The sequence below is a fragment of the Polaromonas sp. SP1 genome (assembly GCF_003711205.1).
In the GTDB taxonomy this organism is placed as follows: domain Bacteria; phylum Pseudomonadota; class Gammaproteobacteria; order Burkholderiales; family Burkholderiaceae_C; genus Polaromonas.
In genome coordinates, this window is record NZ_CP031013.1 from 3,536,607 (window position 1) to 3,594,277 (window position 57,671).

Below are 57,671 nucleotides of genomic sequence, written 5' to 3' on the forward strand. Positions count from 1 at the left end.
TGGCAAAAGCATGCATCCGAGTTTCCCGAACTAGCTAATGCCAAGCAGTACGCGGAGACAGCAAAATCTTTGGTTTCTAACCCACCAGCTAGCGCATTTACTAAGGCGCGGGGTGCTGAAACCTTGGTCTACGATCCACTTACCAATACTTTTGCTGTACAAGGTGTGAGCGGTGCTCCAAAGACCATGTTCCGCCCCATGGATGGAATCAACTACTGGAACAAACAATGAACATGCCATTAGCAGAACAACGCAACCCGTGCCCGTGCTGTGGGCAACACACATTAGATGACGTCGGCGCATTTGAGATTTGTGAAGTGTGTGGCTGGGAGGATGATCCGGTTCAATCCGCCGACCCTAACTATGCTGGCGGTGCCAACAAAGAGAGCTTGAACGAAGCAAGGAGAAAATGGCAAGCGAAGCAGTGATTCCTTGCGGTTAAATTTCTCTGAGGGTTGCCTGGTCAGGTGTTTGATGCTGAGAGTGGACTGGTTTAGAACTGGAACCGGGAGTACAACCCACGTATCGGGCGGTACATGCAGTCGGATCCAAGTGGGCTTCAGGGGGGCATCAATACTGTTGAATTTCGCTGAAGCTTGACCCCCCAACGGCCCTAACTGGGTCAGATTTCGATGAAATTCAACAGAGCGTGAGCCGAATCCAGCAAGCACTGGAGCGGGCAACTGAAGAATGTCATGAAAGCATCTTGCTCCAGACATGAGTCGGGGCCGCCGTACAACCAGGCAAAGCTTCCAGGACCGCCCTGACGGAAGGGCGTTTCCTGAATATATAAAACAAGGGGAGAGTCAGTGGCCTATTTTCGTGCAGTAGCGTTCCTGGGGCTGCTTGGCGCATCTTCATGCGCCATAGCAATAACGTGCAGTGAGCTGGAAACATCGCTAAGAAGCATTGCCAAGGCGAAGTCCGATGCGGAGCACATTAATGTTGTTAATTGCTTGTCCGCTGACCCCAGTGGTTACTACTGCGGGTCAGAGATTGCACATGCTCTCGAGAGCCGGGAATTGAATGGAACACTGGAGCGGCGTATCAGATACAACTACTCCGGGCCGCCATCGACAGGTGCAGTTGCTTTCGTGTCATACACGCAATGGCAGAGTTGTGTATTTACTCAGCCGCCCCTGATGTGCCCTAGAGGTGACTTTGAGTCATCCCCTCCGTCTCCTGACGGAACCGAAGTGGGCCACCCCATCATCCCTGCTACTGGCGAGAAAGTGCTGGATCACGCTGACCACCTTGGCTCTGGCGCCGATGCTTTAAGCCTGATCAGAAATTACAGAAGCAGCCGGGTTGTAGGCATGGTGACGGGGCCGGGTGCAGCGGGTCTGGGGCACCCATGGTCGCATAACCATGCCATCTTTCTCGATCAAATTGGCGAAGCCAACACCGCAGGGAGCACCGCCACCATCAAAATGGGAGACGGCAGTGTCCGTGCATTCGGTTGGGACGTGGCCGGCAACAGCTGGAGCCCAGCCAACAGCGCCGACACCCTGACAGCCAACGCAACCGGGCTGCTCTACAAACACCTGGACGATGACTCGCTGTGGCAGTTTGACCCAGCAGGCAAGCTACTGACAGTCACCCAAAGAAACGGCTGGATCACCACTTACACCTACAGCACCGTCAGCACGCCGCCGGCCACAGCTCCCACGGCAGGCTTGCTCCTGACGGTCAGCAACCATTTCGGCCGCACCCTAGGTTTCAGATACAACGCATCCGGTCAGCTGATCAGCACCACCTCACCTGACGCACGGGTTACCAGTTACGGGTACGACAGTACGAGCGCCACCGGTCGGCTGGTCACAGTGAGCTATCCCGGCATCACGGGTGGGGTGGCCAGCAAGACCTACCTCTACGAGAACGCCACGTTCCCCCAACTGCTGACCGGTGTCATTGATGAAAAGGGAGTTCGGCTGGCCACCTATGCTTACGACGGTCAGGGCCGCGGCATCAGCACCCAGCACGCAGGGGGGGGCCGATCTGCACACCATCAGCTACGGCACAGGCGCGGCTACCGTGACCGACCCCCTGGGCACGCAGCGCACCTACACCTACGGCACCGCCAAGGGCCAACTTGCCGTCACCGGTGCCGACAAGCCTGGCGGCACCGGAAACGTCTCGGCAGCCAGCCGGGTGCAAGACACCCATGGCTTTGTGACGCAGGAGACCGACTTTCTGGGCATCAACACCATGTACACCTGGGACATCAACCGGCGGCTGCCCTTGACAGTTACCAGAGCCGCCGCCTTGCCCGAAGTGCAAACGACCACAACCCAGTGGCATGCCACCTACAGGCTGCCTGTGCTGGTCACTGAGGCCGGGAAAACCACCGCCTACACCTATGACAACGCAGGCAGGATGTTGACCCGGAGCCTGACCGACACCGCCACCAATGTGACCCGTACCGACACCTGGACCTACAACGCTCAAGGACAGATCGCGACTGTCACACCACCCAGTGGTGCCGTGGCAAGTACCTATGGTTATTACAACGACACCAGCTTCCCGGGTACTCCGGCGCCTGGATCGTTTGATCCGAACATGGCATCGGTCAGCTTGCTTTTGCACGCAGATGGCGCCAATGGAGGCATATCGTTCACCGATAGCAGCCTGGTTCCCAAAACCATCACAAGGGGTGGCAACGCCGTCACAAGCACGGCGCAGAGCAGGTTTGGCGGCTCGGCGATTGCTTTGAATGGCGCGGCGGGGTACTTGTCAACATCCTCCGGTACGAGCTTCGATGTTGGACTCGGGGACTTCACCGTCGAGACCTGGTACTACGCCAACGCCGCGACGACGAACCACCAGGCCCTCTTCACCATTGGCAATCCCGCCAACTACACTGCTGCCGGGCTGAGCCTGGGCATCCATCACCTGGGAACCTCAGGCAAGTTGACTGCCTTCATCTATGGCGCCACCCAGTACACCAGCGTTGAATCTGCGGGCGCTCTGGCGGTCAATAGCTGGCACCATATCGCCTTCGTGCGAAAGAACGGCGTTCTTTCCCTGTACCTCAATGGGGTATCGCAAGGCTCAGTCAACGCAAACTTTGCCGCCAACGCGTCAAGCACGGGCTGGATGCTGTCTGTGGGACGTTATTCCAATGAATCTCCTCGGTACGTCAACGGATTTCTTGACGACTTCCGTTTCACCAAGGGTGTTGCAAGGTATAGCGCCAATTTCACTCCGCCAGCTGAAGCGTTTCCTGACACAGCGGTGCCGCCAATAGACCCCAACGCCCTTGGTCATACAGCAGGCGATCTGCAAAGCCTGACGAATGCGGCGGGCCACGTCACCCACTTCACGCTGTACGACAGGGCAGGGCGCGTGCGTCAGATAGTTGACCCCAAAGGCGTAGTCACGGACACCGTGTACACGCCAAGAGGCTGGATCAGCAGTGTGACGGTGACGCCGCCAGGCGGAGTTGCCCGGACCACGAGCTACACCTACGACAACGCCGGTCAATTGGCGGGAGTTGTTTTACCCGATACCACAACCATGAGCTACAGCTACGACGCTGCACACCGGCTGACGGGTGTGACTGACGCCAAAGGCAACTCAGTCACTTACACGCTTGATGCGATGGGCAACCGGACGGGCGAGCAAGTCAAAGACCCCTCGAGCAAGCTGCAAAGAAACATCACCCGCGTTTATGACGCCCTGAACCGGGTTCAGCAAATTATTGGAGCGATTAATTGAATACGGCTTTCATCTATCGTCTCACGTTAAGCACGATACACGCTATCTTGTTCTGTTTATTGCCTCTAACTTTTGCAATCTGGCTTTGCATGGCATCGACACCTGCACACGCCGCATTCCCTGCGGCGCAGACGAGCCCTGGCTGTACAGTGGTGGCGCCCTGTTATGTACGCGAGTACTCGACGAGTTTTTTGGGGGTGTGGTTTCGTAATCAGTTAGAAGCCTGCCAAACATTTGTCGGGGTTTATGGCAGGACTGGACCGGGAGAGACAATACTTGCCGTTACTAGGGTTTTAGATACCTATGGGCATTGCGAAGTCTTGGTTCAGTACTCAGGAGGGCAGGCACTTACTGGTCTAGGTGTCGCTGTTCGAACTGTTGATATCGGAATTGTGCCGCCTTCGTATAGCTGCCCCGACAACAAAAGCAAGCTTTCTGGAACGAACTGCACTTGCAAGCTAGAGGAAGGTTATGTCCAGCCAGAGGGGCAGAACTTCTGCGCGAAACTCAAAGAGATCGACGCGACTAAGCCGCCTCTGGATTGCAAATTTCCAAAGGTTGGCAACCCGATCTATCCACTAACAGGCAGCAAGGTCGAGCAAGTGGCGACAGGGATTGAGATAGGCAACCTGGCTCTGAGCCTCACGTACGACACCGCATCCAAAACCCCTGGCTCCATCTCTTCCGCATACAACCATCTGCCTGCCTTTGGCGAATTGTGGTTCACCAACCTGCACCGCAAGCTCAATATCTCGCCCACTCTCCAGACTGCCGTTCTGTCGCGCGGCGACGGCCGCCTGCTGAGCTTCACCGGGAATGGCGCAGGCGTCTTTAGCGCCGCCGCCAACCGCAACGAAACCCTGGTGGCTGTGACTGGGGGCTACCGCTTTACCGACATCGTGGGAGGGATCCAGGAGCTGTACAACAGCACCGGCCAGCTCACCAGCCTGGCCACCTCTCACGGGCAAACTCTGAGCTTCACCTACGTAGCCGATGACCTCACAGCCATCCAGAGCGGCGATGGCAAGGTCCTCCGGTTCAGCTATGCCAACGCCGCCAACGGCGACCGACGCATCACCCAGATTACCGACCCCACCGGAAGCACCGTAAGCGCGGCCTATGACAGTGCCGGTAACTTGGCCACCTTGACTTGGCAAGACAGCAAGGTGCGTCAGTTTCTGTACGAGAACACCAGCTTCCCCTGGGCCTTGACCGGCGTCAAAGACGAGAACAACAGCCGCTACTCCACCTTCGGCTACGACGGCGCAGGGCGAGCCATCTCCACCGAATACACCGGCGGCGTCAATCGCTACAGCGTGAGCTACGGCCAAGCCCCTTCAGTCTCGGTCGTGGACAGTTACGACGCCGCCACCAACGTTCTAAGCCGAGCCCGTAGCTGGCAAATGCCCGCCAGCCCTGTGCTTACTACCCCCACCGGCAGCACAGCCGACATGGGCGTGCAAGACCAGTTTGGCATGCCCGCCCTGACCACCATGAGCCAGCCTGCTGGCTCGGGCTGCGCGGCGGCAACCAGCAGCATGGCCTACGACGCGAACGGCAACATTGCCAGCAAAGACGATTTCACCCAAAAACGGAGCTGCTACGCCTACAACAGCAAGAACCAGCCCATCACTACCGTGGACGGCCTGGCCAATACCGTGGACTGCGCCAGCGTGCTAGCTACCAACGCCAGCTTGCCGGCAGGCAGCCGCAAGGTGAACACGCAGTACCACCCCGACTGGAGCTTGGCTACTAAAGCCGCGCAGCCCTTGAGTCTTACTACCAGTATCTACAACGGCCAGCCTGATCCGTTCAACAGCAACGCTTTGGCCAGCTGCGCGCCAGTCGCTGCAACAATGCCAGACGGTAAACCTATTGCGGTGTTGTGCAAGCAAGTCGAGCAAGTCACTACAGATGCCGACGGCCATATTGGGCTGGCCGCCACGCTGGATGCCGGTGTCACGCAGCGCGTTTCAAGCTTTACCTATGACGCCATGGGGCGAGTACTCACCAGCACCGATCCGCTGAACCGTGTCGCAAGCTATGCCTACTACAGCAATTCAACGGACTTCTCCGATCCTTTGGGCATTTCCGATGCGACTTTTGATTCGGTGAGCCTTCTGCTGCATGGAGATGGGATCAATAACTCTACCGTCATCACAGACAGCAGCCCGGTGGTCAAGCCCGTGACAGTTGGAGGCAATGCCAAGGTCAGCACGGTGCAAGGGAAATTCGGTGGGACATCAATGGCTTTTGATGGTGCAGGCGACTACCTGAGTAGCGCGAACCACGATAACTTCAACCTTACTTCGGCGGATTTCACAATTGAGGCATGGGTGTACGTGACCGCTCTAACAGCTGGAACTCAAGCGGTAGTAGACAAAGACGGGGTTTCCGGAACAAGTTATTCGCAGTACCAAGTGGGAATTTCACCTGCAGGAAAAATGACTGCATTCCTTGGGAATGGAAATGGAGTCTCTCCGACCGGCACCGTCTACACGGGGACAACCACCATTACGCTTAACGCATGGCACCATCTCGCCGTTGTCAAGAGTGGATCAATCTTCAAAGGTTTTTTGGATGGTGCGCAAGAATGGTCCGCGGCGGCGGCACCCATGTATAGCGGCGGAAAGGCTTTGCTCGTTGGATACCTTGCATCAGGGGCGGCCGCACAGACGTTCAACGGGTACATCGATGACGTGCGCATTACCAAAGGCGTGGCCCGGTACTCGGCCAACTTCACCCCTCCAACGACGGCGTTTCCGAATGCTGGGCCGGTTGTTGACCCAAATGCCGTCGGCCACACGGTTGGCGATCTGCAGTCGATCACAAACGCAGGCGGTCACGTCACGCAGTTCACGCAGTACGACAGAGCGGGGCGAGTGCGCCAGATGGTCGACCCCAAAGGAGTTGTGACCGATACCAGCTACACCCCTCGAGGCTGGATCAGCAGCGTGACGGTGACGCCGCCGGGCGGAGTCGCCCGAACCGCGACCTACACCTACGACCACGCAGGCCAGCTGACAGGCGTCACGCTGCCGGACACAACAACCATGAGCTACAGCTATGACGCAGCACACCGCTTGACGGGTGTGGCTGACGCTAAAGGGAACTCCGTTCTCTACACGCTAGACAACATGGGCAACAAGACAGGCGAGCAGGTCAAAGACCCGTCGGGCAACCTGCAAATAAACATCACCCGCGTCTATGACGCACTGAACCGGGTCCAACAAGTTACGGGAGCGAGCAATTGAATACCACAACGAATATCACTCAAGGAGGAGCCAGGATGAGCAGTCCCAGCCCCATCAGAGCCTTCACCGCGTGGCTAAGCCGCCTGGCGCTGCTCATCATCATGGCCCCGGCCATGGCAATTGCCGCTACCCCGACGACCACAGCGCTTTCCAGCAGCGCCGGCACCGCCCCGGTGGGTCAAAGCATCACGCTGACGGCGACCGTCACAGGGGCCAGCCCCACCGGCACTGTCACTTTCAAGGATGGCGCAACGACAGTGGGCAGCGGTGCTGTCACGGCCGGCGTTGCCACTTTGAACAGCAGCGCTTTAGCTCTGGGCAGCCACACGCTGACCGCTGAGTACGCAGGCGACGCCAATAACGATCCGTCAACATCAGCCGGTGTCACTGTGGTCATCAACACAGGCACATTGACTTGGCAATTCGGCTACGACGCCATGGGCAGGCCCACCACCGTACTGGACCCCAATGGCCTGGCCAGCTACACCTACTACGACCGCCTTGGTCGTCCCATCCAGACCCAGCAGCCGGCCAACACCGGCAGCGCCACCCCGACCACCACCAGCTTTGCCTACAACGCCAACGACAGCCTGACCCAGGTCACCGACCCGCGCAGCCTGAACACCAGCTACACCCCCAACGGCCTGGGTGACGTCACCGCACAAACCAGTCCTGATACGGGAGCGAGCCAGTACACCTACGACGCCAACGGCAACGTACTGACCAAGACCGACGCCAGAGGCAAACTCACCCAGTACGCCTACGACAACCTGGACCGCCTGAAGCGTGTCCAGTACCCCACAGGCACAGATACCCTGATTGAATACGATGGCGGTAGCACCCCTACGCCTGCTGCAGTGGGTGAGCTCACCAAGATCACAGATGCCAGTGGCCAGGCCGTCTACACCTATGACAGCATGGGTCGCAAAACGGGCAAGACCCAGACCACAGGAGCCAAGACCTTCACGGTCGGCTACACCTGGGGCGACACGGGTACAGCGCTGGACAAGCTGACCGCGATCACCTACCCGAGCGGAACAAAGATCAACTACAGCTACAACGCCTATGGCGATGTATCCGGAATCACGGTCAACCCACCCAATGCGAATGGCGTGGGCACCAATACCGGAACCAGCCTGCCGATGATCAGCGCCATCACCCAGAACGCTGAAAGCAAGCTTACCGGCTGGACCTGGGCCAGCGCCAAGACGCAGGCCATTGCGTATGACGGCAATGGCGAAATAGCGGCGTACAACCTGGGCGATTCAACGGGTACTGGATCAGCAGCAGGCATCCGCCGCACCGTCACCCGTGACAGTGCAGGGCGCATCACTGGCTATACGCATATCAGCAATGGCACAGCCGTACCCGCGCTGGACCAAAGCTTTGGCTATGACAACCTGAACCGCCTCATCAGCGCCACCCAAAACGGCACGGCCATTCAATACAGCTACGACGCCACTGGCAACCGCACGGCCAAGGCAGTGAGCGGAACCAGCTATCCAAACACCATCTCGGCAACCAGCAACAAGCTGACCCAGACGCAGGATGCGGGTGGTACGGCGACCATCCAACACGATGCGGCGGGCAACATCACGAGTGATGGCACCAACACTTATACCTACACTGACCGTGGCAGGCTGGCCACGATGATCAATGCGGGCGGCACGGTTAGCTACAGTTACAACGCCTTGGAGTTGCGGGTTGCCAAGACCGGCCCCACGGCGCTGGTGCCAACGGGCGCTACGTACTACGTTTATGACGAGTCAGGCAAGCTGCTCGGTGAATACGACGTCAATGGAACGCCGCTGTATGAAACCATCTACCTGGGTTTACCGGTTGGGGTGATCAAGCAGACGGGTACAGCAGCGGGTGGCAACATTGCCATTGGCCTATACAACGTCTCGACGGATCAGATCGGTGCGCCCCGAATCATCACGCGGCAATTGGATGAAGCGGTGGTGTGGAGGTGGGATACGGCTGAGGTCTTTGGTGCGACGGCGCCGGACCAGAACCCGAGTGGCTCGGGAACGTTCAACTTTAACCAGCGCCTGCCTGGCCAGGTGTTTGATGCTGAGAGTGGGCTCTTCCAGAACTGGAACCGGGAGTACAACCCGCGCATAGGGCGATATATGCAGTCTGATCCTATTGGCCTGCGCGGGGGCATCAACACGTATGCTTATGTTGATGGGAATCCTGTCGTCATGGTTGACCCATCAGGATTGGCTGGCAGCTTCGTGGGGCAACTTGGTGGGTCCTATGTACCCGGTATCGGCGGTGAAGGAAATGTCGGTGTGTTCGTGGGAACGTACAACGGCCGATTGGATTTTGGGTTCTACACGCAAGGCGGCATATCAGTAGGTGTGCAATCGCCGGGTGTGTCTGGGCAGGTTGGAGCCATTAACGGGGACGTAAACACAATACGAGGGATTACCAAGAACATCAATGTTTCTGCGCCATTGGCCTGCGGGACGGCGATGACGACGATAGATGTCCAGGGTAAGACTAAACTGGTTGGGGTGACGGTAGGGTTGGGTTCCAAGCTCGGGGGATCGATGACTTATTCCGACACTGCCGCCTGGAGCATGCAGGAGGCCATTGACAGAATGATTGACCGCCTCGTAAGCCACAGAAAGTGAAGAAACCATGTCCTCTTTCCTCAAATACCGATTGAGCCTGGGTGGCTTCCTGCTCTCCAGCTTCCTGCTGATTTATCTGTCCTTATGGATCAACGCCGCCTTTGTTATCGCCTTCTTCGTCAATGTTCTGTTTTGGAGTTGGCGCCTCAAGACCGTTAGGTGTGCTCAATGCGGGAGTCCATTGGCGCCTCCCATAGGGAGTTCTGTGGTCGATATTTTCAGAAGCTTTTGTGCCACCGAATGCGGGAATTGCAATTCGAAGCTTGACTGAGTACGCGTGCGAGCTGAATAGCTCTGGGGTGACTACAGGTGTTTGACGCGGAGAGTGGGCTGTTCCAGAACTGGCATCGCGAGTACTGCCCACGTTGCGGAAGGTATATGCAGTTCGATCCTACTGGACTGGCTGACGGCCCTAATGGATTCATTTATGCGAAGGGGAATCCTCTGTGTTGTGTTGCGCTAAAGCTTGACCCACTGGGTCAGTTTCCTCTGAAATTCAACAGCGTAGCTACTTATGAAACCAACGGTAGAGACGGCGTGGGTTAGGCCTAGATCAAAACTACGGCTCTGACTGGGTCGGATTTCGACGAAATTTAACAATCAGAGAGGGATCCATGAGCTTGTTTCAATGGCTTGCATCGAGTGCGGTGCGGGCAACTCGACTGTGGCCGTTCAAGCATGTGAACGCGCCTGTAAGAGCCTTCATCAAGGCAGGCCTGCATCGGCAGGGCAATCACATGCTGAGCCGGAACAAATCACTTCGCTGCGTGAGTGTTGTTCTGTGCATGTTCTGGGCCGGTATGCCGGCATCTTCCAGTGCCACGGTTCCCTCCTCGTTGACGCCATCCATAGGTTCTTGCACGGGCGTTCCGGTTTGTTATGGGTACCGCATGCACTACTACGTTGTGGGGGTGTTGTTTCCTTCAATCAATGCAGCTTGTGCTGCGCTTCTGGCGAACAGAATTCCTGCATACCCGCAATATCACTCGCTAGGCATTGAAGTGGTAAACGCGACGGCCTACAACCCGATATGCAATCTGTATGGATACACCAACGATACGAATCAATTTAGCCCCAACATCGGCGCAGCCTCCTTGACGCCGGAGGGGGCACCTGGCTACATATGTCCCGACGGCGCAGACCCTAACAGCAACCCCGCCACATGCACCTGCAGGGCCGGCTTCATAGAGGACGTCTCTCATAAGATCTGCACCCCGGGAGGCGTGGGCGGCACGGTGGTCGACATCTTTCGGTCTACCAAGGCTTCCAGCTGCCCGTGGTGTGAGGGCAACCCCATCTATCCCCTGGTTGGCGGCAAGGTGGAGCCCGTCGTTACCGGCATGAGCGTGGGCGGACAACCACTGGTCTTCACCTACAGTAGCGCGAAACAGGCAGCTGCAATTGCGGCAGGAAAGACGGCCAAGACCTTTGGCACCATGCCTGCGCTCGGAGGCTTGTGGGAGAGCAGCTTGCACCGCAATCTGATCATGGGCACTGGCGGTTTTGGGGCGACTTTGTACCGCGGCAACGGCCAAACGGTCAGCTTCCGTTATTCAGGGACGGCTTACATCGCCGATGCCGATGTGAACGGCACCTTCACGGCTATTACCGGTGGCTATCGTTATATGGATGCCAAGTCGCGCACCATCGAGACCTACAACATGGCAGGCCAGCTCACCAGCTGGGCCGACGCGGCTGGCAACACGCTCACCTTCAGCTACAGCGCTATGGCAGGCGCTGCAGCGCCTGCGGCCGGTTACCTGCAGACAGTCACCGACAACAACGGCCGCAGCCTGAGCTTTGCCTATACCCTGCCGGCCGGTGGGGTGGCCGCCACGGACGGGATGATCTCCAGCGCGACGGACTTTGCAGGACGCACGATCAGCACAGGCTTTGATGCCAACGGCAGCCTGACGCAGTTGACTTGGCCCGACACCAAAGTCCGTCAGTTTGTGTATGAGAACAGCTCCTTGCCCTGGGCTCTGACAGGCGTGGTCGACGAGCGGGGCATCCGTTATTCGACCTTTACCTACGACTCGGCCGGGCGTGCGCTTTCGACCGAACACGCCGGCGGTGCCAACAAATATTCGGTGAGCTACACCACACCACCGCAAGTCACCTTGACGCAGGCTTACGACTCCGGCACGCAGCTCACCACCCGAACCCATGAGTGGCAGGCCCCGGCCGGCGTACAGCTCACCCGGCCCAACGGGGAAATTACCAACGCCAGCAGCAGCAACGTGCTGGGCTACCCGATGCCGACGGGCTTCTCGCAGCCCGCGGGCTCCGGCTACGGAGCGGCCAACAATGCCGCCATCTTCGACACCAGCGGCAACCTGACTTCCACCGACGACTTCAACGGCCAGCGCAGCTGCTACGCCTACGACAGCAGCAACCGCGAGACCGCGCGGGTCGAGGGCTTGGCCAACACGGTGGTCTGCCCGGGTGTCCTTCCCGGTAGTTCAACCCTGCCGGCCGGAAGCCGCAAGACGGAAACCGGCTGGCATGCGGATTGGCGCCTGCCCGTCAAAATGAACCAGCCTTTGCAAATCACGACCACGGTCTACCACGGCCAGCCGGATCCTTTCAACAGCAACATCTTGGCCAACTGCACTAGCGCGCCAGCTTTGCCCAACGGTAAAGCCTTGCCTGTGGTGTGTAAGCAGGTCGTGCAGGCCACCACAGATGCCGACGGCCACCTGGGCCTGGCAGCCGTGATTGACACCGGCGTGGCGCAGCGCGTCTCGCGCTTCACATATGACGCGCAAGGACGAACCCTGACCAGCACGGATCCGCTCAATCGCTCGACAACCTATACCTATTATGGTGATACAAGCTTCCCAAGCACTCAGCCGTTTGACCCGAACTTGGCGTCGGTCAGTCTGCTCCTGCATGCAGACGGCGCCAACGGGAGTACCACCTTCACCGACAGCAGTCCGAGCCCCAAAACCCTCTCTGCCATTGGTACAGCCACCATCAGCACGGCGCAGAGCAAGTTCGGCGGTTCCGCCATTTACTTCAATGGCGCGGCAGGCCATCTGTCAACGCCCGCCAATGCGAGCTTTGATATTGGGCTTGGCGACTTCACCGTCGAGACCTGGTACTACCCCGGCGCGGCGACAGGCAGTAGCCAGGCTCTCTTCACTGTCGGTAACCCGACCAACTACAGCGCTTCCGGCCTGAGCCTGGGTATCCAGCACGTAGGCTCAACAGGCAAGCTGGTTGCCTTTGTCTACAACGCCAGCCAGTACACCAATGTTCTATCCACCGGCGCTCTTGCGGTGAATAGCTGGTACCACGTCGCCTTGGTGAGAAAGAGCGGGGTTCTTTCGCTGTACCTCAATGGTGTATTGCAAGGCTCAGGCAACGCAAACTTTGCGGCCAATGTGCCGGCCAGCGGGTGGATGGTCTCTGTGGGACGCTACAACAACGAAACTCCGGCGTATGTGAACGGCTATCTTGATGACTTTCGTTTCACCAAGGGCATCGCAAGGTATAGCGCGAATTTCACGCCGCCGAGCGAAGCTTTTCCCAATACAGCGACGCCACCGGTAGACCCCAGCGCCGTGGGGCACACCACGGGCGACCTGCAGACCGTCACCAACGCGGCCAGCCATGTCACCCAGTTCACCTTGTACGACAGAGCAGGGCGCGTGAAGCAGATGGTTGACCCGAAAGGCGTAGTCACAGACACGACGTACACGCCAAGAGGCTGGGTCAGCAGCACGACGGTCACACCTCCAGGAGGTACCGCCAGAACGACCACATACACCTACGACAACGCAGGTCAATTGACGGGAGTGCTTCTTCCGGACAGCACCGCCCTGAGTTATAGCTACGACGCGGCGCATCGCCTGACCGGCGTGACGGATGCCAAAGGCAATGCCGTGACCTACGTACTGGACGCCATGGCCAACAAGACCGGAGAGCAAGTCAGGGATCCTTCGGGCACCCTGCAAAGAAACATCACCCGCGTCTATGACGCACTGAACCGGATCCAACAAGTTACGGGAGCGAGCAATTGATTACCACAACCACCATCCAGGCGGGAGGAGGCCGCGAGAGGTTCACTCCATATGTGGGAATTCGGCCGCATTGGTGCCGTTTCGCAAAGGTGCACACACCATGGGAATCTTCGCCGTCATTCCAATACTGGGGCGGCATGGTTTACCTTCTTCGCATGGTCACTGGCCTGCTCCTGGCCTTCGCCCTCGGTGTGCTGTCCGGCCCGGCATACGCGATATTTCCACAGCAATCAGGCTTTCGTGTGGTGGTCACTGGCTGGCCCCCTGGCCCCATTGCGGCGACGCGAAGCGATGCCTGTCAAGCCATGGCGAGTGGGCATATTCTCTCCAATCTTGGCACTTACAACACGTGGGAGCCGTGGTCGTTGAGCAGTAGCGGCCTGAGTTGCAGCCTCTACGTCCGACAGATTTCCAACGGCGTGATGAGTCAGAATTCGGGCGGTGTGCAGGTCACGAGCTACTGTCCGGAAAACTCGGAGTTGAGTGGGTCAGAATGCATCTGCAAAGAAAGCGAAGGCTATATCCAGGTCGGTGCTCAGAATTTTTGCTCCAAACGAAACGAGGTTGACGCCACACAGGTGCCGCCAACATCTCCGCTCGCCAAAGCCTGTCCAGCTCCAAAGAGTTCCAACCCAGAATATGGCAACCCCATCTACCCGCTAACAGGCAGCAAGGTAGAACCAGTGCCAACAGGCATTGAAATAGGCGGTATCGCCCTGAGCCTGGCGTACGACAGCGTCTCCAAAACGCCGGGTTCCGTCTCTTCAGCCTACAGCCACCTGCCATCTTTCGGCGAACTGTGGTTTACCAGCCTGCACCGCAAACTCAACCTGTCGCCTACCTTGCAAAGCGCGATTGTGTCGCGAGGCAACGGCCGCCTTCTCAGCTTTACGGCAACAGGCGGTGTGTTTACCTCAGGCGCCAGCCGAAACGAAACCCTGGTCGCCATCACCGGTGGCTACCGCTTCTCAGACGTTAACGGCGGCATACAAGAGATCTACAACAGCGCCGGGCAACTGACCAGCCTGGCCACCGCACAAGGCAAGGTGCTGACCTTCACCTACCTTGCAGGCGACCTTGCGTCGGTGCAAGACAACGACGGCAGGGTTGTCCGGTTTGACTATGGCAATGCCGTGGGCGGCAGCCCGGGCAGGCGCGTCACCAAAATCACCGACACCGTTGGCCGCGCCATCAGTGCCACCTACGACGCGGCAGGCAACCTGGCTTCGCTCACCTGGCAGGACGGAAAAGTGCGCCAGTTTCTTTATGAGAACACCAGCTTTGCCTGGGCGCTCACCGGCGTGACAGATGAAAACACCACCCGCTACGCCACCTTTGGCTACGACAGTGCGGGGCGCGCCATCTCTACCGAATACGCCGGGGGCGTCAACCGCTACAGCGTGAGTTATGGCCAGGCGCCTGCCGTCTCGGTGGTAGACAGCTATGACGCCGGCACCAACGTACTGACCCGTAACCGGACCTGGCAAATCCCTACCGCCCCAGTGCTGACCACCCCCAACGGCTCGACCGCCGACATGGGCGTTCAAAGCCAGTTTGGCATGCCGGCCATCACCACCATGAGCCAGCCTGCCGGCTCAGGCTGTGCTGCAGCCACCAGCACACAGAGCTACGACGCCAACGGCAATGTCGCCAGCAGCGACGACTTCAGCGGTCAGCGCAGCTGCTTTGCCAACGACTTGAGCCGAAACCTGCCCACGGTGGCAGTTGAAGGCTTGGCCAACACAGCCAGCTGCGCCACGGTGCTGGCCCCCAACGCCAGCCTGCCCGCCGGTAGCCGCAAGCTGAGCACACAGTGGCACCCGGACTGGAGCCTGGCAACCAAAGCCGCGCAGCCTTTGAGTCTTACGACCAGCATCTACAACGGCCAGCCCGACCCCTTCAACGGCAATGTGCCGGCCAGCTGCGCGCCCGCCACTGCAAAAACACCTGACGGCAAACCGATCGCTGTGCTGTGCAAGCAGGTCGTGCAGGCAACGACCGATGCCGACGGCCATCTTGGACTGGCCGCCACGCTGGACGCCGCTGTCGCGCAGCGCGTTTCAAGCTTTACATATGACGCCTTTGGGCGGGTGCTCACCAGCACCGATCCGCTGAGCCGCGTCACCACGTATTCCTACTACAGCGATTCAAGCGGTTTCCCTGACCTTGGGGCTGGTGTAGATCCTTCCTTCGGCTCGGTGAGCGTGCTGCTGCATGGGGATGGAAGCAACAATTCGACTGTCATGGTGGACAGCGCTTCTTTAGCCAAGACGGTTGCCGTGGTTGGCGGCGCCAAGATCAGCACCGCGCAAAGCAAGTTTGGCGGATCGTCAATCGCCTTTGACGGCAACGACGACTATCTCGCCATTCCCTCTAGCCCCGGCACCGACTTCAGCTTTGGAACCGGTGATTTCACGGTCGAGGCGTGGTTCTATCTTTCGTCAGCCGGTTCGGACTACCGGTATATTTTTGTCATGCCGTGGGGATCGACAGATATGTCCATTCGCTTCGGAAACAGTGGATTTGGCACAAGGCTTCAGTTTGCATCTCAATCGGGTGCATTGGCCACCGTATACAGCTCAGAGCACACGCAAGCCAGTCTTGCCGGCGCTTGGCACCATGTGGCGATGACACGCAGCGGGGGGGTGATCCGCGCCTTCCTGGATGGAAATTTGCTGACGCTGCGCAACAACATCTTTTCAGGAAGCCCTGTGAGCTCCTGGACAGACGCCAGCAATATTGCATCGATTACGCAAGCCTACATTTCGGCCTCGGGCGCTGCGACGTGGCTAGGCTATATGGAGGATATTCGCATCACCAAAGGCGTGGCTCGTTACACGGCCAACTTCACTCCGCCCACGCAGGCCTTCCCGAATACAGGGGCACCGCCCGATCCCAACGCCGTTGGCCACACGGTCGGCGACCTTCAGTCAATCACCAACGCGGCGGGCCACGTCACCCAGTTCCCGCTGTACGACAGGGCAGGGCGGGTGCGTCGGATGATTGATCCGAAGGGTGTAGTGACGGATACCAGCTACACCCCCAGAGGCTGGATCAGTAGCGTCACGGTGACGCCGCCGGGCGGAGTCGCCCGAACCACCAACTACACCTACGACAACGCGGGTCAATTGATAGGCGTCACTCTGCCTGACACCACAACGATGAGCTACAGCTACGACGCGGCTCACCGGCTGACCGGTGTGACCGATACAAAAGGCAACTCCGTGACCTACAGCCTAGACAACATGGGCAACAAGGTCGGCGAACAGGTCAAGGACCCCTCAGGCAACCTGCAACGAAACATCACTCGCGTCTACGACGCGCTGAATCGAATCCAACAAATCACGGGAGCGAGCAATTGAAAACCACAAATGATTCCACGGTGCGCGGCAGAAACGGCCTGTTCAACACCCCCTTCGTTGCCGGATTGTGCAGCCTGGCCATACTGTCCTTTGCAGCCCCGGTGTTTGCCCAGTCCATGACCTGGCAGTACGGCTATGACGCCATGGGCAGGCCCACCACCGTGCTGGATCCTAACGGCCTGGCCACCTACATCTACTACGACAGCCTGGGCCGCCCCATCCAGACCCAGCAGCCGGCCAACACCGGCACTAGCAACCCGACTGTGACCGGCTTTAGCTACAACGCCAACGACAGCCTGACCCAGGTCACCGACCCGCGCAACCTGAACACCAACTACACGCCCAACGGCCTGGGCGACGTTACTACGCAGACCAGCCCCGACACGGGGGCCAGCCAGTACACCTACGACGCCAACGGCAACGTGCAGACCAAGACCGACGCCAGAGGCAAGCTGACTCAGTACACCTACGACAACCTGGATCGCCTCAAGCGTGTCCAGTACCCGACAGGCACAGACACCCTCATTGAATACGATGGTGGTAGCACGCCCACGCCTGCCGCGACTGGCGAGCTCACCAAGATCACCGACGCCAGTGGCCAAGCTGTTTACACCTACGACAGCATTGGCCGCAAAACAGCCAAGGTTCAGACCACAGGTGCCAAGACTTTCACGGTCGGCTACACCTGGGGCGATAGCGGCACTGCGCTGGACAAACTGACCGCCATCACCTACCCCAGCGGTACCCGGGTCAACTACAGCTACAACGCCTACGGCGACGTATCTGGAATCACGGTTAACCCGCCCAATGCGAACGGCGTGGGCACCAATACCGGCACCAGCCTGCCGATGATCAGTGCCATCACCGCCAATGCTGAAAGCAAGCTCACCGGCTGGACCTGGGCCAGCACCAAGACTCAGGCCATTGCGTATGACGGCAATGGCCAGATCGCTGCGTACAACCTGGGTGACCCAGCAGGGGTGGGGGCCGCAACCGGTATCCGTCGCACAGTGGCGCGAGACAGCGCAGGCCGCATCACCGGCTACACCCACACCAGCAATGGAACGGCTGTCCCCGCGCTGGATCAGAGCTTTGGCTATGACAACCTGAATCGCCTCATCAGCGCCACCCAGAACGGCACGGCCATTCAATACAGCTACGACGCCACCGGAAACCGAACGGCCAAAGCAGTGAGTGGCACCAGCTACCCCAACACCATCTCCGCGACCAGCAACAAGCTGACCCAGACGCAGGATGTGGGAGGTACGGCAACCATCCAACACGACGCGGCCGGCAACATCACGAGTGATGGCACCAATACCTATACCTACAGCGACCGGGGAAGGCTGGCCGCGATGATCAATGCGGGTGGCACGGTCAGTTACAGCTACAACGCGCTGGAACTGCGGGTTGGCAAGACGGGGCCGACGGCGCTGGTGCCGACCGGCGCGATTTATTACGTTTATGACGAGTCAGGAAAACTACTGGGTGAGTACGATGCCAACGGAACACCGCTTTACGAAACCATCTATCTGGGCTTGCCGGTTGGCGTGATCAAGCAGTCGGGTACGGTAGCAGGAAACGATATTGCGATCAGCCTATACAACGTCTCGACGGACCAAGTCGGTGCACCGCGCATCATCACGCGGCAGAGCGACGAAGCGGTAGTGTGGAGATGGGATACCGCTGAAGCATTTGGTGCGACAGCGCCGGATCAGAACCCGGGCAGCCTTGGCACCTTCAGCTTCAACCAACGTTTGCCTGGTCAGGTGTTTGACGCTGAGAGTGGTATGTTCCAAAATTGGCATCGCGAGTACAACCCGCGCATCGGGCGGTATATGCAGTCTGATCCGATTGGCTTGGCAGGGGGAATCAATACCTTTGGGTATGTGGGAGGGGACCCGCTCAATCGAATAGATCCCCAAGGGCTGAATTGGGTCATGGCAGCCAACAGAGTGGCGGCGGGGGTCCAAAGTGCCTACTACCGTTTCAGTCCGGCCATCACAGAATTCGTGGCGGGTGCTTCAGGCGTGAACGGGGCAGTTGCAGCCCCTATGAGTCCGTTGGTTGCGCAGATTCCCGCTACGGTGTCGCGCATGACGCCGGTAGCCAGAGCGATTTCTGAAGGCGTTGAATCTGGGGCATTCTGTGCCGCAAGCGAATTTGCAAAAGAGACTGCGAGGGTTGGACAACTGATCCCAACACACGGTCAGACGATGAGTAACAGGGGACTTGACAAGCTCATCAAAAATCTACGAATCGAAGGAGTCAAGAATCCACTGACAGTAACCGAGCATCAAGGCCGTTTATACATCGTGGATGGTCATCACCGTGCCCTCGCGGCGCCTCGCGCAGGTATCGCGGAAGTCCCTATAAATAGAGTGGAGTTGCCGTACGGCGCTTATAAGACTTCAGCCGATTTAACATACACACCCGGAGGTTATTGATGACTCAGCAACAGCAGATTTCGGAAGCTTTGATTTCTAGCAGAAATATTTTGCTTGGCGGAAGTTCAAATGAACACATTCTTTCCAGCCTCGAGGTTGTGCTGGAGCATGCAGATTCGATAACGGTTTTAAGCACAAGGAAAATAGTTGAATTATGTGTTCCGGAGGTAATTTCCCAAGTAAGAAATTCTGATTTCATCAGCGCCGGGATGATCTTGAATTTGATTCACAACTTGCCCCTTGATGAGACAAGGAGGCAGAGTTGGGATATTGACTACTTCCTTTCAATCGAATTACCAACATTTTTAGATCGATTCGAGGAAGTCATTTCTTCGAGATTGATTGCACTCTTCGTTTGTAAACATTTGGCTTGCGCGTATTTGCCGAGTAGTGTTTTCTCTGAGTAGCAAACTGCAATAGGCGTTGGTTTGTGGAAATGCGCTGAAATCTGATCCAGTCTTTCCATCAATGTTGAATTGTGCTGAAGCCTGCCCCTATTGTTGAATTGCACCGAAATCTGCCCCTATATTTCTATCAACTTTTGACCCGCGCCAGTTAAGGGAGGTGTCCTTACGATGTGTATATCACTCCTAGTTCTCCTCACTTTAAAACTAGGCTACCTGGGTCAGATTTAGACGGAAGCTGTGACTCAAATTGGATCAATTTCCGCTGAAATTCAACATATGAAGCTGTCAAAACGTCCGAAAAGAGCAGGGTTACGTCGTAATTGGACGTAGGTTTACGTTATCGCTGTTATGGCGGCTGTCACTTGGCAGTGTTCCTGGTCTTGATGAAAATGTTAATTAACATAATATACATCGTAGAACATTAACCATGTTCCTGAATTGGCCCGTTTTGGCCATCCGTCACCTGGCAGGCATCACCTGAAATGCATAAGCCCTCAAGGAATTCAATTGTCTTCCAGGTCTGCCACTTCACGCGATCGGCAAACCAGTTGTACATGGCGGAATGTTTACGCGTTTATTCGCTTTGGACTCATGGCTGCCGTCTGTAAGATATTGTTGCGTCGCTGCTGCCTTCCCGGGCGTGCGCCGCCATTGCAGCAGATGGAAAACGTCTTTTAAACAATAACTTTCATTGAGGGCGGCCAGGAGGCCGAGGAGCCATGAAACGACTACACCTGACCGCCGCGCTGGCAGCGCTTGGCGCTGCGTCCGCCGTCGCGCAGTCCAGCTTCCCGCAGAGCAATATCAATACCGTACCGCAGTGGAACGGTGTCAGCAACATCACTGATTGGGGTCCGACCATCACCTCGACCTACGGCCAGACCTTTATGGCCACCGCCGCGAGCGGCGCGCTGAACAGCTTCACCTTCTACACCCGGGTGAGCATCGGCGCCCCCGCCCTGCAATACAGGGCCTACGTTTACGAGTGGGACGCCGGCACCCGGCGCGTCATCGGCCCGGCGCTCTTCACCTCGGCGGTGACCACCATGCATTCGAACGCCGCCCAGACGCCGGTCACTGTCGACACCGGCGGCATCCGCCTGATCGCCGGCAAGCAGTACGTTTTCTTTGTTACCCTCGCCGGTGTCACCGCCATCCCGCAGACCGGCGGCGCCTACGCCTTCGGCGGCGTTCCCGACGCCGTTTATGCAGATGGACAGTTCGTGTTCCAGAACAACAATCTGAATTTCTCTCTGCTGAGCACGCAAGCGTGGCGCCTGCTAGGGGTGGGCCAAGACCTGGCGATGCTGATGCGCATGGGCCCCACGCTTTCGTACGCGATGACCGTGGCCGGCAACAACCCGGGCACGCCGGCCGCCGGCGCGCTCGATGTCATGCTGGGCAATTCCAGCGCCGACCCCGGTGATGCTTCCACCGTAGCCACCGCCTTCAGCAGCATGCCCACCATTGACACGCTGTCGAACGCGGTCAACCAGACCCTGCCACTGTTCACCTCCGGGATGAACAGCATCACGCTGAACACGATGCGCGAAGTCAACCGCGTGATCCAGGCGCGGGTGGACAGCCAGACCGGCATCTCCGCCGGCGACGCCTTCCAGGGCGACCGCAGCGCCTGGGTGAAGCCCTACGGCTCGTACGCGCAGCAGGACGCACGTGAAGGCGTGGCCGGCTACAACGCGCGCAGCACCGGCGTCGTCTTCGGGGCTGACCGGGACGTCTCAGCTAGCGACCGCGTCGGCATCGCCGCCGCCTTTGGCCAGGTGCGGGTGAACGGCCGCGGCGGGGGCAACAACCATGCCTCCATCCAGAACTACACCCTGATCGGCTACGGCCGCCATGCGGTTTCCGATGCGCTGGACCTCACCTGGCAGGTCGACGGCGGCATGGCCGTCAACAAGGGCAGCCGCCCGATCGACTTTGGCGGCCTGAACCGCACCGCCAACGCGACGTATAACGCCTACACCGCCCACGCCGGCGGCGCCCTCTCGCGCAGCTACAGCCTGAGCGCGGACACCACCTTCGCCCCGGCGCTGCGCGCCGACTACAGCTACGTCCGCTCGCGCGGCTATACCGAAGACGGCGCCGGCGTGCTCAACCTCGCCGTGGGCAGCGCCAGCGCGAAGGAACTGGTGATCGGCACTGAAGGCCGCCTGGCACACAAGCTGAGCGTGCAAAGCACCCTCACCGCCAACCTGGGCCTGGGCTACGACACGCTGGCCAGGCGCAACACGGTGACGGCCGCCTATGCCGGCGGCGGCGGCGCCTTCCTGGTCGAAGGCATACGGCCTTCGCCGTGGATCGTGCGCGGCGGCATCGGTTGGGCCTTCCGACAGGTGAAAATGGCGCAGGTAGCGCTGCGCTATGACGTGGAAGCGCGCCGGGGCTTTATCAACCAGACGGCTTCGGTGAATGTGAGGGTGCCGTTTTAGAACGCGCTTCAGGCGCCACGCCTCTTGCAGGGAAGCAATGCCAGATTGCTGGAAAAAAAGCTCAAAACGTCAAAAGGTAAAAGTCACCACTGCCCGGCTGGCCGCTTGCCCTGAATTGCCTTGGATATGAACTCGATGGCGTCCGGCCTGGCGGCGCGCTCGGCAAATTGCAGGGCGGTCAGGCCCTGCTGGTTCTTGAGTTGGGGGTCGGCGCCCTCCTCCAGCAACAGCTTGACGGATTCCGGTGTGCCGTACATGGCGGCCATCATCAGCGGCGTGGTGCCGTTGGGGGATTCGGCATCGATGTAGGCGCTGTTTTCCAGCAGCATGCTGATGATGGCCACGTGGCCGTGCGCGGCGGCATAGTGCAAAGGGGTCCAGCCGGTCTTGTTGACGTCGGCGCCCTTCTTGATCAGCTTGTCGGCCAGCTCGCGCTGGTCCTTGAGGGCGGCCATCATGAGGGCGCTTTCGCCTTTGGGATTGAGCACGTTGACATCGGTCTTGGGCCAGTTGACCAATACCGCGGCGGCCTTAAAAGACTCCTCACGCAGGGCGATGATCAAGCCGGTCTGGCCGCTTGGATCTATGGTGTTTGGGTCAAATCCGCGCTGCAGCAGATTCTGGATCGGCGCAGGGGTGTCTTGCTTGATGGCCATGAAGAAGTCTTCATAGGAGCCAGCGTGTGCAGCAGAAAATCCAGCAATAACAACAAGGTAAATTGCTTTTCTAAAGTAATACATGAGGTTTTTGTTCATGCTTTGATGCCTGTGAAAAGCTGCTCGAAGTTGCGGCTGGTGGCGTTTGCGATGGCTTCGATGGGTTGCTGCGTCAGCTCGGCGATCTGCTTTGCCACGAACGGAACATACGACGGGTTGTTGGTTTTGCCGCGGTAAGGCATGGGCGCCAGGTAAGGGCTGTCGGTTTCGATCAGCATGCGGTCCAGCGGCACAAACCGGGCGACTTCACGCAGGTCGGCCGCATTCTTGAAGGTCAGGATGCCGGAAAACGAGATGTAAAACCCGAGGTCCAGCGCCGCGCGGGCCACCGCCAGGGTTTCGGTAAAGCAGTGAAAAACGCCGGTGGCGGCGCCGGGCTGCCCGGCGGTGCCGCCGCCCTCTTCTTTCAGGATGGCGATGGTGTCGTCAGACGCGCTGCGGGTGTGGATGACCAGGGGCTTGGAAGTCTGGCGGGCGGCGCGTATGTGCACACGAAAGCGCTCGCGTTGCCATTCCATGTCGGCCACGGTGCGCTCGCCCAGGCGGTAGTAGTCCAGCCCGGTTTCGCCGATGCCGACCACTTTGGGCAGCGCCGCGCGCTCCAGCAGGTCGTTAAGGCTGGGTTCGCGCACGTCTTCGTTGTCAGGGTGCACGCCCACGGTGGCCCAGAAGTTGTCGTAGCCGGTGGCCAGGCTGTGGACGGTTTCAAATTCTTCCAGGGTGGTGCAGATGCACAGCGCCCGGTCGACCTGGGCGTCCTGCATGGCCTGGCGGATTTGCGGCAGCTGCGCCTGCAGTTCCGGGAAGCTCAAATGGCAATGGGAGTCGGTGAACATTCCGGGAGAAACCTGTGTATGAAATAAGCCTCTAGCCCAGACTGCGCCTTGGGAGTTAGCTATTAAAAGTGTAGCAAGCCGCAGATCTGGCAGATCTGGCGGGCCCGGCCGGGCGGGCCGGCAGCGCTTAAATCGTCTGCGTGGACCGGTCGGAGGCCAGGTGCGCGCCCAGGATTTCTTCGATCTTGATCTTGAGCAGGCGGGATTTTTCGTCTGACGGGAACCGCACGCCGACACCTTGCGTGCGGTTGCCGGCGGCCTTGGGCGGTGTGACCCAGGCTACCTTGCCGGCCACCGGGTAGCGCTGCGTGTCTTCGGGGAGTGTGAGCAACACGTAGACGTCGTCGCCCAGCTTGTATTCGCGTGCCGTGGGAATGAAAACGCCGCCTTCCTTGAACAGCGGGATGTAGGCGGCATAGAGCGCCGCTTTTTCCTTGATGGCCAGCTGGACGACGCTGGGCCGGGCACCGGCTGCTGCGGGGGTACTTGCGGGAGGGGGTGTGCTCATGGCGCTAGTTTATCGGTTTGAGGCGGGCGGTGCCCGCAAATGCGGCGTGAATGAGACGCTTTATTTGGCGTTGAGCGCAAGCCGGGCGCGGCTGACCAGGGACTCCAGCATCAGGCCGGGGTTGTAGGGGTGCTCGACGGTGCGGGCGGTGGTGGCGAGCTCTTTGGCCCAGCTGGCCAGCGCATACAGGCCGCCACCGGCCCTGCCCGCCGCGGCGGGCGGCTGCGCCGGGAGGTCGCCGGCGCTGAAAAACCGGGGCGCGGCGCCCATGCGCACGGCCAGCACGTCGTGGCAAAGCTTTTGCAGCGCATCAACCGCCTCGGCCGGCGCCCAGTCCGACAAGGCGCTCACGTCGCCGCGGGCCATGGCCTTGGGCAGGGCTTGCCAGTGCTGGGCGGCTTCGGCCGCCGGGCTGTTTTGCGCCCACATCAATGCATCGGCCGGCCGGCCGCCTGAGGCAACGAGCAGGGTTTGCAGGTCTGCCGGTTTCGGTGCGGCGGCGGCTTTTTTGGGCGCGCCTGCACCGTCCGCGGCATTGACTATTTCCTGCTGCAGCCAGCCCAGCGCCAGGTCAAAGTCGGGCCAGACCATGGTGTGACCCAGGCAGCGGCTGCGGATGGTGGGCAACAGCTGGTGGGCCGCTTCGGTGGCAAGGATGAATTTCACGGCGCCGGGTGGCTCTTCCAGCGTCTTGAGCAAGGTGTTGGCGGTGACGTTGTTCATGCGCTCGGCCGGAAACACCAGCACGACTTTGGTCGTGCCGCGCGAGCGCGTGAACTGCGTGAAGGACACGGCTTCGCGCGCGGCGTCGACCTTGATTTCCTTGCTGGGCTTGCGCTTCTTGGCGTCGAGCTCGTCCTGGGTTTTTTCGTCCAGCGGCCAGCCCAGCGCCAGCGACAGTGTTTCGGGCATCAGCATGCACAGGTCGGCATGCGTGTGCACATCGACCGCATGGCAGCTGCCGCAATGGCCGCAAGCGCCCTGGGGCGTGGCTTCTTCGCACAGCCAGGCGCGCGCCAGCGCCAGCGCCAGCTCGAACTGGCCCAGGCCCGACGGGCCGCTGAGCAGCCAGGCATGGCCGCGCTGCACCAGCAGGCTTTCAAGCTGGGTCTGCAGCCAGGGCGCCAGCGGCGGGTTGCTGGATTCGGCGGTGTGGCCGGCGTCGCTCATGACAACCATCCTTTGGCCAGGAACACCTGCCGCACCGCCTGCCAGACGTCGTCACGGCTTTGACTGGCATCAATGCGGGCAAAGCGTTCGGGGTGGTTTTTCTGCCGGTCGGCATAACCCTGCGCCACGCGGCGGAAGAATTCAACCGGCTGCGCCTCAAACTTGTCGGGCACGCGGGCGCCGGCCAGCCGCAGCGCGGCTTCTTCTGGCGCCAGGTCAAACCAGACGGTCAAATGCGGCTCGATCACGGTTTCGACTTCCGGTTTCATGGGCGAATTGCCGGCCGGGTCGCCCAGCAGGCCTTCGTCGGACTGCACCCATTGCTCCAGCGTGGCCAGCAGCTTCAGGTCAAACCCGCGCCCTGCGCCCTGGTAGGCAAAGGTGGCGTCGGTAAAGCGGTCGCACAGCACGACTTCGCCGCGCAGCAGCGCCGGGGCGATCACGTTCACGATGTGGTCGCGCCGGGCGGCAAAGATCAGCAGGGCCTCGGTCAGCGGGTCCATCGCGTCGTTCAGCACCATGGCCCGCAGCTTTTCAGCCAGCGGCGTGCCGCCGGGCTCGCGTGTCAGCGTCACCACCCTGCCCTCGGCCTTGAAGGCATCGGCCAGCCCCGCGATGTGTGTGGACTTGCCGGCGCCGTCTATGCCTTCGAAGCTGATGAAGAGGCCGTGCAGATGTTTACTCATGGATTGACCCGGTAAATGAGGGCCGCCGCGCCGGGACGCCCCAGGCAAGGCCAGCCCCCGCGGGGGGCAACGCATTACACGAAGTGAAAAGTGTGGGGGCCATCGTTACTGGCCGCGGATGTATTTATTCACGGCGCGGTTGTGCTCGTCCAGGCTGCTGCTGAAGTGGCTGCTGCCGTCGCCCTTGGCCACAAAGTAGATGGCTTTGGTGGGCGCGGGCTGCACGGCGGCCAGCAAGGCGGCTTTGCCCGGCATGGCGATCGGCGTGGGCGGCAGGCCGGCGCGGGTGTAGGTGTTGTAGGGCGTGTCGGCCAGCAGGTCGCGCTTGCGCAGGTTGCCGTCAAACTGCGCGCCCAGGCCGTAAATCACGGTCGGGTCGGTCTGCAGCAGCATGCCCAGGCGCAGCCGGTTGGTAAAAACGCCGCCGATCTGCGCGCGGTCCGAAGGCTTGCCGGTTTCCTTTTCGACAATGCTGGCCAGGATCAGCGCTTCGTCCGGGGTTTTGAGCGGGGTATCGGGGTTGCGCAGCGCCCAGGCGGCGTCCAGCCGCTTGTCCATCGCCCGCGCCGCGCGCTTGAGCACCGCCATGTCGCTCGAGCCTTTGGCGTAGGTGTAGGTGTCGGGGAAAAAGCGGCCCTCGGGGTGCACCCCTGGCTTGCCCAGCTTTTGCATGATGATTTCGGGCTCCAGCCCAAGCGTGTCGGGGGCCAGCTGCTCTGCTTTTTGTAGCGCGGCGCGCACCTGGGTAAAGGTCCAGCCTTCCACCAGCGTCACGCTTTTGAGGGCCTGGTCGCCGCGCACCAGCATGCTGAGCAGCTTTTGCGGATTGGTGCCGGGCGCCAGTTCATAGCTGCCGGCCTTGATCTGCCTGCCCTGGCCCGAAAAGCGGAACCAGGCGTGCAGGAAGATCGCCGGCACATCGGCGCCGCTGGCCACGATGACGTCGGCCACGCTGCTGGCAGGGGTTCCGGGCTCGATTTCCAGGTCCACCACCTGGCTGCCGGGCGCCAGCCGCAGCGGGATCGGCTCGTTCAGCCACCACAGGACCGCACCAAACGACAGCAGGGCGCCAACAAATATCAGTAAGAACAGACTTGTAAAGACACGACGCACAACCCAGCTACCTTTTCAGTACAGAACGCAAAAGCCGAGGCCTATGATAATTCAGCCCATCTTCTCACCGACTGTGAATGCCCCATGACCCTGCCCCCAAGCCCCTCAGCAATTTCCGGTGTCACCGAACTGACGAACCTCGGCGTCATCCGCGTAACCGGCGAAGACGCCGTCACGTTTTTGCAGGGCCAGCTGACGCAGGACGTGGCCCTGATGGGCGCGAACGAAGCCCGTCTGGCGGCCTTCTGCAATGCCAAGGGCCGCATGCAGGCCAGCTTTATCGTCTTCAAGCGCGACCAGGATCTTTTGCTGGTCTGCAGCCGCGACATCCTGCCCGCCACCCTCAAGCGCCTGTCGATGTTTGTGCTGCGCGCCAAGGCAAAACTGAGCGACGCAAGCGCGGAATTCGCCTTGCACGGCCTGGCGGGTTCCGCTATTAAATTGATAGCTACAAGCCAAGGCGGTATTTGGGCCAAAGCCGATATTGATGCTGCAAACCTGGTGTTCCTGCATCCGGGCGCCGGCCAGCCGCGCGCGCTGTGGTGTGCACCCGCCGCCTCGCCCGCGCCCGAAGGCCCGCGCATCACCCTCGCCGAATGGGAGTGGCTGGGCGTGCAGTCCGGCATCGCGATCATCACCCAGCCGATTTTTGAAGCCTTTGTGCCGCAGATGCTCAATTACGAGTCCGTGGGCGGCGTGAACTTCAAAAAAGGCTGCTACCCCGGCCAGGAGATCGTGGCGCGCAGCCAGTTCCGCGGCACGCTCAAACGGCGCGCCTATGTGGCCCACACCGCCGGCACGCCGTCGGTGGGCCAGGAGGTGTTTCATGCCTCCGATGCTGGCCAACCCTGCGGCCTGGTTGCCGCGGCGGCGCCCAATCCGGCCGGCGGGTTTGACGTCATCGTGTCCATGCAGACTTCTGCCGCAGCCGATGCCGAAGGCGGCCGCCTGACTTTGGGCAGCGCCACGGGCGAAGCGCTTGCGTTGCTGCCCCTGCCCTACGCGCTGCTCGAAGACATCTAAATAGATAGTAGATAGCGCCCTCTCAGCATGTGTCTCGTCGCATTTGCCATTGGCGCCTCTTATCGCTGGCCGCTGGTGATCGCCGCCAACCGCGATGAATTCCTGGCGCGCCCGACGCTGCCGCTGGCCCGCTGGCAAACGCCTTCCGGGCAAGAAATCATTTCAGGCCGCGACCTGCGCGCCGGCGGCACATGGATGGGAATCACGCCCGGCGGCCGCATCGCTTTCCTCACCAATGTGCGGCAGGCCAGCCCCGAGATCGCACCGCGTTCGCGCGGCGAACTGGTCACACGCTGGCTCGAAGGCGCCGGTAACGCCGAAGGTTTTGTGGCGGAGCTTGAAAACACCGGAGGCGGCGGCGCAGCCTACGGCGGCTTTAACCTGGTGCTGGGCGATCTTCAGCACAGCGCCTGGACCTGGGTGACCAACAAATCCGTGGTGCTTTCCGAAGGACCAACGCTCTACGTCCAGGCCTTGCCGCCCGGCCTGTATGGTTTGTCCAATGCCGGGCTCGACACACCCTGGCCTAAAACCGTCGAGTTGAAACGAGTCCTGGCCGCAGCCTTGAAGGATGGCGAAAGCCGGGCCGACCATGAAGCCATGCGGGCATCGCTCTGGGCGGCGCTGGGCAACCGCCAGCGCGCCCTGCCCCGGGAACTCCCGCATACGGGTGTTGCACCCGAACTGGAGGAGGCTCTTTCGAGCGCTTTTGTGGGTTTTCCGGGGCGCGCTTACGGCACGCGTTGCAGCACCATGCTGCTTGCCACACCGCTGAATGGCGATAAAGGGCAATGGGACGTTCAGCTGGAAGAGCGCACGCATATGCGCGGAGGCGAAACCGCCGCTCAGGACGTTCGCCGCGAACAGCTTGCCGTCAGGGTGTCTTGACCATCTCGATGTGCGGGATGCCGACTTCCTCGAAGGGCTCGCCGCGCGGTGCAAAACCCAGGCGCTGGTAGAAGCCCTCGGCGCTGCGCTGGGCATACAGCATGACTTCGCGGTCACCGCGCTCGCGGGCCACGGCCATCAAGGTGTTCAGGATATCCCCGCCGACACGTGATCCCCGCAGCACGCGGTGAACCGCCATTCGGCCTATCTTGCCCACGCCGTCTGCCTGCGTGACAAGCCGGCCCGTGGCGATGCCCTGCCCCAGGCCGTTGTAGGCCACGGCGTGCACGGCCGTGTTGTCGGCCTCGTCCCATTCCATCTCCATCGGGATGCCCTGCTCTTTAACAAACACGGCGGTGCGCACTTTGGATGCGTCGGCGCCCAGCGCCGCCCAGTCGCCGGTCCTGATCTGCAGCATCGCCTCGCCGGCCTCATAAGCCGTCAGTACGCGGCGCAAGGCGTCGGGCACCGGTTTGGAGGTCTGCGAGGAAGGGTCGGCAAACACATAAACCAGCTCGCAGGTGATGAGGCGTTCATCGTCCCGGAAGATTGCACCGGTGAACGCCATGGACGAGTTGCCGATGCGGGCGCACTTGAGCGCTACGTCCACCCTGTCGTCAAAGCGCGCCGAGCCGTGGTATTCAACGCTGGCCTTTTTCACATACAGGTCGCCCCCCAGGTGCACCATGGCTTCTTCATACGGCAGCGCCAATGCGCGCCAGTAGTCGGTGATGGCGGTGTCGAAGTACATCAGGTAATGCGCGTTGAACACGATTTTCTGCATGTCCACTTCGGCCCAGCGCACGCGAAGGCGATGGAAAAAACGGAAGTCCTGTCGTTTCATGGTTGGGCTGTCGAAAAGTTGAGGTTGAAGGCTTCGCGCAAAGCCCGGGCCGCATCGGCATGGGCCTGGCGCGCTTCGGGAATGATGCGCCCCATCTTGATGAACTCGTGCGTCACGCCGCGGTAAATCTCAAGGTCGACCGCCACGCCGGCGGCGCGCAGCTTGTCGGCATACATCACGCCTTCGTCTACCAACGGGTCGCATTCCGCCAAACCCAGCCAGGCCGGCGCCACGCCATCCACATCCGGCGCGTTAAGCGGCGCAAAGCGCCAGTCGTCACGGTCGGCCGGGCTGCGAATGTAGCCATTGAAGAACCAGGTGATGTCGGCCTCTTCCAGCACAAAGCCCGTGGCAAAGGCCTGGTGCGACGGCGTGTCCTGGTGGGCCGCGCAGCCGGGGTAATACAGCAATTGCAGCGCCAGCGGCAGTCCGGCATCGCGGGCCAGGATGGCGCACATGGCCGCCAGCGTGCCGCCCGCGCTGTCGCCGCCCACGGCCAGGCGCGTGGCATCCAGGCCCAGGCCGGCCGCGTGGGACGCCAGCCATTGCAGGGCGTCCCAGGCGTCGTTGGCCGCCACCGGAAATTTATGCTCCGGCGCCAGCCGGTAGTCGACCGACACCACGGCACAACCCGAGAGGTGGCTGAGTTGGCGGCACAGGATGTCGTGCGTGGCCACGCTGCCGACGGTAAAGCCGCCGCCGTGAAAGTACATCAGCACCGGCAGGCTTTCCGTCGACGGTGCGTAGAGGCGAGCCGGCAATTCATGGCCGTCCCGCGCCGGGATGCTCAGCGCTTCCACCCGTTGCAAAGCAGGCTTGGGAATCTCCAGCACGCCGGCGCCGGCCTCATAGGCGGCCTTGGCCTCAGTGGGCGTAATCGTGTGAAACGGCGGGCGATTGGCGCGCGCCATGCGGCCGAGCACGTCCCGCATTGCAGGCGTCAGCAGCGCTTGCGGCGGGCGGGCCGCCATTATTTGAAGGACACCGACACGGGCTGCGCGCCCGCGAGCCCCTGGTAGGTCACGGTGGCCGTGAGGCCGGCCTTGGGCGGCAGCAGCGGCGAGAACGAGCCCAGGCTGATCAGGTCGCCCGGCTTCAACGCGATGCCCTCTTTGGCCAGCGCGCCGGCCAGCCAGACCACGGCATTGAGCGGGTGCTCCAGGATGTCGCTGCCCTTGCCTTTGCCCAGTTCTGCGCCGGCGCTGTCGGCCAGCACCACTGTCATGCTTGCCAGCGCACCCAGCATGGCATAGCGCTCGCCACGCGTCACGGGCACGGCCATCGGCGTGCCCGCCACACCCAGCCGCGCGCCCACATTGATGGCGCTGACCGCCGGGCCGTTGAGTTTGGGCGGCGCCTGCACCACCAGGTCGGGCAGTTCGATAAAAGGAATCACCTGGTCGATGGCTTCGAGCACATCCATGGGTGTTTTGGCCTGGTTGATGGCGGTGCTTTTCACGCGCACCAGCATGTCGGCCTCAAACAGCGGGCGCGCACCAAAGGCCGCGTCCACCACCGAGCCGCTGGGCAACACCATGCCTTCATAGAGCTTGCCCCACACCGGCTGGTCGTAGTTAAAGCGCTTTTGCACCGCCGGATTCGTCAGGCCCGCCTTGTAGCCGACCACTTTGCCGTGGCGCTTTTCCAGCAGCGCGTTGAGCTTGGCGCGGGTGCAGGCACCGTCGGCTTCGTTCAGGCCTTCGGGGTTGGCGGCCGGCGCCTTGGCCGCGATTTTTTCGGCCATGTCGTTCACCTGCGCGTCGGTCAGGCATTCGGCGCCGGCATGGAAGCCGGCTATCGCCAAGGTGACTGCGATCAGGGTTTGCTTGCGATGCATGGGATGTCTCCTGCGATTAAAGTAAAGAGAACGGAACGCCTGCCAGGCTATGAAGCCGTCAAGCCAGCTGCCCGGCCCCTCCGGTTGCGGTCCGCTTGAATGCGTTTTGGGTTCCGCATCGTACAACGCAGAAAGACACCCCGCATGGCCTTCATCTACTACGTCACCCAGATCCAGTTCGCGTTCGGCGCCGTCAAGCTGCTCAAGCAGGAATGCGAACGCGTGGGCATCACCCGCCCGCTCATCGTGACCGACCCCGGCGTGAAAGCCGCCGGCATTTTGCAAAAAGCGCTGGACGCCCTGCCCGGCATGAAGGTCACGGTGTTTGACCAGACGCCTTCGAACCCGACCGAGGCCGCCGTGCGCGCCGCCGCCGAGCTCTACAAAACGAGCGGCTGCGACGGCCTGATCGCCGTGGGCGGCGGCTCGGCCATTGACTGCGCCAAGGGCGTGGCGATCGCCGCCACGCACGAAGGCCCACTGACCCGCTACGCCACCATCGAGGGCGGCTCGCCGCTCATCACCGACAAGGCCGCCCCGCTGATCGCCGTGCCCACCACCAGCGGCACCGGCAGCGAAGTCGCCCGCGGCGCCATCATCATCGTGGACGACCATCGCAAGCTCGGCTTTCATTCCTGGCACCTGGTGCCCAAGACCGCCATTTGCGACCCCGAACTCACGCTCGGCCTGCCGGCCAAACTCACGGCCGCCACCGGCATGGACGCGATCGCGCACTGCATGGAAACCTTTATGTCGGCCGCCTTCAACCCGCCGGCCGACGGCATCGCCCTGGACGGCCTTGAGCGCGGCTGGGCCCACATCGAACGCGCCACCCGCGACGGCAGCGACCGTGATGCGCGCTTTAACTTGATGAGTGCGTCCATGCAAGGCGCCATGGCCTTCCAGAAAGGCCTGGGCTGCGTGCACTCCTTAAGCCACAGCTTGGGCGGCGTAGACCCGCGCCTGCATCACGGCACACTGAACGCGATGTTTTTGCCGGCGGTGGTGCGCTTCAATGCCGAGGCCGACTCTGTGCAAAAAGACAACCGCCTGAACCGCATGGCCCGCGCCATGGGCCTGGCTTCAGGCAGCGACATCCCCGAAGCCATTCGCGACATGAACGCCCGGCTGGGCTTGCCCGGCGGGCTGGGTGAGATGGGTGTCCAGCGCGGCCAGTTCAGCCAGATCATCACCGGCGCGCTGGCCGACCATTGCCACAAGACGAATCCGCGGATTGCGACGGCTGGGGAGTATGAGGAGATGCTGGCGGCGTCGCTTTGATGCAATTCATCTGATCAGCGTCCGGCCGTCGCGGCAACAGCCGCAGCTGCCGCTGCGGCCAGTTCGGCATCACTGAGGCTCGTGGCGCCAGCAAGTATCTTGCGCAGCGCCAGCTCCCCGCTGTGGTTGGCGCGGGTCGATGCGGCCGACCATTCTTTTTCTCCCATACGAAGCTTGAGATCGTCACTCATCGCCGCAGCGCATGCCGGCCACGGCTTATAGGGTGCGGCCGGTGCGGGATTGGGGGAAGTGACCAGGGGAGCGGCATTGGGGGCAGTGATCAGCAGGGAACTGAGCGCGATGGACTTGCCCGGGCGGCCGGTCACCGGGGCCGGCCAGGCGTCGGTTTGTGCCAGCAGCGTGAGCAGGGCCGAGCTTTCCATTCTGTTGCTGTCAATGGCAGAGCACCTGGCGACGTCGGCAACGAGCTGCTTCGCGGCTTTTTCGTCCCCCTGGTTCAACCATGATGCAGACGTGGCGAAACTCATTACGGACGAACAGCCCGTAGATGGCGCGCCGCCAAACCGGCGGCCATCAGACAGGTTCACCTGCATGCCGTTAACGTCATAGGTGTAGTACCGGCTGCCTTGCACGCTTTTGGCGATGCCCAGCACATCCTGCATAGCCGCCCGGTCGCTGCACAGCAAAGGTGGAACGCCACGCGCACAGTTTTCCAGTTGCGTGATGTCGGAAAGGGGCATGTCTTTCCAGTTTCTGGCCATCGCCGACGCGAAGTAACCGTCACACAGGGCTGATGCCCGCGTGGCCTCCTTTTTCTGCGCGACAGACAGCAGCGAAGACATGATGACAAGCACCACCGGAACCACCAGAAGCAGCAGCCCGCCGCGCAGTGCGGCGCTGGTTTTGAACAGCGTGACAAAGCGTTTGCTGCCGCGCTGCAGCAGGGGCGCGTGGTCCCGGGCCTCGCGCCAGGCTTCGATATGGCCGTCGGCAAAGAAAAGCCGGGCCAGGGCCGGCGACAGCGACTCCATGCGCTCTGCGTCATTGAGCAGCGTGAGGGCCATTTTCGGGTCGGGCGCCTCGGTCAGGGCAAGCCAGCGCCATTGTGAGGGCGCGTCCAGCACAGCCATCTCATACAGCAGCGACGAGATATAACTGCCGACGTGGCCCATGCGCTCCAACTGGCTGTGGCGGCCCGAATCCCAGTAGAAGGCCTGCGAGGCGGCCAGAAACAGGACGGCCGTGCGCTGGCCGAAACGGCGTGAGCCCAGCGCTTCCATCAGTTCGAACTCGAATGCCTCGCGGGCGGCCATCAGCATCAATTCGTCTTGCGCAAGCCAGCGCCGCAGGGCCGCCTGGGCGGCGGGCAGATCGGAGGGTGAAAACGTCAGCGTTTCGGCAAAACTGTCGAACGGCAAATGGCGGGGAAGCTCCTGCGGTGCGGGTCCGGGTGCCGATGCCTGGCTTTGCGCCTGGCCCGCGGCAACCAGCGGTTCCGGTTCCGGTTCCGGTGCTTGGGCGGGACGTGGTTCTTCTTCCACGTTCGTCCGCATCTCCGCGGCCTCTTCGCCTTTATCCGCGTCCTGCCCTGGGGCGCCCTCCTCGCCGGTGTGCCCGAAATCCTGGGCGCTTGCGGCAAACTCGGCCGTGAACCGCACGTGCGCCAGCGCGTTTTCGTAGTCCTGGCGCAAATCCGCAAAAGCCTGAGCTTGCGTGGCCGGGTCGATCAGCTTGAGTTCGCGCGCGTAGGCCCGCTTCACATCGCGCTCTGTCGCGGACTCGTCCAGCTGTAGACGAGCAAAACCGTTGCCTGAAAAGAAGATCATGCGTCGTCCAGCACGTAGCGGTCGGCGTCCAGCGTTTTCAGCAGGTCAACCAGTTCCTGTCGCGCCGGTGCGATGCGCCGCTGGTCCTGCGACTCGAGCACGACTTCAAAGCGCGTGATCACGGCCGCCAGGTGCTCCCGGGCCTGGCCCAGCAACTGGCTGTGAAAACGCTCGGCGCGCGCCATCAGCGTTCGGGTTTCCATCTGGTCGCGCGGGTGGATCTTCAGTTCGTGCAGGGCCGCCAGCCGTGCGGCGATCTGCTCGGGCGACAAATGGTCGGCGGAGTTTTCGATCACCAGGCGCACCGGCTCGCCCACGGCCTGGCGGTTCTTGTTGACGGTTGCCTCGACTTCGAGCAAGCCATTGACGTCGTAGGTGAAGCGCACGTCGACCGAGACTTCATGTGTACGCGCCGAGGGCAGGTTCACGCTGAACTCGCCCAGTTTGATGTTCTCGCTCACGCGGCGGCCTTCGCCCTGGTAGACACTCAGGCGCAACTCTTTCTGGAAGTCGACCAGCGGCGAAAACTGCTGCACCCGGCTGGCCGGGATCACGGTGTTGCGTTCGAGCACGGGCGCCATAAAGCCGCCGGCATGCCGGCCGCTGCTGATCTCACGGGATGTTTCGATGCCCAGCGTGTAGGGGCAGACGTCCGTCATCACGCGCTCGGAGAGCGCCGCGTCGTGCATTTTCAGGCCGGCCTGCACGGCTGCACCGAGCGCGACGACCTCATCGGGGTTCAGCGCCGTTTCAGGAAAACGCCCGAACATGCGCGTGGCCCATTGCCGGATGGAGGCCAGGCGCGTGCTGCCGCCGGCCAGCACCACGGCATCGAGTTCGGCCGGACGCAGCCGTGCGTCGCGCATGGCGCGCTCGACCGGCTCGCGCAGGCGGTCCATCAGCGGCTTGATGCAGGCCTCCAGCACCGCAGCGGTGAGTGTCATGGCATAGTCCCGGCCGCCGGCGTTGACGCTGACCGGGGCGCTCTCGGCCAGGGACAGCGCCTTTTTGGCGGCCTCCATGCGTGCGCCCAGCTGGGCGCGTGTGGCGGGGCGATGGAGTTCGGCGTCGGGCAAGCCGGTTTCACGCACAAAATGCGCGATCAGCAACTGGTCGATGTCTTCGCCGCCCAGCTGGTTGTCGCCCGCGGTGGCACGCACTTCCATCACGCCGTCGAACATCTCCAGCACCGAGACGTCAAAAGTGCCGCCGCCCAAATCAAACACCAGGAACTGCGTTTCGCTCTGCTTTTGGTGCATGCCGTAAGCCAGGGCCGCCGCCGTGGGCTCGTTGAGCAAAGTCACCTGCGCAAAACCGGCCAGCGAACCTGCCGTGCGGGTGGCCTGGCGCTGCGCGTCGGAGAAATACGCCGGCACCGTCACCACGGCTTCTGTCACGGGCTCGCCGAGCGCGGCTTCCAGGTCGGACTTGAGCGCCCGCAGCACCAGCGAAGAAAGCTCTTCCGCGCGGAACTCGCGTTTGCCCAGCCGAAAGGTTTTGGCGGTGCCCATGGCGCGCTTGAAGACGGCGGCCGTGCGTTCGGGGTGGGTTTGCAGCCTTTCGCGGGCGGCCTGTCCGACAAGAATCGTCCCGTCGTCATCGACGCTGACCACCGAAGGCGTCAGCACATCGCCCAGGGCGTTGTGAACCAGTTCCGAACGGCCGTTGCGCCAGATGGCAGCCAGGCTGTGCGTGGTCCCGAGGTCTATGCCGGCAATCATGAATCAATCCTCCCTGCGCCCCGATGAGGGCCTGTTTTTTATGCAACCGGCTATGGTACGCGACGTTCCCGCCGCGGGGCTCCCTGGCGGGGTTGCTTACAAGGGATGGATGTGTGCCATGTCCGGCTGCGCCAGCCACGCTTGCCATTCCTCGGCCAGCTGCGCGCTGGCGGCGGTGGCTGCGCTCCAGGCTTTTACCCTGCCCTGCAAATCGGGCCCATAGCGCACAAAGTCTGTGCGGTCAGGCAGTTTGCCGTTGGGCAGCTTACTGATCCATTCCTGATCGGGTGCCAGCAACACCATGTTGTCGAGGAAATGGGTGGCTTTGTGGCGCCATTTGAGCCCTTTGTCCAGCCAGCCGGGCACCACGGATTTCTGGAAATGCGGGTACAGCACCAGGCCGGCGGATTTCAAGCCATTTTGGCCTCCAGCCCAGTCTGCGCCTTGGCTTTTTGCTATCAAATCGCTAGCGTAGTTGAGGTGCAGGTGGTAGTCGGTGATGCCGCCGTCCCAGTAGGCGCCGGGCGGGCCGCCGGGCACGTTGTGCACCGAGCGCAGCACAAACGGGATGGAGCAGCTGGCCTGCAGCGCCAGCTTGAAGTTCTCTTCGCTCAGGTCGACCTGGCGTGTCCGGTAGTCGGTGGTGGCAAAGGGCAGTTGGGTGTCGGGCGTGGAAAACACCACGCGCTCCAGCCAGGCGCCCATGGCTTTGCGGTGCAGGCTGTTGGTGAGGAAGGCGCCGAGGTAGCCCAGCGGCGTGGCGAGCTTGTGCTCGCGGCCCAGCAGGTGGCGCCCGCGTGAGGTGACGATGTGGAGTTTGTAGCGCGGGTGCTGCAGCACCTCGTGCACGCGGCCTCCGTAAAAGTCTTTCAGGCTCTGGCCGAACTGCTCGCTTACAAAGTCGGCGGTCGGCCGCTTCTGGCCGGGCTGCAATTCGTAGTGCTGGTGGATGTAGTCGTGCTCGAGCCGGGCGAATCCGGCGGCCGGGTCATTCAGGCAGGCGGTGGCCATGCGCCAGGCGCCGATGGAGGCACCCACCAGGTGCACCGGGTGTGTGGTTTGCGCCAGCCAGTCGCCAAAAATGAAACGGTCGAGTGCGCCCAGAATCAAACCTTTGGGCCCGCCAGCTGCGCCCGGCACCACGCCGATGTCGGCCGGCTGCAGGCCGTTTTGCTCGATATGCCGGCGCGCGGTGGGGCCGGCGTAAATGCGGAGGGCTTTCATGGGGCGTGGCCTGATGCTGGTCTGCTATGGATTTGATAGCTGCTTGTGCAGGTGCTGATTGGGCTGGAGGCCTATTTGATCACTAATCCCCAGCGAACACTGTCTTTTGCGGGACCACCGCCCTGCCCTGCACCCACTGTCAGCCGCTTACTTCTTGAGCCCGGCCAGCTTGCTGAACGCCGACTCCATCGCCGTGGCCGCCGCCGGTTGCGGTGCGCCGGCGCGCCCGCCGCCGTAGTTGCCACCGCGGTTCTGCCCGCCGGGGCGAGCGCTTTCAAAACGGTTGTCGCGCGGGCCGTCCTTGCGGGCCGGTGCGGCGTCCAGCTTCATCGTCAGGCCAATGCGTTTGCGCGCCACATCGACTTCGGTCACGCGCACTTTCACTATGTCGCCGGTTTTGACCACTTCACGCGCATCGTTGACGAATTTGTTGGCCAGCTGGCTCACGTGGACCAGGCCGTCCTGGTGCACGCCGATGTCGACAAAGGCGCCAAAAGCCGCCACGTTGCTGACGGTGCCTTCCAGCGTCATGCCTTCTTTCAGGTCCTTGATGTCTTCGACGCCGTCGTTAAAGCGTGCCACCTTGAAGTCGGGGCGCGGGTCGCGGCCGGGTTTTTCCAGCTCGGTGATGATGTCCTTGACGGTGATCACGCCGAACTGCTCGTTGGCAAACAGCTCGGGCTTCAGGGTCTTGAGCATTTCGGCGCGGCCCATGAGCTCGGCCACCGGCTTGCCGGTGTGGGCCATGATTTTTTCGACCACCGGGTAGGTTTCGGGGTGCACACCGGTCATGTCCAGCGGGTTGCTGCTGCTGCGCAGGCGCAAAAAGCCGGCGCTCTGTTCAAAGGTCTTGGCGCCCAGCCCGGTCACCTTTAGCAAGTCGGCACGCGAGGCAAAGGCGCCATTGGCGTCACGCCAGCGCACCACCGATTTGGCCACCGTTTGCGACAGGCCCGACACGCGGGCCAGCAGCGGCACGCTGGCGGTGTTCAGGTCCACACCGACGCTGTTCACGCAATCTTCGACCACGGTGTCCAGGCTGCGTGCCAGGTCGCTCTGGTTCACGTCGTGCTGGTACTGGCCCACGCCGATCGATTTCGGGTCGATCTTGACGAGCTCGGCCAGGGGGTCTTGCAGGCGGCGCGCAATGCTGGCCGCGCCGCGCAGGCTCACGTCCACATCGGGCATCTCTTGCGACGCGAACTCGCTGGCGGAATACACGGACGCGCCGGCTTCGCTGACCACGACTTTTTCAATGACCTGCCCGGCCTTGGCCATGCCCTTGATCAGGTCGGCGGCGAGCTTGTCGGTTTCGCGGCTGGCCGTGCCGTTGCCGATGGCGATCAGGTTGACGCCGTGCTTTTCGCAGAGCTTGGCCAGCGTGTGCAACGAGCCTTCCCAATCCTTGCGCGGCTCGTGCGGATAGACGGTAGAGGTTTCAACCAGCTTGCCGGTGGCATCGACCACCGCCACCTTCACGCCGGTGCGGATGCCCGGGTCCAGGCCCATCACCACGCGCGGGCCGGCGGGCGCCGCCAGCAGCAGGTCGCGCAGGTTGTCGGCAAACACCTTGATGGCGACTTTTTCGGCGTCTTCGCGCAGGCGGGTGAACAGGTCGCGCTCCAGCGAAAGGCTGAGCTTGACGCGCCAGGTCCAGGCCACGGCCTTGCGGATCAGGTCGTCGGCCGGGCGGGCCTTGTGGCTCCAGCCCAAGTGCAGTGCGATCTTGCCTTCGGCGATGCTCGGTTTGCCCGGTTCGGCCTGCTCGGGCAACACCAGCTTGGCGTCCAGGATCTCCAGCCCGCGGCCGCGAAACACCGCCAGCGCGCGGTGCGAAGGCACGCGGCCGATCGGCTCGTCGTAATCGAAGTAGTCGCGGAACTTGCTGTTGTCGGCATTGTTTTCGTCTTTGCCCGTGACCAGCTTGGAGCTGAACAGCCCTTCGCTCCAGAGCCAATTGCGCAGCGACTGCACCAGGCCCGCATCTTCGGCCCAACGCTCGCTGAGAATGTCGCGCACGCCGTCGAGCACGGCCTGCACGGTGGTGAAGTCGTCGCCGCTTTCGTTCTTCTCGGCTTTCACAAAGGCGGCTGCTTCGTCGGCCGGCACCAATGAGGGGTCGGCAAAGAGTTTGTCGGCCAGCGGCTCAATGCCGGCTTCGCGGGCGATCTGGCCCTTGGTGCGGCGCTTGGGCTTGAAGGGCAGGTACAAGTCTTCCAGGTCCTGCTTGGTGGCGGCAAATTCAATGGCCGCGCGCAACTCAGGCGTGAGCTTGCCCTGCTCTTCAATACTCTTCAGAACCGCGTCGCGGCGCTCTTCCAGCTCGCGCAGGTAGCCCAGCCGCTGTTCCAGCTCACGCAGCTGGATGTCATCCAGCCCGCCGGTGGCCTCTTTGCGGTAACGCGCGATAAAAGGCACGGTGGCGCCGCCATCCAGCAGCTCTACGGCCGCCTTGATCTGGTTTTCCTGGACTTTGATTTCTGCCGCGATCTGGCGGATGATTTTCTGCATAGGGGGAGAAGATTCCGAAGAGGTTCGAAGAAAGCTGAAAAAGAAGAAATAAGCGGTAATTTGCCTCTGACGCCCAAACACAAACTGACGCCAAGGGTCGGCATTGTCCCACAGGCAAATCGCCCCTCGGCTACCAATAATGAAGAGGAGCTGAAAAGCAATTTCTTACATTTTTAGGAGGGCATCCATGCGAACTCGCACAATTCTTTTGGTGGTTTCCATCCTGCTGCTGGCGGGCTTTGTCGCCCTCAACATCGACGAGTTTTCCCGCACCAGCCTGCTTAGCCTGGGCGTCACCACCATCCAGGTCCCGCTGGGGCTGGTCATGCTCCTGCTGCTGGTGATTGCCACGGTCGTATTTCTGGCCAGCACGCTCTACATGCAGAGCAAAAACCTGATGGAAACCCGGCAATACGCCCGTGAACTCAACACGCAGCGCGAACTCGCCGACAAGGCCGAGGCCTCACGCTTTACCGAACTGCGCAGCTACCTCGAAGTGCAGGCGCTGGCCGCCCAGCACCGCGAAGCAGCGGCCGGCACCGTGCTGGCCGAGCGTTTTGCGCAGCAACAGCAGGCGCTTTTGGCACGGCTGGAGCAGTCCGACAACGCGATGGCGGCCTATATGGGTCAGCTCGAAGACCGGCTGGAGCGGCGCGATGGTATTCCGGCCCTGGAAAGAGACCACCGGACGATGCCGCTCGTGTAAGACGGGCGACGCGGGCGACGTGCACGGAGCCCGGGAGCGCGGCGCAGCCGGTTTGCGGACCTTGCAGCGCTTTCCCGCAAAATGGGCGAGATGGACTCTTTCCACACACCACCGCCCTCTTTGCGCCCACCCACAGCAGCCGACTACGCCGCTCTTGCCACATGGGTGATAGACGCCGACAGCTGCGCGCGCTGGGCCGGTCCGAAACTCCCATTCCCATTTGATCCGCAACAACTTCCAGCGCTGCTGGCCGAGCCCGGCGCCCACAGCTTTGTGCTGAGCCGCGGCCCGGGCGAAGCACTGGGGTTTTGCCAGTTCTGGGTGCGCGAGGCAGGCGTAGCCCACCTGGCGCGCATCATCCTGGCACCTTCGGCGCGCGGCCAGGGCCTGGCCGTCACGCTCTGCCGCCTGCTGATGGACGAGGCCGCGCGCACCGTGGGTGCGCAAGCCTTCACGCTGCGTGTGTACCGCGACAACCACCCGGCGCTGGCCACTTACGAGGGTTTGGGCTTTGCGGTTGTGCCTGACCAGTCCGATGAGCGCATCTTCTTTATGCGGGCCGTTCGCTAAACTGCTCCTTCCTCCCGTCGTTTCCCCCGCCACCATGTTCTCCCTGTTCCTTAAATGCCTGCTCGGCGCCCTCGCCGTGCTGGTGATCGCGCTGTTGTCCCGCTCGCGCAGCTTTTTCATCGCCGGCCTGGTGCCGCTGTTTCCCACATTTGCGCTGATCGCGCATTACATCGTTGGCAGTGAGCGCTCTGCGGCTGATTTGCGCACCACGGCCTTGTTCGGCCTGTGGTCGCTGATTCCTTACGCGGTCTACCTGATCGCGGTGTACTGGCTCAGCGTGCGGACAACGCTGACGGTGACGCTGGCGAGCGCCACTTTGGCCTGGGCAGTCGCTGCGGGCGCACTGCTGCTGGGCTGGAGCCGTGTGAATGGGTGAGCCCCACGGTCGCTCACTTCGTGTAGCTCCCTGCCCCGAGGGGCCGCCCGCCTGCGGTCTGGCAAAGCCAGTCCCGCGGCTCATGCTGGATGAAAGACCTTCGCTCACCCTCTTTTTGCTGAGACGGCCTTAAATTTGCTTGAGTCACAGCCGTCGCCGCCAGTCATTGATCTCTACGCAAGCTCCCTGCCATGTTCGAATTCATCAAACCCCCCCTCTACATCCGCCTGTCGCCCTACCGCCTGACGGTTCGCAATGCCAAAACGGGTGAGTTCATTTCAGAGCCGCCTGAAGTCGCCATCTCCCGCGGGCCCAAGCCCAAGGTGCTGGGTGCCGGTGATGAGGCGGCGCTCTACAAGTCCAGCAAGTCGGCGCAGGTCGTCAACCCCTTCACCCACCCGCGTTCGCTGATGTCCGACTTCACGGCTGGTGAGCAGGTGCTCAAGGCCTTTGTGAAAAAACTGCACAAAGACGCCCTTTTTTCCGCGTCACCGCGCGTGGTGCTTCACCTCCAGGGTGACCCCGCCGGCGGCTTCACGCAGGTCGAGATTCGCGCTTTCCGCGAAATGGCGCTGGGCGCCGGCGCGTCCGAGGTCACGATCTGGCAAGGCCCGGACCTGACGGACGAGCAGGTGCTGTCGCGGCACTACCCGTCCAACGGCCAGGTGCTGGAATGACACCGGCCGGCGGCGCGGCAGACCTGCGGGCGTTGATGCGGCAGTTCCCGCATGCGGGCCGGCTCGAACAGATTTTCTTGAGGCCTGCGCGCCGCAGCCCGGTGCTGGCGGTACAGACCGCAACAGCAATCGCCGGCCGCGGCCTTGAAGGCGACCGCAGCGCAGCCGGCGCGCCCGCCCGGCCCGAAGGCAGCAAACGCCAGGTCACGCTGATCCAGGCCGAGCACCTGCCGGTGATCGCCGCCCTGCTCAAGCTGGGCGCGGTCGATGCCGCAGTGCTGCGCCGCAACCTCGTCGTGTCAGGCCTGAACCTGCTGGCCGCCAAAACGCTCTTCAAAGACCAGCCCATGGTGCTGCGAATTGGCGACGTGGTGCTGGAAGTCACCGGCCCGTGCGAGCCCTGCTCACGCATGGAAGACATCCTGGGCGCCGGCGGCTACAACGCGATGCGCGGCCATGGCGGGCTGACGGCGCGGGTGCTGCAGGGTGGCCTGCTGCGGGTGACGGATGCCGTTGTGTGCGAACGGGTTGAACATCGCGACGGGCAGATGCTATTGATTTAATAGCGCCTCGCCTATGTACTGCCTGGGCTGGAGCGGTATTTCTTACATAAATAGAACCTGTGTTCAAGCCCGGCGGATTGATGCCAAACCGCCCCCCAGCATGGGTATTTCGCATCCTTCATACTGGACGGCCCTTCTACTTTCCGGTGTCCCAGCCCCCATGAACAAAACCTCGGTCGACAAGCAAAAAATCAAATTCCTGCTGCTCGAGGGCATCCACCCTTCCGCCGTAGAGGTTCTCAAGGCCGCGGGTTACTCCAACATCGAAAGCCTGGCCGGCGCGCTGCCGGACGACGAGCTCAAGGCCAAAATCGCCGACGCGCATTTTGTCGGCATCCGCTCGCGCACCCAGCTCACGGCCGAGGTGTTTGCCCACGCCGGCAAGCTGGCGGCCGTCGGCTGTTTTTGCATAGGCACCAACCAGGTTGACCTGAACGCCGCCCGCGAGCGCGGCATCGCGGTGTTCAATGCGCCTTTTTCCAATACACGCTCGGTGGCCGAGCTGGTGCTGGCCGAGGCGATCTTGCTGCTGCGCGGCGTGCCCGAGAAAAGCGCGGTGGCGCACCGCGGCGGCTGGCTCAAGTCGGCTGACAACGCCTACGAAATCCGCGGCAAGACGCTGGGCATCGTCGGCTACGGCTCCATCGGCACGCAGCTGTCGGTGCTGGCCGAGGCGCTGGGCATGCAGGTGGTGTTTTTTGACGTGGTGACCAAGCTGCCGCTGGGCAATGCCCGCCAGGTCCCGCAGCTCAAGGATCTGCTGGCCCAGTCCGATGTGGTGAGCCTGCACGTGCCCGAAACGCAGGCGACGCAGTGGATGATTGGCGCGGCCGAGATCGCCGCCATCAAGCCCGGCGGCGTGCTGATCAACGCCTCGCGCGGGACGGTGGTCGAGATCGAACCGCTGGCCGAAGCGCTGAAGCAAAAGAAACTGCTGGGCGCAGCGATCGACGTGTTTCCGGTGGAGCCGCGCACCAACAAGGACAGTTTTGAGTCGCCCCTGCGCGGCCTTGACAACGTGATCCTGACACCGCACGTGGGCGGCTCGACCATGGAAGCGCAGGAGAACATCGGCATCGAAGTGGCCGAAAAGCTGGTGAAGTACAGCGACAACGGCACTTCGACCTCTTCCGTCAACTTTCCGGAAGTGGCGCTGCCGGCCCACCCGGGCAAGCACCGCCTGCTGCACATTCACCGCAACGTGCCGGGCGTGCTGTCCGAGATCAACAAGGTGTTTGCGGCCAACGGCATCAACATCGCGTCGCAGTACCTGCAGACCAACGAAGCCATCGGCTATGTCGTGATCGACATCGATGCGGCGCACTCTGACATGGCGCTGGCCAAGCTGGCCGAGGTGCCGGGCACCATTCGCAGCCGGGTGTTGTTCTAGGGCTTTTTCGCTATTTGCTATCTATTTGATAGCGAAATCCCTATACGCTTATTGGGCTGGAGGCACTTTTTTCTTATAAAAAGTGCCGGGGCATTAATTGGCCGGTGCGGCCGGCAAGCCTGCCGGCACCTGAAGGCCCAGCAAATTGGCCAGCGCAGCGGTGGGCATGGAGCCCTCTTGCTTGACCAGTGCGCCGGTTTGCGCATGGGTGCCGACTATGCTCGGGATGGAGCTGAAGCCCAGCCGGGTCATCAGTGCGGTGTTTTTGGCGACGGCCTCTTTTTGGGCGTCGGCATTGGCGCCCGCGCTGATGCCGCCGCGGCCTGCCTTGAGCGATGCCTCGTGTTCATCCATCGCGGCCACCGGGTCGCCGGCGGCGAGCAGGGTTGCACCCTGCGCCGTGCTGGCCGCATTGAGGATGCCGACGGGAATCCAGACAAACTTGGCCTGCGACTTCAGCGGCTTGGCGGCCGCCCACAGCGCGGCGCAGTGTGGGCATTGCGCGTCAAAAAACACATACACCGTGCGCTGGCTCATTTGTGAGCCGGCGATAAAGCCCTGGGCCTCGGCGGCGATCACGGCGGTGGAGACGGGGGTGCTGCCCGCGGCTTTTGCGGCAGCAGCGTCGGGTGCGTCGTTGCAGCCGGCCAGCAACAGGCTGGCTGCGAGCACAGCGGAGGTCGAAAGGAGATGCAGGGGTTTGAACATGGTGACTGCCATAGAGGAAATGAACGGCAAGAATAGCGCAGCCTGCCCTACTTCGACAGCGTATCGGCCAATTCCCCCGCCAACATGAAGAACTCGGGCGAACGCTGCACGGACACATGGGTGGCGTTCATCGCGTAGGTCACGCGCGTCTTCACGCCGCGCGCCTGCAGGGCGCGGACATAACTTTCACTGAACAGGGACAAGGTGTTTTCGTCCTTGTTGCCGACGACCACGCGGATCAAGGTGTCCGGGCTGGCTTTGGCCGCTTCCGCCAGGGGCGAAATGCTGCGGCTCCAGACGCCGGACTTGCCCGCCGAGCTGCCGCGCCACTGCCGCCAGGCCGGCACATCGCAGGGGCAAGCGGCCAGCAGGTAGGCATCCGCGCTGCCGGGAAATCGGCTGGCCAGCAAGGCGGCCATGGCCGCGCCGCCCGAATGGCCGATCAACAAAATCTTCTTGCCGGGGTTGAGGCTGCGCAAGTTGCCCAGCGCGGCGGCCATGATTTCGGTGTTGCGGGGCGTGTAGTCGTCATCCCCGGCGCCGGACTCGCCGTCGGAGGTACCCAGGTCGCTGCGGTAACCGGGCCGCTGCATCGCAATCGTGACGGCCTGCAGCTTCTCGGCCAGCACTGCGGCGGTGCCGCTGTCGGCTTTCAATTCAATGCGCCCGCCGTTGTCGCCGTGCAGGAAAACGACCAGCACCTTGGGTGTGATCCGGGATACCTGTCCTGGCGGCAGCGTACGGATGACGAGGCAATGGCGGGCGTCCCCTGCCCGCTCAATGCCGTCCGCAGGTCTTCCGTCGGGGCATTTGGCGGCCTGTGCCAGCGCGCCCGTCCCCATCAGGCCAAGCAGCAGGCCGGCAAGAGCGAAGCGGCCGCCGCGCATCAGGCTCCGCGAAGCGCGGCCTTCAATTGCTGGCCGATCTCCGGTTTGTCGGCAAACGGGTCGGTCGGGTTGCGCGCCTGCAGCACATCTTCAAGCCGTGTCTGCACCGAGTTGATGGCTTTGGGGTGGCTGTAGATATAAAACTTGTTGCTGGCGATGGCGTCGAATACGAGCTTTGCGACGTCTTCTGCCGTGACCTTGCCGGAGCCGACGGCCTTGCCCGTCATGGCCTGCTGGATCATCTGGCTCTTGGTGGGTTTCCCGGCGCCCAGCTCGGCCGGGCGGTTGCGGTGGCTCATGCCGATGCCGGTGGCCACAAAGAAGGGGCACAGAACCGAGGCGCCGATCTGGTCGGTCACCAGGCCCAAATCCTGGTACAGGGTTTCGCTCAAGGCCACCACGGCGTGCTTGCTGACGTTGTACACACCCATGTTGGGCGGATTCAGCAGGCCGGCCATGCTGGCGGTGTTGACGATATGGCCCTGCCAGGACGGATCCTTGGCGGCGGCTTCGAGCATTATGGGTGTGAAGATGCGCACGCCGTGCACCACGCCCATCACGTTGACGCCCATCACCCACTCCCAGTCCTTGAGGCTGTTCTCCCAGATCAGGCCGCCCGCACCCACGCCGGCGTTGTTGAAGACAAAATGCGGCGCGCCGAAGCGCTCAAACACCGCCTGGCCCATGGCCTCCATTTGCGCGGCACTGGAAACGTCGAGCTTGAACGACAGCACCTGGGCGCCTGCGGCCTTCATCTCTTCGCTGGCTTTGTCCAGCGCGTCCTGCTGTACATCGACCAGCACCAGGTTCATGCCCAGTTTGGCGCCCAGGCGCGCGCATTCGAGGCCGAAGCCCGAGCCTGCGCCGGTGAGGACAGCTGTTTTGCCTTTGAAGTCGGTGATCATGTTGGGCTTTCCTTGAATGGTCTGGATGGGAAAATTGTCCCCGAGGCGCACGCGCGCAGCTGTCGCTCAGGCAACTCGCAGCATCTCGATGTGCGGGATGCCGTCTTCGATGTAGGGCTCGCCGTTTTGCACAAAACCGTGCTGCCTGTAGAACTTTTCCAGCCGCGCCTGGGCGCCTATGCGTATGGGCTGCGGGCCCCAGTGCTCCAGCAGGCGGGCGATGGCTTCCTTGATCAGCACATGGCCGATGCCGTCGCCGCGTGCCGACATGTGGGTGACCACGCGGCCAATGCTGGCCTCGGCAAATTTTTCGCCGGCCGCAAAGCAGCGGGCATAAGCCACCAGCCTGCCGCCCTTTGCCTTGTCCACACCCATCAGGTGCATGGCCTTCTGGTCGGCGCCATCCATGTCCTGGAAGGGGCAGGACTGCTCCACCACAAAGACCTCGCTGCGCAGTTGCAGCATTTCATACAGCTCCAGCGTGGTCAGCACGCTGAAAGGAACAAAACGCCAATCGATGTCGGGAGTACGGTTCATGCGGGTGTGGCCGCTTTCAACGAGTAACCAATGCGCGGGAAATGCACGTGGACGGTGCCCACACGCGGATCGGTGCGGCGCAGCGTGTAGTGCATGCGGGTGGCGGCGACCAGCTCGCCTTCGGTGGGCTCAGGGCCGAAGGCTTCGCTGGTGATCACCACCTGGCTGCCCAGCGGGATGCCGTGTTCGTCCTGGAAGATATCGTCATGCAGCGGTGCGGGCATGGCCGCAGTGGCCACCGCAATGGCCTCTGCCGCGCTGAATTTTTCAACACTGCCGTGGCCGATGGCGGCCATGCGGTCCATCCAGTCGAGCACGGCGGGCGTGAGCTTGAGGATGCCGGCCAGCACCGGGGTTTGCACCCGCGTGAACCACAGCGGGTGGTACATCGCGAAGTCGGCGATGCAAGGCACCTCGCCGAGCAGGAAGGGCCGGTCGTCCAGCATGTCGGAGATGCGCCGCAGGTAGGACTTGTAGGCCGCGGCGGCGTCGGCAGAACGGATGCGCGGCATGCCGAAGCTCATGGCCTTGCGGTCTTCACCGAAAGCGCGGGCGGCTTCGGGCGGCGCTTTTTCAAAGATCTGGGCAATGCCCTTGGGCTGGCTGTTGTAGGCCATGGCGGTCCAGAACAGCGTGTTGTCGGCCCAGTGCGCCAATGTGCGGGCCATGCCCTTGCTGGGCTCGGGGTACACCGAGGGCTCGGGTTGTAAATGCTCCAGCACGTCGCTGATCAGGGCGGTGTCGCAGTAAATGTCGGCGCCGATCTGCAGGATGGGCGTCTTGCGGTAACCGCCGGTGAGCGCCACCACGTCGGGCTTGGGCATGATCATCGGGATGATGACGGACTTCCAGGGCAGGTTTTTGTAGCCCAGCATCAGCCGCGTCTTTTCGGCAAAGGGCGACGCGGGGTAGTGGTGAAGAATCAATTCGGCCATGGGTGTCTCCGTTGTTGTTGATGTGCGCCCGCCTTATCGCGGCATGGCTCTGGTAATGATGCTGTCGAAATCGGTGCCGGCGCCCAGCGTGCCGAAGGACTGGCCCCAGTTGCCGGCAAGGCGTGAGTCGCAGAAAGCGCTGAAGACGCCGGACGGTGCCGTTTGCAGCAGCAGCGCGGCCTGCACCGCCAGCGCCACGTCTTGCGCCAGGCGGCGCGCTTCAACTTCGCTGGCCATCTCTTCAATGCGGGTGGGCAAGGCGGCGGCCAGTTTGTCCAGCGCGGGGTGCGCGCCTCTGGCGGCGGCCAGCTCCTGCGCCAGCGCGGCCACGGCATCGGCCTTGCGCAGGGCGCGCAGCAAATCCAGCGCCATGATGTTGCCCGCGCCTTCCCAGATCGAGTTGAGCGGCATTTCGCGGTAGACGCGGGCCATGATGCCTTCGCCGCCCTCCTCCACATAGCCGTTGCCGCCCAGGCATTCCATCGCCTCTTGTGCGAAATGGCTGCCGCGTTTGCAGATCCAGAATTTTGCGACCGGCGTGAGCAGGCGCGCCATGGCGGCTTCGTGCGCATCACCCGGCCGGTCAAAGGCCCGCGCCAGGCGAATCGCCAGCGCCGTTGCGGCTTCAGATTCAAGGGCGAGGTCGGCCAGCACATTGCGCATCAGCGGCTGGTCGATCAGCAGCTTGCCGAAGGCCTTGCGCTGCGAGGTGTGGTTCAGCGCCAGCGCCAACGCCTGGCGCATCAGGCCGCTGGTGCCCAGCGCGCAATCGAGCCGGGTCATCGTGCCCATCTCGAGGATCTGCGGAATGCCGCGGCCTTCATCGCCGACCAGCCAGGCCTGGGCGTTTTCAAACTCCACTTCGGAGCTGGCGTTGGCCTTGTTGCCCAGCTTGTCTTTGAGGCGCTGGATGCGGATGGCGTTGAGGCTGCCGTCAGGCAACACGCGCGGCAGGAAGAAGCAGGACAGGCCGCTCCTGGTCTGCGCCAGCACGAGGAAGGCATCACACATGGGCGCCGAGAAAAACCATTTGTGGCCGGTGATGGCATAACGCTCGCCCCAGCCGTCGCGGCCTGCGGGTTCGGCGCGTGTGGTGTTGGCCCGTACGTCAGAGCCGCCCTGCTTTTCCGTCATGCCCATGCCCATGGTGAGGCCGGGTTTGGCCTGCCAGAGTTTGAGCTCGGGGTCGTAGGCGCGGCTGGCCAGCTTGGAGCCCCAGTCGGCGTAGATCGCGGTGTTGCCGCGCAGCGCGGGTGTGGCGGCGTAGGTCATGGAGATGGGGCACAGCGTGGAGGGTTCGAGCTCGGTGAAGAGCGTGAAGCCTGCGGCGCGCCGCACATGGGGAGACGGGTTTTCGTCAGACCAGGGCGAGCCGTGCAGGCCCGAGCCCGTCGCCAAACTCATCAGCGCGTGATAGCTGGGATGAAACTCCACCTGGTCCACACGGCGGCCAAACCGGTCATGGCTGTGCAGCACCGGTCCGTGGACGTTGGCCAGCCGCGCATGCGTCTGCATCGCGGTGCTGCCCAGCGCGGCGCCCAGCTGGCTCAGCTCAGCCGTGTCCAGCGCCGGTGCGTTGAACTTCAGCGCATCGCGTAGCGGCCGGTTGCTGTCAAACAGGTTGTAGTTCGACAGCGCGGCCGGCTGGTTGAAAACTTCGTGGGTGGGGTTCATGGCAAACCTCCTGATCGAAAAGCTTAGATCAGCTTGACGAGTTGTTTGCCGAAGTTTTTGCCCTTGAGCAATCCAAGGAAAGCTTCGGGCGCCGCCTCAATGCCCTGCGCCACGCTTTCACGCGGGCGCAGCTTGCCGGTGCCGACCAGCGTGCCGAGCTCCTTGAGCGCTTCGGGCCAGACTTCCATGTGCTCGCTCACGATAAAACCCTGTACCTTGAGGCGGTTGGTGAGTATCAGCGCGGGGTAGGTCAGCGGCATGGGCTTGCCGTCGTAACCGGCGATCATGCCGCACAGCGCGATGCGGCCAAAGGCGTTCATGCGCGGCAACACGGCGTCCAGCACCATGCCGCCCACGTTTTCAAAGTAGCCGTCAATGCCGTCCGGGCAGGCGTCCTTGAGCGCCTTGGAAAGCGAGGCGGCATCGGGGTGCAGCTTGTAGTCGATGCAGGCGTCAAAGCCGAGTTCTTCGACGGCGTATCGGCATTTGTCAGGCCCGCCGGCGATGCCGACGGTGCGGCAGCCGCGCGCCTTGGAAAGGGCCGCAAAGGCACTGCCTACGGCGCCAGTGGCGGCACTCACCACCAGGGTCTGACCGGCTTTCGGTTCAATGATCTTCACCAGGCCGTACCAGGCGGTGACGCCGGGCATGCCGACCGCGCCCAGGTAATGCGACAGCGGCACATGGGTGGTGTCGACCTTGCGCAGCGCACCGGGCTGGTCGGCATTGACCACGCTGAACTGCTGCCAGCCGCCCATGCCGACGACCTTGTCGCCGGGCTGGAATTTGGGCGAGCGGCTTTCCACCACCTCGCCTGCCGTGCCGCCCTGCATCACCTGGCCCAGCGGCTGGGGTGCGGCGTAGCTTTTGGCGTCGTTCATGCGGCCGCGCATGTAGGGGTCCAGGCTCAGGAAATGGTGGCGCACCAGCACCTGGCCTTCCTGCAGGTCAGGCGTATCGCTGGAGACCAGCATGAAGTTGCTGGCGACGGCCTCACCGCTGGGGCGGTTGTCGAGGAGGATTTGCTGGTTGATGGGCATAAAAGTCTCCTGTGATGGTGTGGTGCGGCCGCAGTACCTGCGGCTCTTTTGCTACTGATTTGATAGCTGAAAACCAAGGTGCTACCTGGGCTGGAGCACGTTTTTGTTATAAAAACTCAATCCGTCGAAATCGCGCTGGACGCGCTCTCGGGGCCCGTGGGCAGCCGCTTGACGTACTTGAAGGTACCGGTCGAATGCGCGCAGGCATTGCCTGATGCATCGTAAAGCGTCGCTTCGGTAAACGCCATGGTTTTGGTACGGTGCAGCAGCTTGCCCTTGCCCGTCAGCCGGCTGCCGTCGCCCGGCGCCGGCCGCATGAAGCTGGTCTTCATCTCGATGGTGACCACGCCCATGTCTTTTTGCACGCTGCGCGCGGCGGTGGCCATGGTCACGTCCATCAGCGTCATGATGGCGCCGCCGTGCGTGACGGCGAAAGAGTTGAGGTGTTCGGGTTTGGGCGCATAGCCGATGGCCGAAGTGCCGCCTTCGAACAACTCCAGCTCAAAGCCGAGGTGGTTGACGAAGGGGATGTCGGCGCCGAAGTTCATGACCTGCTCCCAACCCATTTCGGCTTAACCGCCAGTTACGACTGATACGCCGCCATCGACGGCCAGCCACTGGCCCGTGATGTGCTTGCCGGCATCCGACGCGTACAGCACGCACAGGCCCTTCAAATCTTCGTCGTCACCGAGGCGGCCCAGCGGCGCGTGCGAGGCGAGCTTTTCCTCGCCCAGCGCCTTCAGCGTGCCCACGGTCATCTTGCTCGGGAAAAAGCCCGGGCAGATGGCGTTGACGGTGATGTTGTACTTGCCCCATTCGCAGCCCAGCGCGCGGGTGAAATTGACGACAGCGCCCTTGGAGGTGTTGTAGGCCACGGTGGTCATCTCGCGCGGGTTGCCGCCCAGGCCGGCGATGGACGCCACGTTGATGATGCGGCCGTATTTGCGGGCGATCATGCTGTGCTTGGCGATGTGCTGGCTCAGGATGAAGTAGCCGCGAATGTTGAGGTTCATCACCTTGTCCCAAGCTTCGACCGGGTGGTCTTCGGCGGGTGCGCCCCAGGCGGCGCCGGCGTTGTTGACCAGGATGTCGACATGGCCCAGGCGTTTGATGGCTTCATCGGCCAGCGCGCGGATATCTTCTTCTTTGGAGCAGTCGGCGGCGATCCAGTCGACGTCAATGCCGGCGGCTTTGAGTTCGGCGGCCGACTCGACAAGGTCTTCAGCCTTGCGCGAGCTCAGGATGACCTTGGCGCCGGCTTCGCCCAGCGCCTGGGCCAGTTGCAGGCCCAGGCCGCGCGAGCCGCCTGTGACGAGTGCAGTTTTGCCTTTGAGGTCAAACAGTTGCTGGATGGTACGGGTCATGAAAGGTCTCCTGGGATGTTGTCATCGGCTTCGCCGTCGTTGCCCTTGAGCGGCTCAAACGGCTGGTGAGATGAAGGGTTGCGGATAAAGGGAAGATGGTTTTTGGGGTGGCTGCCGATGTTGGCACAACATGGCGCCGGCTTGCAGCGCGGCTGTCATGGCGGCGACTTCGGCATCAGCGGGATACGTCAGGGGCCCACGTTAATGCGGGAGCGCACATAGATCAGCACAAAGCCGACGGCCGCGACGATGCCGCCGATGACCACAATCGACCAGCCGATCGTGTCGTCAATGCGCTGGACCGACAGACCCAGCACCAGCGTCAGCAGGCCGCCGTAGATCAGGATCCAGATCAGCGACTGCAGGCGGGCGACTGATTTGTTGGACACCGGCTCGGCGGACGGTTTGAAAAATGACATTAAAAAGCCTCCTCGGGCAGATCGGCGCAGGTCAGGTCGCGGGTTTCAACCACCTTGAGCCAGGCGTCGATCTTGGGTAACTCATAGTGATAAAAATAGCGTGTAGCCCCCATCCTGCCCGCATGGGATGCTCCTGAATTGGTAGCACCCTGCGGCAGCGAGAGACTGGCCAGGGCCACGTCCAGCCAGATCCACGCCAGCACGGTGTGGCCAAAGGCCTGCATGTAGGGTACCGCATTGGCCAGCGCCTCGCCGGGCTCGCCTTTGGCCCAGGCCGCCTTGGTGGCGCTGCCCACATGCTGCAGCGCTTTGCCCAGCGCGTTGGCATGCACGGCCAGCTCGGGCCGCTGGATGGCTTTTTCAATCGTGGCGTTGATGCGCGCGGCCAGCAGCTGCAGCCCCCTGCCCCCTTCCATCAGCACCTTGCGGCCCAGCAAGTCCATGGCCTGGATGCCGTGGGTGCCTTCATGAATCATGTTCAGCCGGTTGTCGCGCCAGTACTGCTCGACCGGAAAGTCGCGCGTATAGCCGTAACCGCCATGCACCTGGATGGCCAGCGAGTTGGCCTCCAGGCACCACTCGCTGGGCCAGCTCTTGGCAATCGGCGTCAACACCTCGAGCAACAGGCGCGCGTCGTCGGCGGCCTGCGCATCGGCGGTGTGGTGCTCGTCGACAAGGCGCGCGCAGTACAGCTCCAGCGCCAGCGCGCCTTCGCAATAGGCTTTTTGCGCCAGCAGCATGCGTTTGACATCGGCGTGCTCGATGATGCGGATCTGCGGCTGGGCGGCGTCCTTGCCGCCCACACCGACGGGCCGGCCCTGCGGACGGTTTTTGGCGTAATCCAGGCTGGCGTAATAACCCGCCATGCCCAGCATGGTGGCGGCGGTGCCGACGCCGATGCGCGCCTCGTTCATCATGTGGAACATGCAGCGCAGGCCCTCATGCGGCTTGCCGACCAGGTAGCCCACGGCGCCCGCCTCACCATCAACCGGGTATTTGCCTTCGCCGAAATTGAGCAAGGTGTTGGTGGTGCCGCGCCAGCCCAGCTTGTGATTGAGGCCGGCCAGTGCCACGTCGTTGCGCACACCGGTGAGTTCGCCCCTCGCGTCGACCATTTTTTTGGGCACGATAAAAAGCGAAATGCCACGCGTGCCGGCAATCAGCTTGCCATCCGGCCCGGGAATCTTGGCCAGCACCAGGTGGATGATGTTGTCGGTCAGCTCGTGTTCGCCGGCCGAGATCCACATCTTGTTGCCCTTGAGGCGGTAACGCGCACCCAGCGGGTCGGCCTCAAAGCCGTCGCCGTCGGGCACCGCACGCGTGGTCACGTCGCTGAGCGAGGAGCCGGCTTGCGGTTCCGACAAACACATGGTGCCGGAGAAGCGGCCGGAGAACTCATTCTTGGCAAAAACCTCTTTCTGCATGTCGGTGCCGTGCACCATCAGCAGGTTGGCATTGCCGGTGGTCAGCAGGCCCGAGCCGATGCTGACCGAAGCCATGGCGAAGAAGGCGTTGGCCGCTGCTTCGACTGTGTAGGGCAGCTGCATGCCGCCGACTTCATAGTCTTGCGCGGCGCTGAGCATGCCGGAAGCGGCATAGGCCTTTTGCGCATCGTGCGTGGCCTGCGGCAGGATGACTTTTTCGCCGTCGAAATGCGGCTCCTGCGTATCGACCGTGCGGTTGAACGGCGCGTACTTTTCGCGCGCGATGCGTTCGCAGGTGTCGAAGACCGCGTCAAAGGTTTCGCGCGAATGGTCGGCGAAACGCGCGCGCTGGTTCAGCGATTCGGCCTCAAGCCATTGGTAAAGCAGGAAGTCGAGGGTGGGCCGAAGGCTCATGACGGCCTCCGCAGTACGAACGAAGACGGCAAGGCAGGAAACGCCTGCCCTTTCTGAAGGAGCAGGGTTTCATTCATAGTGATCGCCTGGTTTAGAGGACTTCGAAAATGCCGGCCGCGCCCATGCCGCCGCCAATGCACATCGTCACGCAGACACGCTTGGCGCCGCGGCGCTTGCCTTCAATCAGCGCGTGGCCCGTCAGGCGCTGGCCGGTCACGCCGTAAGGGTGGCCGACGGCAATGGCGCCGCCGTTGACGTTGAGCTTGTCCATGGGGATGCCCAGTTTGTCGGCGCAGTAAAGCACCTGCACGGCGAAGGCTTCGTTCAGTTCCCACAGGTCGATGTCGCTGATCTTCAGGCCCAGTTTGGCCAGCACTTTGGGGATCGCGAAGACCGGGCCAATGCCCATTTCGTCAGGCTCGCAACCGGCGACGGCAAAGCCGAGAAAGCGGCCCAGGGGTTTGAGGCCCTTCTTTTCCGCCACGGTTTCGTTCATCACCACGACAGCGCCGCCGCCGTCGGAGAACTGGCTGGCATTGCCGGCTGCGATCACGCCGCCAGGAATGGCCGGCTTGATGCCGCTGATGCCTTCCTTGGTCGTGCCTTCGCGGATGCCTTCGTCTTTGCTGACGGTGACCTGTTTGGTCGAGAGGCCCATGACCTTGTCGGCCACGCCGGCCGTCACGGTAATCGGTGCAATCTCGGCTTCGAAGAGGCCGGCGGCCAGCGCGGCCGTGGCCTTTTGCTGGCTCAGCGCGCCGTATTCGTCCATGCGGTCGCGCGAGATGTTGTAGCGCTTGGCAACCTGCTCGGCCGTCTGCAGCATGTTCCAGTAGATCTCGGGCTTGTTCTTGGCCAGCCATGAGTCGGCCAACATGTGGGTGTTCATCTCCTGCTGCACGCAGGAAATGCTTTCGACGCCGCCGGCGACGTAGATGTCGGCTTCACCGGCGATCACGCGCTGGGCGGCGGTCGCAATGGTCTGCAGGCCGGAGGAGCAAAAACGGTTGATGGTCATGCCCGACACGGTGACGGGGCAGCCGGCGCGCAGTGCAATCTGGCGCGCGATGTTGGCGCCGGTGGCGCCTTCAGGGTTGGCGCAGCCCATGATGACGTCATCGACTTCGGCGGCTTCGATGCCCGCGCGCTTGATGGCGTGCTCGACCGCGTGGCCGCCCAGGGTGGCGCCGTGGGTCATGTTGAAAGAGCCCTTCCAGCTTTTGGCCAGAGGGGTGCGTGCGGTGGAAACGATTACTGCTGAGGACATGGAATTCTCCGGAATCTGGGGTTGATCTGTGCGGATCGAAAGGGTTTAGGTCGTTCAGGTCGCTCAGGTTGACTGGTTGAAGGTCTTGCCTTCAGCGGCCAGCTTGGCCAGCAGCGGCGCGGGCTTCCAGAATTTGGCGTCGTCCAGCGGGTTCTGGGCAAAGCGGTTCATGCTCTGCACCACGTTGAAGAGGCCGACCTGGTCGGCGTATAGCATGGGGCCGCCGCGGTAGACCGGGAAGCCGTAGCCCATGATGTAGACCATGTCGATGTCGCTGGCCTTGGAGGCGATGCCCTCTTCCAGGATGTGCGCGGCCTCGTTCACCAATGAGTACACCAGGCGCTGAACGATTTCCTCGTCGGAAATCTTGCGCGGGGTGATGCCCAGGCTGGCGCGGTGGTCTTCGATCATCTTGACGACTTCGGCGTTCGGGATCGCGTCGCGCTTGCCGGGCACGTAGTCGTACCAGCCGGCGCCGGTCTTCTGGCCGAAGCGGCCTTTTTCGCACAGCAGGTCAGCGGTCTTGCTGTACTTCATGTCGGGCTTTTCGGTGTAGCGGCGCTTGCGGATCGCCCAGCCGATGTCGTTGCCGGCCAGGTCGCCCATGCGGAACGGGCCCATGGCAAAGCCGAATTTCTCGATCGCCTTGTCGACCTGCTCAGGCGTGCAGCCTTCGTCCAGCAGGAAGCCGCCCTGGCGGCCGTACTGCTCGATCATGCGGTTGCCGATAAAACCGTCGCACACGCCGGAGACCACGGCCGTCTTCTTGATCTTCTTGCCCATGGCCATCACGGTGGCCAGCACGTCCTTGCCGGTCTTGGCGCCGCGCACCACTTCCAGCAGCTTCATCACATTGGCCGGGCTGAAGAAATGCAGGCCCACCACGTCCTGCGGACGCTTGGTGAAGGCGGCAATCTTGTCCACGTCCAGCGTGGAGGTGTTGGAGGCCAGAATGGCGCCCGGCTTCATCACGCGGTCCAGTTCTTTAAAAACCTTTTCCTTGACACCCATTTCTTCGAACACCGCCTCGATCACGAGGTCGGCGTCTTTGAGGTCGTCGTAGCTCAGCGTGGTGCTGAGCAGGCCCATGCGCTGCTCGTATTTGTCTTCCTTGAGCTTGCCCTTTTTGACCTGGGCTTCGTAGTTCTTCTTGATGATGCCCAGGCCCTTGTCCAGTGCCTCCTGCTTCATCTCAAGGATCTTGACGGGGATGCCGGCGTTCAGGAAATTCATCGCGATGCCGCCGCCCATGGTGCCGGCGCCGATCACGGCAACCGACTTGATCTCGCGCTTGGGCGTGTCTTCCGGCACATCGGGGATCTTGGATGCGGCGCGCTCGGCCATGAAGATATGGCGCAGTGCGCGGCTT

General features: G+C 62.1%; 49 protein-coding genes and 1 pseudogene (2 of these 50 cut by a window edge). 22 read left to right on the forward strand and 28 right to left on the reverse strand.

Annotated features, from left to right (window positions below):
- The 8 genes and pseudogenes from DT070_RS16815 to DT070_RS21800 form a co-directional block, all read left to right on the forward strand.
- On the forward strand, window positions 1-231 hold the final stretch of the coding sequence (locus DT070_RS16815; protein WP_122956429.1) for an Ig-like domain repeat protein. The gene continues 2,481 nt to the left of window position 1, outside the view; 231 of the gene's 2,712 nt are visible here — the last part of the coding sequence; its start codon lies off the left edge, out of view; it ends in the stop codon at window positions 229-231.
- Window positions 228-428 (forward strand): CPCC family cysteine-rich protein, encoded by a 201-nt coding sequence (locus tag DT070_RS16820; protein ID WP_206074047.1) that lies wholly within the window; start codon window positions 228-230, stop codon window positions 426-428. The genes DT070_RS16815 and DT070_RS16820 overlap by 4 nt, the downstream gene beginning before the upstream one ends.
- 714 nt (window positions 429-1,142) lie before the next feature.
- Window positions 1,143-1,826, forward strand: a pseudogene (locus DT070_RS21795) (DUF6531 domain-containing protein); the annotation flags it as partial.
- Window positions 1,827-2,034: 208 nt separating this feature from the next.
- Entirely contained in the window at window positions 2,035-3,717 is a 1,683-nt protein-coding gene (locus tag DT070_RS21625; RefSeq protein ID WP_228778464.1) for a LamG domain-containing protein, read from the forward strand.
- On the forward strand, window positions 3,714-6,971 hold the full coding sequence (locus DT070_RS16835; protein ID WP_122956431.1) for a LamG-like jellyroll fold domain-containing protein: 3,258 nt from the start codon (window positions 3,714-3,716) through the stop codon (window positions 6,969-6,971). The genes DT070_RS21625 and DT070_RS16835 overlap by 4 nt, the downstream gene beginning before the upstream one ends.
- A gap of 35 nt (window positions 6,972-7,006) precedes the next feature.
- Window positions 7,007-9,610: an Ig-like domain repeat protein gene (locus tag DT070_RS16840; RefSeq protein WP_122956432.1), complete on the forward strand. Its 2,604-nt coding sequence runs from the start codon at window positions 7,007-7,009 to the stop codon at window positions 9,608-9,610.
- A 7-nt stretch (window positions 9,611-9,617) separates the two neighbouring features.
- On the forward strand, window positions 9,618-9,881 hold the full coding sequence (locus tag DT070_RS21415; protein ID WP_153976345.1) for a hypothetical protein: 264 nt from the start codon (window positions 9,618-9,620) through the stop codon (window positions 9,879-9,881).
- A 38-nt stretch (window positions 9,882-9,919) separates the two neighbouring features.
- Window positions 9,920-10,156: an RHS repeat domain-containing protein gene (locus DT070_RS21800; RefSeq protein WP_122956433.1), complete on the forward strand. Its 237-nt coding sequence runs from the start codon at window positions 9,920-9,922 to the stop codon at window positions 10,154-10,156.
- Between the two features lie 187 nt (window positions 10,157-10,343).
- On the opposite strand, the gene DT070_RS21690 is transcribed toward DT070_RS21800, so the two are convergent.
- Window positions 10,344-10,472 carry a hypothetical protein gene (locus DT070_RS21690; RefSeq protein ID WP_255416841.1) on the reverse strand — a complete coding sequence of 43 codons (129 nt, stop codon included), beginning with the start codon at window positions 10,470-10,472 and terminating at the stop codon, window positions 10,344-10,346.
- A 361-nt stretch (window positions 10,473-10,833) separates the two neighbouring features.
- Between DT070_RS21690 and DT070_RS16850 the strand changes: the two genes are divergently transcribed.
- The 4 genes from DT070_RS16850 to DT070_RS16865 all read left to right on the forward strand — a co-directional run bounded on the left by DT070_RS16850 (window position 10,834) and on the right by DT070_RS16865 (window position 19,851).
- Window positions 10,834-13,635 (forward strand): LamG-like jellyroll fold domain-containing protein, encoded by a 2,802-nt coding sequence (locus DT070_RS16850; RefSeq protein ID WP_164483772.1) that lies wholly within the window; start codon window positions 10,834-10,836, stop codon window positions 13,633-13,635.
- Window positions 13,636-13,790: 155 nt separating this feature from the next.
- Window positions 13,791-16,997 carry a LamG-like jellyroll fold domain-containing protein gene (locus DT070_RS16855; RefSeq protein ID WP_164483773.1) on the forward strand — a complete coding sequence of 1,069 codons (3,207 nt, stop codon included), beginning with the start codon at window positions 13,791-13,793 and terminating at the stop codon, window positions 16,995-16,997.
- Window positions 16,994-19,444 (forward strand): RHS repeat-associated core domain-containing protein, encoded by a 2,451-nt coding sequence (locus DT070_RS16860; protein ID WP_164483774.1) that lies wholly within the window; start codon window positions 16,994-16,996, stop codon window positions 19,442-19,444. Before DT070_RS16855 ends, DT070_RS16860 begins: the two co-directional genes overlap by 4 nt.
- A complete protein-coding gene (locus DT070_RS16865) occupies window positions 19,444-19,851 on the forward strand; it encodes a hypothetical protein (RefSeq protein ID WP_122956437.1) in 408 nt (135 codons plus the stop codon). The genes DT070_RS16860 and DT070_RS16865 overlap by 1 nt, the downstream gene beginning before the upstream one ends.
- Before the next feature lie 421 nt (window positions 19,852-20,272).
- Here DT070_RS16865 and DT070_RS21695 read toward each other — a convergent pair whose 3' ends face one another.
- Complete coding sequence (locus DT070_RS21695; protein WP_255416842.1) at window positions 20,273-20,407, reverse strand: hypothetical protein; 135 nt, start codon at window positions 20,405-20,407, stop codon at window positions 20,273-20,275.
- Between the two features lie 163 nt (window positions 20,408-20,570).
- Here DT070_RS21695 and DT070_RS16870 point away from each other — a divergent pair, with 163 nt between their 5' ends.
- A complete protein-coding gene (locus DT070_RS16870; protein ID WP_122956438.1) occupies window positions 20,571-22,301 on the forward strand; it encodes an autotransporter outer membrane beta-barrel domain-containing protein in 1,731 nt (576 codons plus the stop codon).
- 83 nt (window positions 22,302-22,384) lie between these two features.
- Here the strand turns inward: DT070_RS16870 and DT070_RS16875 are convergent, their stop codons facing one another.
- The 6 genes from DT070_RS16875 to mltG all read right to left on the reverse strand — a co-directional run bounded on the left by DT070_RS16875 (window position 22,385) and on the right by mltG (window position 27,330).
- A complete protein-coding gene (locus DT070_RS16875) occupies window positions 22,385-23,056 on the reverse strand; it encodes an ankyrin repeat domain-containing protein (RefSeq protein WP_122956439.1) in 672 nt (223 codons plus the stop codon).
- Entirely contained in the window at window positions 23,053-23,853 is an 801-nt protein-coding gene (locus tag DT070_RS16880) for a TatD family hydrolase (protein WP_122956440.1), read from the reverse strand. Before DT070_RS16880 ends, DT070_RS16875 begins: the two co-directional genes overlap by 4 nt.
- Before the next feature lie 127 nt (window positions 23,854-23,980).
- Window positions 23,981-24,361, reverse strand: a complete 381-nt coding sequence (locus DT070_RS16885) for a PilZ domain-containing protein (RefSeq protein WP_122956441.1) — start codon at window positions 24,359-24,361, stop codon at window positions 23,981-23,983.
- Window positions 24,362-24,421: 60 nt separating this feature from the next.
- Window positions 24,422-25,531 (reverse strand): DNA polymerase III subunit delta', encoded by a 1,110-nt coding sequence (locus tag DT070_RS16890; RefSeq protein WP_122956442.1) that lies wholly within the window; start codon window positions 25,529-25,531, stop codon window positions 24,422-24,424.
- Window positions 25,528-26,217: a dTMP kinase gene (tmk, locus tag DT070_RS16895; RefSeq protein ID WP_122956443.1), complete on the reverse strand. Its 690-nt coding sequence runs from the start codon at window positions 26,215-26,217 to the stop codon at window positions 25,528-25,530. The genes DT070_RS16890 and tmk overlap by 4 nt, the downstream gene beginning before the upstream one ends.
- Before the next feature lie 105 nt (window positions 26,218-26,322).
- Window positions 26,323-27,330: an endolytic transglycosylase MltG gene (gene mltG / locus DT070_RS16900; protein WP_122956444.1), complete on the reverse strand. Its 1,008-nt coding sequence runs from the start codon at window positions 27,328-27,330 to the stop codon at window positions 26,323-26,325.
- Window positions 27,331-27,414: 84 nt separating this feature from the next.
- Between mltG and DT070_RS16905 the strand changes: the two genes are divergently transcribed.
- The gene (locus DT070_RS16905) at window positions 27,415-28,353 is read left to right on the forward strand and encodes a folate-binding protein YgfZ (RefSeq protein WP_122956445.1); all 939 of its coding nucleotides are present in this window, start codon (window positions 27,415-27,417) and stop codon (window positions 28,351-28,353) included.
- A gap of 27 nt (window positions 28,354-28,380) precedes the next feature.
- Window positions 28,381-29,241, forward strand: a complete 861-nt coding sequence (locus DT070_RS16910; RefSeq protein ID WP_122956446.1) for an NRDE family protein — start codon at window positions 28,381-28,383, stop codon at window positions 29,239-29,241.
- Here DT070_RS16910 and DT070_RS16915 read toward each other — a convergent pair.
- Genes DT070_RS16915 through DT070_RS16925 form a run of 3 tightly spaced genes read right to left on the reverse strand, consistent with a single transcriptional unit; the run spans window position 29,228 to window position 31,922 of the window.
- Complete coding sequence (locus tag DT070_RS16915; RefSeq protein WP_122956447.1) at window positions 29,228-30,085, reverse strand: YbgC/FadM family acyl-CoA thioesterase; 858 nt, start codon at window positions 30,083-30,085, stop codon at window positions 29,228-29,230. The genes DT070_RS16910 and DT070_RS16915 overlap by 14 nt on opposite strands.
- The gene (locus tag DT070_RS16920) at window positions 30,082-31,017 is read right to left on the reverse strand and encodes an alpha/beta hydrolase (RefSeq protein WP_194965907.1); all 936 of its coding nucleotides are present in this window, start codon (window positions 31,015-31,017) and stop codon (window positions 30,082-30,084) included. Before DT070_RS16920 ends, DT070_RS16915 begins: the two co-directional genes overlap by 4 nt.
- Window positions 31,018-31,055: 38 nt before the next feature.
- Entirely contained in the window at window positions 31,056-31,922 is an 867-nt protein-coding gene (locus DT070_RS16925; protein WP_122956449.1) for a 2-keto-4-pentenoate hydratase, read from the reverse strand.
- A 144-nt stretch (window positions 31,923-32,066) separates the two neighbouring features.
- On the opposite strand from DT070_RS16925, the gene DT070_RS16930 reads away from it, so the two are divergent.
- Complete coding sequence (locus DT070_RS16930) at window positions 32,067-33,203, forward strand: iron-containing alcohol dehydrogenase (RefSeq protein WP_122956450.1); 1,137 nt, start codon at window positions 32,067-32,069, stop codon at window positions 33,201-33,203.
- A 14-nt stretch (window positions 33,204-33,217) separates the two neighbouring features.
- Here the strand turns inward: DT070_RS16930 and DT070_RS16935 are convergent, their stop codons facing one another.
- The 4 genes from DT070_RS16935 to DT070_RS16950 all read right to left on the reverse strand — a co-directional run bounded on the left by DT070_RS16935 (window position 33,218) and on the right by DT070_RS16950 (window position 40,446).
- Complete coding sequence (locus tag DT070_RS16935) at window positions 33,218-34,990, reverse strand: hypothetical protein (RefSeq protein WP_122956451.1); 1,773 nt, start codon at window positions 34,988-34,990, stop codon at window positions 33,218-33,220.
- Entirely contained in the window at window positions 34,987-36,711 is a 1,725-nt protein-coding gene (locus DT070_RS16940) for an Hsp70 family protein (RefSeq protein ID WP_122956452.1), read from the reverse strand. Before DT070_RS16940 ends, DT070_RS16935 begins: the two co-directional genes overlap by 4 nt.
- Window positions 36,712-36,807: 96 nt before the next feature.
- Window positions 36,808-37,935: a patatin-like phospholipase family protein gene (locus DT070_RS16945; protein ID WP_122956453.1), complete on the reverse strand. Its 1,128-nt coding sequence runs from the start codon at window positions 37,933-37,935 to the stop codon at window positions 36,808-36,810.
- A 147-nt stretch (window positions 37,936-38,082) separates the two neighbouring features.
- Window positions 38,083-40,446, reverse strand: a complete 2,364-nt coding sequence (locus tag DT070_RS16950; protein WP_122956454.1) for a Tex family protein — start codon at window positions 40,444-40,446, stop codon at window positions 38,083-38,085.
- 187 nt (window positions 40,447-40,633) lie between these two features.
- On the opposite strand from DT070_RS16950, the gene DT070_RS16955 reads away from it, so the two are divergent.
- The 6 genes from DT070_RS16955 (at window position 40,634) to serA (ending at window position 44,728) form a co-directional block, all read left to right on the forward strand.
- Window positions 40,634-41,152 carry a hypothetical protein gene (locus DT070_RS16955; RefSeq protein WP_122956455.1) on the forward strand — a complete coding sequence of 173 codons (519 nt, stop codon included), beginning with the start codon at window positions 40,634-40,636 and terminating at the stop codon, window positions 41,150-41,152.
- A gap of 90 nt (window positions 41,153-41,242) precedes the next feature.
- A complete protein-coding gene (locus DT070_RS16960) occupies window positions 41,243-41,722 on the forward strand; it encodes a GNAT family N-acetyltransferase (protein WP_164483775.1) in 480 nt (159 codons plus the stop codon).
- A gap of 34 nt (window positions 41,723-41,756) precedes the next feature.
- On the forward strand, window positions 41,757-42,098 hold the full coding sequence (locus tag DT070_RS16965; protein ID WP_122956457.1) for a GlpM family protein: 342 nt from the start codon (window positions 41,757-41,759) through the stop codon (window positions 42,096-42,098).
- Between the two features lie 191 nt (window positions 42,099-42,289).
- Window positions 42,290-42,775 (forward strand): rod shape-determining protein, encoded by a 486-nt coding sequence (locus DT070_RS16970; protein ID WP_122956458.1) that lies wholly within the window; start codon window positions 42,290-42,292, stop codon window positions 42,773-42,775.
- Window positions 42,772-43,338: an MOSC domain-containing protein gene (locus DT070_RS16975; RefSeq protein ID WP_194965906.1), complete on the forward strand. Its 567-nt coding sequence runs from the start codon at window positions 42,772-42,774 to the stop codon at window positions 43,336-43,338. The genes DT070_RS16970 and DT070_RS16975 overlap by 4 nt, the downstream gene beginning before the upstream one ends.
- Before the next feature lie 160 nt (window positions 43,339-43,498).
- On the forward strand, window positions 43,499-44,728 hold the full coding sequence (gene serA, locus DT070_RS16980) for a phosphoglycerate dehydrogenase (RefSeq protein WP_122956459.1): 1,230 nt from the start codon (window positions 43,499-43,501) through the stop codon (window positions 44,726-44,728).
- 93 nt (window positions 44,729-44,821) lie between these two features.
- Here the strand turns inward: serA and DT070_RS16985 are convergent, their stop codons facing one another.
- The 13 genes from DT070_RS16985 to DT070_RS17045 form a co-directional block, all read right to left on the reverse strand.
- The gene (locus DT070_RS16985) at window positions 44,822-45,436 is read right to left on the reverse strand and encodes a thioredoxin fold domain-containing protein (RefSeq protein ID WP_122956460.1); all 615 of its coding nucleotides are present in this window, start codon (window positions 45,434-45,436) and stop codon (window positions 44,822-44,824) included.
- Between the two features lie 47 nt (window positions 45,437-45,483).
- A complete protein-coding gene (locus DT070_RS16990; RefSeq protein ID WP_122956461.1) occupies window positions 45,484-46,323 on the reverse strand; it encodes an alpha/beta fold hydrolase in 840 nt (279 codons plus the stop codon).
- Window positions 46,323-47,228: an SDR family oxidoreductase gene (locus DT070_RS16995; RefSeq protein WP_122956462.1), complete on the reverse strand. Its 906-nt coding sequence runs from the start codon at window positions 47,226-47,228 to the stop codon at window positions 46,323-46,325. Before DT070_RS16995 ends, DT070_RS16990 begins: the two co-directional genes overlap by 1 nt.
- Before the next feature lie 66 nt (window positions 47,229-47,294).
- Window positions 47,295-47,765, reverse strand: coding sequence for a GNAT family N-acetyltransferase (locus tag DT070_RS17000; protein ID WP_122956463.1), 471 nt, complete (start codon window positions 47,763-47,765; stop codon window positions 47,295-47,297).
- On the reverse strand, window positions 47,762-48,700 hold the full coding sequence (locus tag DT070_RS17005) for a glutathione S-transferase family protein (protein WP_122956464.1): 939 nt from the start codon (window positions 48,698-48,700) through the stop codon (window positions 47,762-47,764). Before DT070_RS17005 ends, DT070_RS17000 begins: the two co-directional genes overlap by 4 nt.
- A gap of 33 nt (window positions 48,701-48,733) precedes the next feature.
- A complete protein-coding gene (locus tag DT070_RS17010) occupies window positions 48,734-50,374 on the reverse strand; it encodes an isovaleryl-CoA dehydrogenase (protein ID WP_122956465.1) in 1,641 nt (546 codons plus the stop codon).
- Between the two features lie 23 nt (window positions 50,375-50,397).
- Window positions 50,398-51,414 carry an NADP-dependent oxidoreductase gene (locus DT070_RS17015; protein ID WP_122956466.1) on the reverse strand — a complete coding sequence of 339 codons (1,017 nt, stop codon included), beginning with the start codon at window positions 51,412-51,414 and terminating at the stop codon, window positions 50,398-50,400.
- Window positions 51,415-51,530: 116 nt separating this feature from the next.
- Window positions 51,531-51,962 (reverse strand): PaaI family thioesterase, encoded by a 432-nt coding sequence (locus tag DT070_RS17020; RefSeq protein WP_122957464.1) that lies wholly within the window; start codon window positions 51,960-51,962, stop codon window positions 51,531-51,533.
- A 24-nt stretch (window positions 51,963-51,986) separates the two neighbouring features.
- Window positions 51,987-52,778: an SDR family oxidoreductase gene (locus DT070_RS17025; RefSeq protein ID WP_122956467.1), complete on the reverse strand. Its 792-nt coding sequence runs from the start codon at window positions 52,776-52,778 to the stop codon at window positions 51,987-51,989.
- Between the two features lie 188 nt (window positions 52,779-52,966).
- The gene (locus tag DT070_RS17030) at window positions 52,967-53,197 is read right to left on the reverse strand and encodes a hypothetical protein (RefSeq protein WP_122956468.1); all 231 of its coding nucleotides are present in this window, start codon (window positions 53,195-53,197) and stop codon (window positions 52,967-52,969) included.
- Window positions 53,197-55,035, reverse strand: coding sequence for an acyl-CoA dehydrogenase (locus tag DT070_RS17035; RefSeq protein ID WP_122956469.1), 1,839 nt, complete (start codon window positions 55,033-55,035; stop codon window positions 53,197-53,199). Before DT070_RS17035 ends, DT070_RS17030 begins: the two co-directional genes overlap by 1 nt.
- 91 nt (window positions 55,036-55,126) lie before the next feature.
- Entirely contained in the window at window positions 55,127-56,302 is a 1,176-nt protein-coding gene (locus DT070_RS17040; RefSeq protein WP_122956470.1) for an acetyl-CoA C-acyltransferase, read from the reverse strand.
- A gap of 63 nt (window positions 56,303-56,365) precedes the next feature.
- A protein-coding gene (locus tag DT070_RS17045) for a 3-hydroxyacyl-CoA dehydrogenase NAD-binding domain-containing protein (RefSeq protein WP_122956471.1) crosses the window boundary here: on the reverse strand, window positions 56,366-57,671 show its 3' portion. The gene runs 803 nt beyond the window's last position; the window shows 1,306 of its 2,109 coding nt (coding positions 804-2,109); its start codon lies off the right edge, out of view; it ends in the stop codon at window positions 56,366-56,368.

What these genes read in the sequence shown, in the direction of transcription:
- DT070_RS17000 (WP_122956463.1), bottom strand. Translation starts at nt 47,765, where the DNA reads ATGAACCGTACTCCCGACATCGATTGGCGTTTTGTTCCTTTCAGCGTG.
- DT070_RS16960 (WP_164483775.1), top strand. Translation starts at nt 41,243, where the DNA reads ATGGACTCTTTCCACACACCACCGCCCTCTTTGCGCCCACCCACAGCA.
- DT070_RS16970 (WP_122956458.1), top strand. Translation starts at nt 42,290, where the DNA reads ATGTTCGAATTCATCAAACCCCCCCTCTACATCCGCCTGTCGCCCTAC.
- DT070_RS16840 (WP_122956432.1), top strand. Translation starts at nt 7,007, where the DNA reads ATGAGCAGTCCCAGCCCCATCAGAGCCTTCACCGCGTGGCTAAGCCGC.
- DT070_RS17010 (WP_122956465.1), bottom strand. Translation starts at nt 50,374, where the DNA reads ATGAACCCCACCCACGAAGTTTTCAACCAGCCGGCCGCGCTGTCGAAC.
- DT070_RS16995 (WP_122956462.1), bottom strand. Translation starts at nt 47,228, where the DNA reads ATGATCACCGACTTCAAAGGCAAAACAGCTGTCCTCACCGGCGCAGGC.
- DT070_RS17035 (WP_122956469.1), bottom strand. Translation starts at nt 55,035, where the DNA reads ATGAGCCTTCGGCCCACCCTCGACTTCCTGCTTTACCAATGGCTTGAG.
- DT070_RS16855 (WP_164483773.1), top strand. Translation starts at nt 13,791, where the DNA reads ATGGTCACTGGCCTGCTCCTGGCCTTCGCCCTCGGTGTGCTGTCCGGC.
- DT070_RS16975 (WP_194965906.1), top strand. Translation starts at nt 42,772, where the DNA reads ATGACACCGGCCGGCGGCGCGGCAGACCTGCGGGCGTTGATGCGGCAG.
- DT070_RS16945 (WP_122956453.1), bottom strand. Translation starts at nt 37,935, where the DNA reads ATGAAAGCCCTCCGCATTTACGCCGGCCCCACCGCGCGCCGGCATATC.
- DT070_RS17040 (WP_122956470.1), bottom strand. Translation starts at nt 56,302, where the DNA reads ATGTCCTCAGCAGTAATCGTTTCCACCGCACGCACCCCTCTGGCCAAA.
- DT070_RS17030 (WP_122956468.1), bottom strand. Translation starts at nt 53,197, where the DNA reads ATGTCATTTTTCAAACCGTCCGCCGAGCCGGTGTCCAACAAATCAGTC.
- DT070_RS16950 (WP_122956454.1), bottom strand. Translation starts at nt 40,446, where the DNA reads ATGCAGAAAATCATCCGCCAGATCGCGGCAGAAATCAAAGTCCAGGAA.
- DT070_RS16985 (WP_122956460.1), bottom strand. Translation starts at nt 45,436, where the DNA reads ATGTTCAAACCCCTGCATCTCCTTTCGACCTCCGCTGTGCTCGCAGCC.
- DT070_RS16920 (WP_194965907.1), bottom strand. Translation starts at nt 31,017, where the DNA reads ATGCGGGACGTGCTCGGCCGCATGGCGCGCGCCAATCGCCCGCCGTTT.
- DT070_RS16940 (WP_122956452.1), bottom strand. Translation starts at nt 36,711, where the DNA reads ATGATTGCCGGCATAGACCTCGGGACCACGCACAGCCTGGCTGCCATC.
- DT070_RS17015 (WP_122956466.1), bottom strand. Translation starts at nt 51,414, where the DNA reads ATGCCCATCAACCAGCAAATCCTCCTCGACAACCGCCCCAGCGGTGAG.
- DT070_RS16820 (WP_206074047.1), top strand. Translation starts at nt 228, where the DNA reads ATGAACATGCCATTAGCAGAACAACGCAACCCGTGCCCGTGCTGTGGG.
- DT070_RS16875 (WP_122956439.1), bottom strand. Translation starts at nt 23,056, where the DNA reads ATGAACAAAAACCTCATGTATTACTTTAGAAAAGCAATTTACCTTGTT.
- DT070_RS16905 (WP_122956445.1), top strand. Translation starts at nt 27,415, where the DNA reads ATGACCCTGCCCCCAAGCCCCTCAGCAATTTCCGGTGTCACCGAACTG.
- DT070_RS16990 (WP_122956461.1), bottom strand. Translation starts at nt 46,323, where the DNA reads ATGCGCGGCGGCCGCTTCGCTCTTGCCGGCCTGCTGCTTGGCCTGATG.
- DT070_RS16935 (WP_122956451.1), bottom strand. Translation starts at nt 34,990, where the DNA reads ATGATCTTCTTTTCAGGCAACGGTTTTGCTCGTCTACAGCTGGACGAG.
- DT070_RS16910 (WP_122956446.1), top strand. Translation starts at nt 28,381, where the DNA reads ATGTGTCTCGTCGCATTTGCCATTGGCGCCTCTTATCGCTGGCCGCTG.
- DT070_RS16955 (WP_122956455.1), top strand. Translation starts at nt 40,634, where the DNA reads ATGCGAACTCGCACAATTCTTTTGGTGGTTTCCATCCTGCTGCTGGCG.
- DT070_RS16880 (WP_122956440.1), bottom strand. Translation starts at nt 23,853, where the DNA reads ATGTTCACCGACTCCCATTGCCATTTGAGCTTCCCGGAACTGCAGGCG.
- DT070_RS16930 (WP_122956450.1), top strand. Translation starts at nt 32,067, where the DNA reads ATGGCCTTCATCTACTACGTCACCCAGATCCAGTTCGCGTTCGGCGCC.
- DT070_RS16965 (WP_122956457.1), top strand. Translation starts at nt 41,757, where the DNA reads ATGTTCTCCCTGTTCCTTAAATGCCTGCTCGGCGCCCTCGCCGTGCTG.
- tmk (WP_122956443.1), bottom strand. Translation starts at nt 26,217, where the DNA reads ATGAGTAAACATCTGCACGGCCTCTTCATCAGCTTCGAAGGCATAGAC.
- DT070_RS17020 (WP_122957464.1), bottom strand. Translation starts at nt 51,962, where the DNA reads ATGAACTTCGGCGCCGACATCCCCTTCGTCAACCACCTCGGCTTTGAG.
- DT070_RS16915 (WP_122956447.1), bottom strand. Translation starts at nt 30,085, where the DNA reads ATGAAACGACAGGACTTCCGTTTTTTCCATCGCCTTCGCGTGCGCTGG.
- DT070_RS16865 (WP_122956437.1), top strand. Translation starts at nt 19,444, where the DNA reads ATGACTCAGCAACAGCAGATTTCGGAAGCTTTGATTTCTAGCAGAAAT.
- DT070_RS17005 (WP_122956464.1), bottom strand. Translation starts at nt 48,700, where the DNA reads ATGGCCGAATTGATTCTTCACCACTACCCCGCGTCGCCCTTTGCCGAA.
- DT070_RS16925 (WP_122956449.1), bottom strand. Translation starts at nt 31,922, where the DNA reads ATGCATCGCAAGCAAACCCTGATCGCAGTCACCTTGGCGATAGCCGGC.
- DT070_RS17025 (WP_122956467.1), bottom strand. Translation starts at nt 52,778, where the DNA reads ATGACCCGTACCATCCAGCAACTGTTTGACCTCAAAGGCAAAACTGCA.
- DT070_RS21695 (WP_255416842.1), bottom strand. Translation starts at nt 20,407, where the DNA reads ATGTACAACTGGTTTGCCGATCGCGTGAAGTGGCAGACCTGGAAGACA.
- DT070_RS16870 (WP_122956438.1), top strand. Translation starts at nt 20,571, where the DNA reads ATGAAACGACTACACCTGACCGCCGCGCTGGCAGCGCTTGGCGCTGCG.
- serA (WP_122956459.1), top strand. Translation starts at nt 43,499, where the DNA reads ATGAACAAAACCTCGGTCGACAAGCAAAAAATCAAATTCCTGCTGCTC.
- DT070_RS16890 (WP_122956442.1), bottom strand. Translation starts at nt 25,531, where the DNA reads ATGAGCGACGCCGGCCACACCGCCGAATCCAGCAACCCGCCGCTGGCG.
- DT070_RS16885 (WP_122956441.1), bottom strand. Translation starts at nt 24,361, where the DNA reads ATGAGCACACCCCCTCCCGCAAGTACCCCCGCAGCAGCCGGTGCCCGG.
- DT070_RS21415 (WP_153976345.1), top strand. Translation starts at nt 9,618, where the DNA reads ATGTCCTCTTTCCTCAAATACCGATTGAGCCTGGGTGGCTTCCTGCTC.